Origin of the sequence: Leclercia sp. EC_58 (genome assembly GCF_019584355.1) — a bacterium.
GTDB lineage: Bacteria > Pseudomonadota > Gammaproteobacteria > Enterobacterales > Enterobacteriaceae > Enterobacter.
Map to the genome: position 1 here is coordinate 1,609,996 of NZ_VDAM01000001.1, position 56,284 is coordinate 1,666,279.

Sequence of the window (56,284 nt, forward strand, 5' to 3'; positions counted from 1 at the left end):
ACGCACCACGCCTTCAGTAGCGGAGCAGGAAGGACATCTGATGGAAATGGAAGCCACGCAAGCACCTTAAAATCACCATCATACACTAAATCAGTAAGTTGGCAGCATTACCCGGACATTGCACCTTAAAACAGGCACTAAATGGATAATGCCTGTTTTAAGGTGCATTTTACTCTTCAGGTCCCCAGACCCACCCCCATGGCCCCCCGAATAATCGGAATCGGCGTCAACAAATGCTGATACATCAGTTCCCCCGCCTTATCCGCATCCCGCGCCAGCACCGCGTCCATCAGCTTCTGATGCTCCACATGCTTCTCTTCCAGCATCGCAACAGACAAAACAGTCTTCCGCAGCCACACATACCGGTACCGCGCAGCCAGGTCGAACAACCTCTCCCGCATCTGCATCAAATACCGCGAACCACACCCCGCCACAATGGCGGTATGAAACGCCTGATGGCGCTGGTCCCACTCGTCCAGCATCGTCTCGCTGGCATCGCGGGATTCCAGCTTGTTCAGCAGGTGTGCCCGGGCGAGCAATTCCGCTTCCCACTCTTCGCCGCCGCGTTCGATGGCAAGGCGGACCAGCATCGCCTCTATGTTGGCGCGAGCATCAAAGATATCGAGCAACTCCTGTTCGGACATCGGTGCCACCCGGTAGCCTTTCTGGTTAATGACCGTCACCAGCCCCTCGGCAACCAGCTGCGACAGCGCTTCGCGCAGCGGGCCGACGCCCAGCTCATACCGGGAGGTCAGCAGGCTCATGCGCAGCTTCTCATCCGGGTGATAGACGCCGCGGATGATATCGTTCTTCAGCCAGCGGTAGCCGTCGATGGCCGTCGCCTGGGAAATGATGGTCATGGACCTGCTCCTTGAAGACTGCCCGGCTCGCACCGGGCATAAAGATTAACCCTGCTTCGCCTCGTCAAAACACTCGGCGATAATCGCCAGCCCCTGCTGAAGCTGCGCCTCTTCCACGGTCAGCGGCACCAGGATGCGCAGCACGTTATGGTACGGGCCGCAGGAGAGCAGGATCAACCCCTTGTCCCGCGCCCGGGTCACAATCTGCGCCGTCAGCGCGGCGTCCGGTTTATGGTGGTCGCCCTCTTCAAACAGCTCGATAGCGATCATCGCTCCCAGGCCGCGAACGTCGCCGATCTCCCGATGTTTTTCAGCGATAGCCAGCAGCCCTTCGCGCAGGGTGTCGCCCAGTTTGTTGGCTTTGCCCAGCAGATCTTCCTGTTCAAAGACCTTGATCACCGCCAGCGCTGCGGCGCAGGCAATCGGGCTCCCGGCGTAGGTGCCGCCCAGTCCGCCCGGGGCGATGGCATCCATCACGTCGGCGCGACCGGTGACGCCCGCCAGCGGGAAGCCGCCGGCAATCGATTTGGCGAAGGTGGTGATATCCGCCGCCACGCCCATCTGCTCCATGGCGAAGAAGGTGCCGGTACGGCCCGCGCCGCTCTGCACTTCATCGGCAATCAGCATGATGCCGTGCTCGTCGCACAACGTGCGCAGGCGCTGCATAAAGGCCGGGGAGGTGGCATAGAAACCGCCTTCACCCTGGACGGGCTCGATCACGATGGCGGCGATATCTTCCGGCGCGGCATCGTTCTTGAAGATGCGATGGATGCTGGCGATGGCATCGTCATCGCTGATGCCGTGCAGGGCGCAGGGATAGAGGGCGCGGTAGACGTGGCCTGGCATCAGCCCCATGCCCGCCGAGTAAGGGTTCACTTTCCCGGTCAGCGACAGAGTGTAGTGGGTACGGCCATGATAGGCCCCGGTAAAGGCGATGGTGCCGTTGCGCTTGGTGGCAGCGCGGGCGATTTTCACCGCGTTCTCCACCGCTTCGGAGCCGGTGGTCACCAGCAGGGTCTTTTTCGGGAAATCCCCCGGCACTTTCTGGTTCAGGGTTTCACAAAGCTCCAGATAGGGTTCATAGGCCAGCACCTGGAAGCAGGTGTGCGACAGCTTTTTCAGCTGCGCTTCTACGGCGCTGACCACCTCCGGGTGCAGATGCCCGGTGTTCAGCACCGCGATACCTCCGGCGAAATCAAGATACTCACGGCCTTCGACGTCCCACACCCGGCAGTTCTCGGCGCGGGCGGCAAAGATCGGGTGGATCTGGCCCACGCCGCGGGGGATGGCATTGCTACGACGCTGCATTAACGCTTTATTGCTGCTCATTGAAATCTCCTGAAAGATTAAAGGCCGATGCACATATATTTGATTTCTAAGTAATCTTCGATGCCGTATTTAGAACCTTCCCGACCCAGGCCAGAGGCTTTAATGCCGCCGAACGGGGCCACTTCGTTAGAGATAATGCCGGTGTTGATCCCGACGATGCCGTACTCCAGCGCCTCGCCGACGCGGAACACGCGGCTTAAATCGCGGGCGTAGAAGTAGGCGGCGAGGCCGAACTCGGTGTCGTTAGCCATATGGATCACGTCCGCCTCATCCTTAAAGCGGAACAGCGGGGCCAGCGGGCCGAAGGTCTCCTCTTTCGCCACTTTCGCATCACCGGGTACATCTACCAGAATAGTCGGCTGGAAGAAGTTGCCGCCTAATTTATGCAGCGATCCGCCGGTAACCACGCGGGCGCCTTTCTCCACCGCGTCGGCGATGTGTTCTTCGACTTTATCGACCGCCTTGCCGTCAATCAGTGGCCCGATGGTGACGCCCTGGGTCAGGCCGTCGCCGATCTGCATTTTTTCCACCGCCTGCTGGAGTTTTTCGGCAAAGCGGTCGTACACGCCCTCCTGCACGTACAGGCGGTTGGCGCAGACGCAGGTCTGCCCGGCGTTGCGGAACTTGGAGGCCAGCGCCCCTTCCACGGCTTTATCGAGGTCTGCATCGTCAAAGACAATAAAGGGCGCATTGCCGCCCAGCTCCAGCGAGACCTTTTTAATGTCCTTCGCGCACTGGGCCATCAGCTGGCGGCCAATCTCGGTCGAGCCGGTAAAGGAGAGCTTGCGCACCAGCGGGTTGCCGGTCAGCTCGTTGCCGATATCGGATGCCGAACCGGTGACGACGTTAAACACGCCTGTCGGGATCCCGGCCCGGTGCGCCAGTTCGGCCAGCGCCAGCGCGGAGTAGGGGGTCTGGCTGGCGGGTTTGAGGACCATGGTGCAGCCTGCCGCCAGCGCCGGGCCCGCCTTGCGGGTGATCATCGCCGCCGGGAAGTTCCACGGGGTGATGGCGGCGGTGACGCCAATCGGCTGCTTAATCACAATCAACCGCTTGTCCGCCTGATGCCCCGGAATGGTGTCACCGTAGACGCGTTTCCCCTCTTCGGCGAACCACTCTATAAAGGAGGCGGCATAGCTAATCTCGCCTTTGGCTTCGGCCAGCGGTTTGCCCTGTTCGAGCGTCATCAGCTGGGCCAGATCGTCCTGGTTCGCCATCATCAAATCGAACCAGCGGCGCAGAATGTTGGCGCGCTCTTTGGCGGTGAGCGCGCGCCAGGCGGGCAGGGCGCGGTTCGCCGCCTCAATCGCCTCGCGGGTCTCACCGGCACCCATTTTCGGCACGCTGCCCAGAGTCTGGCCGTTCGCCGGATTGGAAACGGCAATCGTCTCGCCGCTGTGGGCGTCGCACCACTCTCCTTCTATATATGCCTGCTGACGGAATAAGCTGGGATCGTTGAGTTGCATGATGGCTTCCTGTCTCAGAATGATTAACGGGTATAGGCGGCGTGTAGTGGTTCCACGCTGCAGGCTGCCCGCAGCGCGCGGCCGGGGTTGTGCTGGCTGGCGAGCAGGGTCTGGACCTTGCTGACAATATGCGCGCCAATAGGGATCGCCGAGGTCGCCGCCGGTGAGGGCGCATTACAGGTATGGATGGTGCGCGGCGTGGTGACAAATAAAAAGTCGTCGATCAGCTTCCCTTCTGGCGAAACTGCCTGCGCCCTCACACCCGCAGGCCAGGGATGCAGATCCTTCAGGGTCAGGCTCGGGCAATATTTTTGCACCTGGCGCAGGTAGCCGCTTCTGCACAGGGAGTTTTTCATCTCGCTTAAACCCGAGAGAAGGTTGTTTTGTAGCACCCGGCGGATACCCGTTGAACCCAGAATTTCCAGCATATCGGTGAAGGAGAGATCGCTCTTGCGGTAGCCCTCGCGCTTAAAGGCGAGCACCGCGTTGGGCCCCACCGTGACGCTGCCGTCGATCATCCGGGTGAGATGCACGCCCAGGAACGGCATGGCCGGATCGGGGATCGGGTAGATAAGGTGGTTCACGATCTGATTGTGCTCCGGCGCCAGGCGGAAATACTCCCCGCGGAACGGACAGATAATAAAGCCGGGGTCGATGCCGAGCATTTTCACCAGCCGGTCGGCCATCAGCCCGGCGCAGGCAATCAGGGTAAGGGCTTCAAACTCGCGCCCGTCGCGGGTATGAATGACAACGCCGCTGGCGTGCTCCTTCAGGGCGCTGACCTCGGCGTTGAAAATCACCTCCCCGCCTTGTTGCTGGAAGCGTTTTGCCATCGCCGCTGCCACCTCGCGATAGCTGACGATCCCGCTGGAGGGGACAAAAATCCCGCCCAGCCCGGTGATGTTGGGTTCGCGCTCGCGCAGTTCAGCACCGCTCAGCCACTCGCGCTCGATCCCGTTGGCGGCGGTGCGATCCCACAGGGCCTGCATCCGTTCCATCTCCAGCGGGGAGGTAGCCACCAGCATCTTGCCGCAGGTGTCATAGCGAATAGCGTTCTCATCGCAGAAGGCTTTGGTGGCGCGGTTCCCCGCCAGGCAGAACTGTGCCTTCAGGCTGCCGGGAGTGTAATAGACCCCGGCGTGGATCACCCCGCTGTTGCGCCCGGTCTGGTGGCAGGCCGGGCCCGCCTCCTTCTCCAGCAGGGCGATGCGGGCATCCGGATAGAGTGCAATCAGCTGCATGGCGGTCGACATGCCGATAATGCCGCCGCCGGTAATCACGAAGTCATACATCCGCGCCATCCCTACTGATGAGTCTGATAGTGAGTGGTGGCATAGCTGATATACCCGCGCTGACGCATCAGCTCCCGACGCAGATCCGGATGCGGGGTGAAGCGATCCCGGCCATGCAGCCAGAACATATTGTTAATCAGAAGGAACTTACCCACCGGTACCGGAATGGAGATGATGTTTTTGCTGCTCTCCAGCGCGTCAGAAAGTTCGCTCAGCCAGACACCCTCTTCAAAATCTTTCGGCTGTACGAACTGGTCGATATAGCGCATCACCGGGCGACCCTGCTGGTCAACATCGAACACCGGGTGGAACACATCCTGAGAGACGTTTTTGCTCGGCGGTGCCGTCCAGCGCAGCGGGCGACGGGCCAGCGGATGGCTGAAGAATTTATCCAGCGCTTCCCAGTCGTCGAGATGCAGAAGCAGGGAGTTGCCGCCCTGCATGTTCTGCTCGTCGATCTTCATCATCAGCACGTAGTCGGTCACTTCATCCACGAAGGTGCCGTCGTTGTGCAGCTCCAGCACGCGGTGAGGCTGGCGCAGGTAGCTGTCTGAGTTATCAACGTTTTTCACCGTAAAGCGGGAGTAGTACTGGCCGCTCATGGCGTCGTAATTGGAGCGGCCGATCAGGTGCGCCACGGCGGTGGCGATCTTCACCATCTCGTCCGCCTGGGCGACGTTATCCACACCGTCGGCGGAAATCAGCAGGGCACCCTGGTCACGGCTGAGCAGGGTGTTCAGCAGCAGGGGCTGAAGCTGGTTGCCGCACAGGTCATCGAGGATCTTCGCCACCCGAAAGCGCAGGAAGGATTTGTATTCCAGCGCCTGGATGGGCCACTGCTCCACCTCCCGCAGGAACTGCTGCGTGACCTCCGCGGAGAACGTCAGCTCCAGCAGGCGCGGAGACTGCGCGGAGGGCGCAATGCTAAAACCGGTGATGGTCCGGGCTAACGCCTCGTCGGGCTGTTGTACGGCGGTCAGTGCATTCATCAGAATCAATCCTCTCAGAAAGTATTCAGGGAACGGGGTGTTTCGTAGCCATAAATTAAAAATATCTACGTTTTTGCAAAATGGATTTATTCAGCGGGGATTGTTTGAATTCTGTGATACAGGCAGGAAAAAAGGCGAAGTGGTCGGGAAAATGCGCTCTCAGGTCGCGATCTCAACGCGCAGGCGTGATGCGCCTCACGGAAAATGCGGGTTAACCATAACAAAAGCGTGACATATACATACAAATCTTAACAAATCGCACGGGCGACGCTGTACGGCCTTCAGGCGCTCTTCTATACCTTGATTCGTGTTACCTGCGGCCTAATCACTACACAGAGAAAAACGTATGGAACTGAATTCTGGCAAGAAAAGTGAAGAAATTCATAGCGATAATACACAGCAATTTCACCGCTCCATCGGCCTTATCTCTAATTTTTCGCTCGGATTCACCTACCTCTCGCCGCTAACGGCGGTCTACTCCCTCTTTGCCCTGGCGGTGACGCTGGCGGGGCCACCGGCCATCTGGTGGATCCCGATTGTCGCCTGCGGACAGCTGCTGGTGGCGCTGGTGTTTGGCGAAGTGGCGTCGCAGTATCCGATCACCGGCGGGTTGTACCCGTGGGCGCGCCGTCTGTGGGGGCGAAAATATGCGTGGATCGCCGCCTGGATCTACCTCTGGGCGCTGGTGGTGACCATCACCTCGGTAGCGGAATATACCGCCACCTTCGTCGGGTCACTGTTCGGTTTTGAAACCTCGGCAGGCAACATGCTGATCACCTCGGTGGTGCTGCTCCTGATGATGATGGCGGTGAACATGTCGGGCACCAAAAACCTCGCCCGGGTGGCCCGAATTGGCTTCTGGTGCGAGATCGTCAGCGTGATTGCGCTGGGGATCTACCTGCTGATTTTCCACCGCGCGCAGCCCTTCTCGGTGGTCTTCGACTCGATGGGGGTGCTGGCGAAAGATGGCAGCTATCAGCCAGCGTTTATGGCGGCGGCGCTGATCGGCCTGTTTATGTTCTTCGGCTTTGAAGCCTGCGGCAACGTGGCGGAAGAGGTGAAAAATCCGAGCAAGAAGATCCCGGTGGCGATGATCCTGAGCATCGTGTTTGGCGCCATCTCGGCGCTGATCTCGATCCTCGGCTACCTGCTCGCCTCCCCAAATCTGATGAATATCGTCAACGGGCAGATCGCCGATCCCATCCCGGCGATCCTCAACGAAGCCCTGGGGGAAACCGGCGCCACGGTGTTTATCATCATCGCGGTGATCGCCATGCTGTCGTGCATCCTGTCGCTACAGGCCGCGTTGAGCCGCCTGATCTTCTCCTTCTCCCGCGACCAGATGCTACCGGGTAGCGCCTGGATGTCGAAGCTGTCGAAAAACAGCGTCCCGGACAACGCCATGATCGTCAGCTGCCTGTTGCCGGTGCTCATCTGTGTGTGGGTTTACTTCCAGCCGGATAACCTGGCGCGCATCACCGCCTTTGCGGTTATCGGTATCTACATTTCGTTCCAGATGGTGGTGCTGGCGGCGCTGCGCCAGCGTCTGAAAGGCTGGAAACCGGCCGGGGAGTGGAGCGTCGGCGGCTGGGGGATGCTGGTCAATATCCTGGCGCTGGCCTACGGGCTTTGCGGCATCTGGCTGCTGGCGCAACCCGCCGAGAGCGCAAGTTTTATCGACCGCTGGACGGTGCTGGTGGGGCTGTCGGTAGTGGTGATCTCCGGCCTGATTTACATGGCGCTGGCCCGCCCGTTCGGGCGCTCAAACGCGCCAGAAAACGACGCGATCGAGCACGCAAAACGCCTTAATGCGGGACAATCTCTGTAATTCACTCAGACCATAAAAACAATGGAGTCGGCTATGCAACACAACTTACTGATCAATGGCGAACTGGTTGCGGGTTCAGGTGAGATGCAACCCGTGTACAACCCGGCTACCGGCGAGGTCCTGCTGGAGATAGCCGAAGCCAGCCCGGAACAGGTGGACGCCGCAGTGCAGGCGGCCGATCGCGCCTTCCGTACCTGGGGCCAGACTACGCCAAAAGCGCGCGCGGAATGTTTGCTGAAGCTGGCGGAGGTGATTGAGCAGAACGCCGACACCTTCGCCCGACTGGAGTCGCTGAACTGCGGCAAGCCGCTGCACTGCGTGCTGAATGATGAGATCCCGGCCATTGTCGATGTGTTCCGCTTCTTTGCAGGTGCCACCCGCTGCCTGAACGGTCTCGCCGCCGGGGAGTACATGGAGGGGCACACCTCGATGATCCGCCGCGATCCGGTGGGCGTTGTCGCCTCCATCGCCCCCTGGAACTACCCCCTGATGATGGCGGCGTGGAAGCTGGGCCCGGCGCTGGCGGCGGGCAACTGCGTGGTGCTCAAACCCTCTGAGATCACCCCGCTCACCGCCCTGAAGCTGGCCGAGCTGGCGAAAGATATCTTCCCGGCAGGCGTGATTAACATCCTGTTTGGCCGCGGGAAAACCGTAGGCGACCCGCTGACCGGCCACGACAAGGTGCGCATGGTCTCCCTGACCGGCTCCATTGCCACCGGGGAGCACATTATTTCCCATACCGCGCCGTCGATTAAGCGCACCCATATGGAGCTCGGCGGCAAAGCGCCGGTCATCGTCTTTAACGATGCCGATATCGATGCGGTGGTGGAGGGCGTACGCACCTTTGGCTTCTACAACGCCGGGCAGGATTGCACCGCTGCCTGCCGTATCTATGCGCAAAAAGAGGTCTATAACGCGCTGGTGGAAAAACTGGGCGTCGCCGTCGCCAGCCTGAAAATGGGCTCCCCGGAGGATGAGACCACCGAGCTGGGCCCGGTCAGCTCCGCCGCCCATCTGACCCGCGTCAGCGAGGCGGTAGAGCGCGCCAAAGCCCTGCCGCACATACACGTGGTCACCGGCGGCAATGTGGCGGGCGGCAGCGGGTATTACTACCAGCCAACCTTGCTGGCCGGGGCGAAACAGGAGGATGAGATCGTCCAGCGCGAGGTCTTCGGCCCGGTGGTGAGTGTGAGTATGTTCGACGACGAAGAGCAGGTGCTGGAGTGGGCCAATGATTCCCGGTACGGGCTGGCCTCATCGGTCTGGACCCGGGATGTGGGCCGCGCACACCGTATGAGCGCCCGCCTGCAATACGGCTGCACCTGGGTGAATACCCACTTTATGCTGGTCAGCGAGATGCCGCACGGCGGGCAGAAGCTCTCCGGCTACGGCAAGGATATGTCGATGTACGGGCTGGAAGACTACACCGTGGTGCGGCATGTGATGGTGAAGCACTAACGGCATTGCCCGGCGGCGCTTCGCTTGCACGGGCCTGGGTGTTGTAGGCCGGGTAAGCGCAGCGCCACCCGGCGTAAATGTGCCCACGCTTGCTTTATGGCTGCGCGCAGTCGTAAGCCAAATCCAGGAGCTGATTTTTTATCGACCGGGCATCTGCCGCCATATCGACTGTCGCAAAATGGATCTTATGCCCTTGGGTAACGATGTATTCATTCAGCATGTACCCAACGGCAGGGTGCAATAGCATGCCTGCGGCGTGAAGGGATAACGGATCGGCATCGCTCTCCTGCGTGCGCAGATAGGTATACAGCTGATAAATATAACCGCTACGCAGAGTCGTATCACGGTGCCAGCCCTTAATGACGATCGCATTAAATTTAGTATCAATAATGATGCGCTTCGCATTCACTCGATGTTCAAGAATGATATCTGACTGCATCGTCGGGAAGATATCAGCACTGCCCGGGCTTTGATCGCTCAACGCCCATTTCAGCTCTTTCCCGGCAGATACCTGCCAGATCTCTTTTTCGAGGTGGACGCGATAAAAACTGGCAATGCCTTTCTCAAACAGCTTTCGCATCCAGGAGAGATTATCTGAAGGGGCGGGTAACAGATGATGTCCTTTGTCCTGAGTGGGTAACAGCAACTGAAAGGCCAGCTGCGCAGCATCCACCATTGGTTTATCGGCCGCATCATGGCGGCCAAAGCGTGTCACCGAGGGCAGTTCGCGGTTGTCAGGGAACTCGCCGTTAATGCCCTCACGGCGTAGCGCCATCGCCGCAAACCGGCAATCCGAGGCCAGCGCAGGTTTGGTGATGAGCGAGGTGAGGCGTTCTAACGCACAGCGAACGTAGCGATTTCGCGGCGTATCGAGGGTCAGCTCCTGAAACTGACAGGCAACCCGCCCCCTGTCCAACAGCTGGTGACTGGCCGTATGCAGAATATCAATGCGGCCTCGCACCCGGTTCAGGGCGGCATGCCGGGTTTGATAGCCCATGCTTAAATTGCGTCGGCGGCGCAACGCAATTTCATGGAGCAGGATCTTCGCCACCAGATCGGGGATCTCATCCGGGTTATCTTCTACGGCAACGTAGCTCCGCCCCAGCTCGCGAAACAGATCGGACGCGTACAGCATCAATAACCAGAGATTGCGCACGGGAATGCGCGACGTCTTAAGTTGCTCTTCGCCGGAAGTCATTGTGCTAATAACACTTTTCTGGCGTCGTTGACTTTGTTCGGAGCATCGAGCCAGTATTCGGCGAGCAGCGGACAAATCTCCGTTTCGACAACCTGTTCATACCAGGCAAGAGCCTCGCCAATCTGCTGGCCGGCTGCTGGGGTGACGTAGCTGTGCCCGACGCAGAATTGTGGCCCTAAAGTGACATCATTCGCCAGCGTCTCATTCAATACGCTTAGTCGGGATGCGATTAATTCTAAGACGTCCAGATCGACCGCAAATTTTTGATTAACCCAGTTTTTCCACGCGTTGTTAAATACCGGCTTCAGGTCGACAAACGCAAAACGGCGACGCAAGGCTAAGTCGAGGAGCGCAAGGGAACGGTCAGCAATATTCATGGTGCCGATGATGTATAAGTTCTCGGGAATATAGATCTTTTCATCCGGATCTGTGCGATAGGAGAGCTCCAGCGCCTCGTTCGGGGTGCGTTTATCGGCCTCCATCAGCGTAAGCGTTTCACCGAAAATTTGCGCCGGGTTGCCGCGGTTGATCTCTTCAATAATCACCACATATTTCGCGGCAGGGTTATTAAGCGCTTTGTTAATGGCATTCACGAAAGGTCCATCGATCAGCTCCAGGCGACCCTCTTTTCCCGGGCGCCAGCCGCGAATAAAGTCTTCATAAGAGAGATTCGGGTGGAACTGCACCGCGCTGATCCGCTCGGGGGCTTGCTCACCCATCAGGCAGTAAGCCAGGCGGCGTGCCAGCCAGGTTTTGCCGGTGCCAGGCGGGCCTTGCAGGATCAGGTTCTTTTTGTCTTTTAACCGTTGAAGGGTGAGTTGAATCTTCTCTTCATCCAGGAAGCAGCCTTCTTCCAGCAGTTTACTGGTGTTGTAAGGTAAGTGAGGATTTTTAGGGGGCGGTGCGCTCTCGTCGACCGTATCCTCGGTAATATCCTCAGACTCGCTTTTATCAAAGTTCAGGTATTCATAATTGCCAGCACCGTGGAACTTTAATTCATCATCTTTACGTAATATTTGCAGATAATAGTAAACAGAATTTTCAACAGTATTGTTATTCGGATGATCGGCTTTGATTTCGTCCAGGTAGTTTTCTTTCAGCTCCTGAAAGGTAAAATAAGGACTCTCTTTTTGCTTACATAACGCCTTAATTTTATTTAGCAGATAGACTTTCCACGTTCTGTTTTCTACCTCATCTTTTGTCTGGCCGAAATTTGTATTCCATGCCATCAGGGAAAGTTCAGGGAAGCTATGGACAGGGAAATTCGGTAATGACTCCAACTTACTGATAGTGTTTTATGTTCAGATAATGCCCGATGACCTTGTCATGCAGCTCCACCGATTTTGAGAACGACAGTGACTTCCGTCCCAGCCTTGCCGTTACGCACCACGCCTTCAGTAGCGGAGCAGGAAGGACATCTGATGGAAATGGAAGCCACGCAAGCACCTTAAAATCACCATCATACACTAAATCAGTAAGTTGGCAGCATTACCGGGAAATTCGGCTGGGTAAATGACTGTTTAAGCGCCCGCATTATGCTCAGGTAGTCATGCGCGCTACAGCGGCCTTTAGCCCCATTTTTCAGGATCTTAATATTAAGTACTTTCTGGATGTACTTCTGCGACTGGCTGTCTAACGTGGGGTAAAACCAGGGACGAGCCCAGTATAACCCCATCGTCAGGTTCCATCCGACGTTGCGCACTTCTGAAGTGGTATCATAAATCCATGAAAATGCTTCGGATTTGGCATTCATATCCACTGTGTCTTCAGTGTCATCTGCGAAACTGATAGCCGCCGAGAACATCGCCCAGAGAAAATCAATGTCATTAGCTGAACGGGTTCTTTCGTAAGCAAAAAACCACGACTTTTGGTTGTTGAGCAGCGGAACACCGTCAAATGAATCGGGTACGGGTTCGTCTACGCCCAGCAAATCCGCCAGCCTGGAGGCAATAATTTTTCGATTCGCATCGGTGAGGCTGCGATTGAACAACCCCATTGTGGTAAACGGGCAAATGTCTTTTAACGGATGGGGTTCGCCCTGCTCAGGTTTGTCCAGCAGATGAGACATTCCGCCGACGTCAGCGGCGATCCGATGGATACCTGCGACTAACTCCTCTCGCCGGTCTTGCCAGGTCAGTAGTTTACTGGCAAAAGCCTGATAAAAATCCGCCCACGCAAATCTGCCATCTTTTTCAGCCGCGTCCATATGTTCTCCAGTCAAATTTTTCAGGTAGTTATCATTCTTTTGCCGGCATTTTACGGGAACATCAGGTGCAATGCCTAACTACCTAAAACAAGGATCACCGAAAGGGATATATACATTCTATATGGATTGCTTTGCCGTCTCTCTATATACTTTGCATATAGCTTTATAGAGAGGTTCATCATGCCCAGCCCAACACGTACTGCGCCGAAAAAATTCCTGTTCCAGCTTCGTTCTGTCGATAACGAATTTGGCGTCAGCGAGGAGACTTTTGCCCGTCTGATGGCGGAGCTCTCGCTGAATCAGACAGAGTTAGTCCATAAGGCGTTACGCAACCTTGCTAAAGAGGTGCTGCCCGCTTACGAACAGGACGACGGCGAGCTGACCGACGCGCAACACGCCGCCGTCAGGAAACTGTCAGGTCTCGACATTTCAGAGGACGATCTGGACTCTCCATTATTCAAATAAGCAGTATGCTTATGGCTAATAATTACAACCCGTTACCCGCAATCGGTGACATCATTTGGTGCAAGTTTCCTCAACATGAAGATCTGGGCCATCCGGGACCGAAAGCGCGTCCCGGACTGATTCTGAACCTCTTCCCGGATATTCATGCCGTCCTGATCGTCTATGGAACCTCACGGACGGACCACGTTTATCAGGGCGAGTTCGTCATCGACGATCAGCTTGATACGGCAGGGCTAAGCTGGCCGACAAAGTTTGATCTTAATCGGCTGCAAAAATTGCCTTTCAACACGGAGTGGTTTGCGGTTGCGCCGGGCGTGGAGATCAATACGCCGTTACCCAAAATGGGGGTGATTCCACCAGTGTTTATTCCTGTGATGCGTGCCGCCTGGGCTAAAAGAAGACAGTAGGCATTGCCCGGCGGCGCTGGGCTTGCACGGGCCTACAACACCGTAGGCCGGGATCGCTACGCTTCACCCGGCGTTTAAACACTTACAGCGACTTCACAAACGTCAGCAGGTCTTCAATCAGCTGGTCCTGATGCGTCAGCGCAAAGCCGTGCGGCGCATTGTCATACACCTTCAGCTGGGCATTGCCGATCAGCTCCGCCGCCACTTTGCCGGTAGTTTCGAACGGTACGATCTGGTCGTTGCTGCCGTGGATCACCAGCGTCGGCACGTCGACTTTCGCCATATCCGGGCGGAAGTCGGTCTCGGCAAAGGCGGTTACGCAGTCCAGGGTGCCTTTCAGCGAGGCCAGCAGAGCGATGTTCAGGGTCTGGGTCAGGCCGCCTTCAGAGACTTTCTGCCCGGCGTTGAGGCCGTAGAACGGGGTGGCGAAATCGCTGATGAACTGGGCACGATCTTTCAGCAGCCCGTCACGAATGCCGGCGAAGACCGACTGATCCACACCCTGAGGATAAGAGTCGGATTTACCGAAGATCGGCGTTACCGCACCCAGCAGCGCCAGCCCGGCCACGCGGTCGGTGCCGTAGGTGCCGATATAGCGGCTCACGTCGCCGCCGCCCATGGAGAAGCCCACCAGGGTCACGTCACGCAGATCCAGCGCGGTGATCAGGTCGTTGATGTCGGAGGCGAAGGTGTCGTAGTCGTAGCCATTCCACGGCTGATCCGAACGGCCAAAGCCGCGACGGTCGAAGGCGATGGCGCGAAAACCGCGCTCGGCCAGATAGTTCAGCTGGCTATCCCACATGTCGGCATCCAGCGGCCAGCCGTGGCTGAACAGCACCGGCTTACCTGCACCCCAGTCTTTGTAGTAAATCTGCGTGCCGTCTTTCGCTTTGATCGTAGCCATAGTCTCTTCCTCAAAAGGTTGTTTTAGGTTTTAAACCGGCGCCACCAGATAGCGGGTCGCCGGGGGTGCATCGCCCTGATGAAAAGCCAGGACGCGGCTTTGCAGCAGGTGGTCATTCATGGTGTGGCGCTCCTGCAGGCGCAGGTGTTCCACCCACGATCCCAGCAGGAAGGTCTCGATATAAAGGCCCGGCTGGTCGATATCTTCATACACCGCCCAGCTGATGGCTCCCGCCCGGCGACGTACCCGGCGCAGCTCGTGGACGGCCTGCAGGAAATCGTTGACCGCTTCAGGATCGATCCGGTACTCACAGGAGACCAGCACCGGGCCGCGCTCGTTGGGGATGTTCTCCCGGGCGTCGTCGGCGATAAGCCCGCTGGTGTCGAGGTTCAGGTTAGGATCTTTCTCCAGCTTCCAGCGCAGCACCGTGGCGCTCGCCAGCAGCATCCCCACCGTTGCCACGCAGAGCGAAGTGGCGGTGTTCACGTGCGAGGCGATCTGCCCCCAGAGGGCGCTGCCCGCGGTCATCGAGCCAAAGAAGACCGTCAGATAGACCGCCAGCGCCCGGGCCTTCACCCAGCGTGCGGCGCTGCGTTGCGCCCCCAGGTTGAGGGTGGAGAGCACCGCGATCCACGCAAAGCCGGTGAAGAACTCAAACAGGTTCAGCAGCCAGAAGTGACGCACAAAGGCCAGGGCCAGCATGGTGATGGCGAAGACCAGGCTTGCCGCCACCATCAATTGATCGGCATTGAGGCGCTGGCGCAGGCGCGGCAGCAGCACCGCCCCGGCAATCGCCCCCAGCCCGATACAGGCCAGCATGATGCCGTACCCCGCCGGGCCGAGGCCCAGCTCCCGGCGCGCCACCAGCGGCAGCAGCGCCCAGCCCGCGCTGGCGAAGACAAAGAACGCCACGGTGCGAATCAACACGTTACGCAGCACCGGGGCGGCGTGCACATAGCGCACCCCGGCACGCACCGCCGAGAAAAAGTGTTCCGGCGGCAGGCGCTGTACCGACGCCGCAGGTTTCCAGCGCCACAGCACCCAGGCCACGCCCAGCACCGACAGGGCGTTGAGCAGGAATACCATCCACGGCCCCGCCAGCGAGAGCAAAAAGCCCCCCAGCGCCGGGCCGATGGCGCGGCTGATGTTCACCCCCAGCGAGTTCAGCGCAATCGCCGGGCCCAGCTCCGCCTTGCTCACCAGATCCGGCACCACCGCTTGGAACGGCGGCGAGCTCATGGCGCTGCCGACGCTCAGCAGAAAGGCCGCCACCAGCAGCACCGTCGGGGTCACCTGGCCGGTAAACGACAGCACCGTCAGTCCCGCCGCGGCGATAAACACCCACAGCTGGGAAAAAAGCAGGTACTTGCGCCGATCGACGATGTCCGCCATCACCCCGGAGGGCAGGGCGAAGAGGAACATCGGCAGGCTGCTTGCCGCCTGCACCAGGGCGATATCCAGCGGATCGGCGCTCAGCGTCAGCATGCTCCAGTTCACGCCGACGTCGCTCATCCACGAGCCGACGTTGGAGACCACCGTGGCGATCCACAACATGCGGAACACCCGCTGGTGCAGCGGCTGCCACGTTGAGATCGCCGGGGCAGGCGGGTGTTCGATGTGCGCGTCGGTCACCTGGGTCATGCGAATCTCTCCGTGGCACGTGTACGCAGCCGCCAGCCACCGGGGCCGGTGATGGCCAGGGTGGTGAAGATGATCAGCAGCAGCCAGCCAAACTGACCTTCGGCGATCGACCAGCCCGGATGCACTACCAGCATCGCCACCAGCAGCACGGCGATGATTGGCACGCAGGCCAGCCGGGTCGCCACGCCGAACAGGATCAGGATCGGGCAGATCACCTCGGCGACGATCGCCGGGATCAGGCTGAAATACGGCCCGAAGCCAAAGGGATCTTCGATCCGCGTCAGTTCTTCGCTGAAGTGCAGCACCTTCGGCAGGCCGTGCACGTACAACAGCAGCAGGCTACCGGCGATCCGCAGGAAGAACAGCCCCAGGTCAATCCGGGGCAGGGTCTGTGTTTGTGAATTCATCATGATTAAAACGCGAAGCAGCTGCAGCCCAGCGCTCCCCAGAAGGCATTATCGTCGGCCACCGGCATCTCTGCCGTGCGGGCAAAATCGTGCGAATGGTTGTGCACCCCGCACGGACCGCTGCAGTGGTGCGCAGGCTGCATCCCCACGCGGGCGGCCTGCGGTGGCGCGCTGCGGTAGTGACCCGGCACTTTGACCACCGGGGACCACTCCGGCAGAACCGGGATGGCAGGCGGCGCCAGCGGGCCGAAGCTGCCTGCGGCATAGACGATGTTGCCATCCACCACCGTCAGCACCGACTCGATGCCCTTGATCTCCTCTTCCGGCACGCGGAAGTAGTCTTTGCTCAGCACCGCCAGATCCGCCAGTTGGCCCTTTTTGATCTGCCCTTTCTGATTCTGCTCGTTGGAGAACCACGCGCTGCCCTGGGTCCAGAGCATCAGGGCGGTGTCGCGATCCAGACGGGCGCTGTGATCGTACAGCTGCATCCCGCCGACGGTACGGCCAGAGACCAGCCAGTAGAGGGCAGTCCAGGGGTTGTAGCTCGCCACGCGGGTGGCGTCGGTGCCCAGCCCCACCGGCACGCCGGTCTCGAGCATACGGGTGACCGGCGGAGTGTGGCGAACCGCCTCCATCCCGTAACGCTCGGCGAAATACTCGCCCTGGAAGGCCATGCGGTGCTGCACGGCGATGCCGCCGCCCAGCGCCTTGATGCGGTCGATGTTGCGCTGGGTCACGGTCTCGGCATGGTCAAAGAACCAGTGCAGGCCGTCGAACGGGATCTCGCGGTTCACCTTCTCAAAGACATCCAGCATCCGGCTGATGGACTCGTCATAGGTGGCGTGCAGGCGGAACGGCCAGCGGTGCTCCACCAGATGGCGCACCACGCGCTCCAGTTCGTCCTCCATGCCGGGGGCCAGATCCGGGCGCGGCTCGAGGAAATCTTCAAAGTCGGCGGCGGAGAAGACCAGCATCTCCCCCGCACCGTTATGGCGGAAGAAGTCGGTGCCCTGGCCTGGCTTAAGCATGTCGGTCCACTTCTCGAAATCTTCCAGCTCGTGGCCAGGGCGCTGGGTGAAGAGGTTGTAGGCGATGCGGATCGTCATCTGCTTTTTCTCGTGCAGTTCGGCGATCACCTCATAGTCTTCCGGGTAGTTCTGGAAACCGCCGCCGGCGTCGATGGCGCTGGTTAAGCCCAGACGGTTCAGCTCGCGCATAAACTGGCGGGTGGAGTTCACCTGCTGCTCCAGCGGCAGCTTCGGCCCTTTGGCGAGGGTGGCGTAGAGGATCATGGCGTTCGGACGGGCGATCAGCATCCCGGTCGGATTGCCGTTGGCGTCGCGCTGGATCTCACCGCCCGGCGGGTTCGGCGTCTCTTTGGTGTAGCCCACCACCTTCAGCGCCGCGCGGTTGAGCAGGGCGCGGTCATACAGGTGCAGGATAAAGACCGGGGTATCCGGCGCGGCCTCGTTGATCTCGTCCAGGGTCGGCATCCGGCGCTCGGCGAACTGGAACTCGCTCCAGCCGCCCACCACGCGCACCCACTGCGGTGACGGGGTGCGCAGGGCCTGCTCTTTCAGCATCCGCAGGGCGTCAGCCAGCGAGGGCACTCCCTCCCAGCGCAGCTCGAGGTTGTAGTTCAGCCCGCCGCGGATCAGGTGCAGGTGCGAGTCGTTGAGGCCCGGGATGGCGGTGTGGCCTTTCAGATCCACCACTTTGGTGGCGTCGTCGTGGTACTGCATCACCTCGGCAGCGGTGCCGACTGCAAGGAATTTGCCGTCACGCACGGCCACCGCTTCGGCGAGGGGATTTTCACGATCGACGGTGTGAAACTGGCCATTCACCAGAATCAGATCTGCTTTGGCAGAGGAAGTCATAATTGCTCCTGACTGAGAGGGGGAATGGTCAGGATTATTGGAACCGGTTACTGAAAAAAACCAGTTATACAAAGGGATAGGTATACCAAAGTATAACTATACCTGCGTATAACTATACGAAAGGTTAATTATACGAAGAGATAATTACCGCCGGGACCAGAGAGGCATAGGATGCACTCAACGCATCGTCAACGCGTGGTGCGATTTCACCTGTTAACCTCACTGGATACCATTATGTCTAACTCAAAGCTCGAAGTGTTAACCCCGGATAACTGTCAGATTATCTTCATCGACCAACAGCCGCAGATGGCGTTTGGCGTGCAGTCTATCGACCGTCAGGTGCTGAAAAACAACGTGGTAGCGCTGGCGAAATCGGCCAAAGTGTTCAACATCCCGACCACCATCACCACCGTTGAAACCGAAAGCTTCTCCGGCAACACCTTCCCGGAACTGCTGGATGTTTTCCCGGGCAAAGAGATCCTTGAGCGTACCTCCATGAACTCCTGGGATGACCAGAAAGTGCGTGACGCGCTGGAAGCCAATGGCAAGAAGAAAGTGGTGGTCTCCGGTCTGTGGACCGAAGTGTGCAACAACACCTTCGCCCTGTGCGCGATGCTGGAAGGCGACTACGAGATCTACATGGTGGCGGACGCTTCCGGCGGCACCTCAAAAGAGGCCCACGACTTCGCCATGCAGCGCATGATCCAGGCGGGCGTGATCCCGGTAACCTGGCAGCAGGTGATGCTGGAGTGGCAGCGTGACTGGGCGCGTAAAGAGACCTACAACGCGGTAATGGATATCGTGCGTGAGCACTCCGGTGCCTACGGCATGGGCGTCGATTACGCCTACACCATGGTGCACAAAGCACCGTCTCGCCAGAAGAGCGAGCACGAAACCCTGGCGCCGGTTCCGGCCCCGGTCCGCTAAGTTAACAGCGGCAGGCTGGGCCCTCATCCGGCCTGCCGCTGACCTCTCTGGAGTCCATCATGAGTACTGGGTTAATTTCCCTCGCGGCAGGCGTGCTTATCGGCCTGCTCTACGCGCTGCTGAAAGTCCGTTCTCCGGCGCCGCCTGCGCTGGCGCTGATTGGTCTGCTGGGCATGCTGGCCGGTGAACAGGCCACCCGCCATTTTTTGCATGCTGACGACACCGCGCAAAAGGTGCCCGTCACCCTCTCCACAGGAGCCTCGTCATGAAAGCCTGGGTCGTTTCGCTGAGCTGCGGAATTCTGGCAGGGGTTATTTATGCCGCAATTGATGTACACTCGCCCGCGCCGCCCGTTGTTGCGCTGATGGGGCTGTTTGGCATGCTGGTGGGGGAGCAGTTGATCCCGATTGGCCGCCGCCTGTTCAGCCGTCAGCTGACGATGACCTGGTTTCGCCACGAATGCGTACCCAAAATCAGCGGTACTCCGCCTCCACCCCGTCCCGGCGACGGCAGCGAGGGTTAATCACGTCCATATTGAGGAAAGAGAGCATGCCGCAGCGCATAGCCATCATTGATGATGAACGGTCTGTTCGCAGCGGGTTAAGCAACCTGCTGCAGTCGGAGGGGTATGCCACAGAAGCCTTCGACTCGGCGGAAGGGTTTCTCAGCCACCCCACCGCGCTGACAGATGCGGCGCTGGTGATTGCCGACATCCGCCTGCAGGGGATGAACGGTCTGGAGATGCTCGACAGGCTGCACCTTATCGCCAGTTCACCGCCGCCGATCATTTTTATCTCAGGTCATGCGGATGACAACATAGAGCGCTACGCTGTTGAGAATGGCGCCGTTGCTTTTTTGCGCAAGCCGATAAACGTCGATGTGCTGCTGGCGCACATTCAGCGCGCGCTCGCCACCTGACACCACCTGCACCGTTATCCCACGAGAACCATTAATGAAGAAAAATAAGGAAACGTGGATGAACACCCCATCGCTGCCTGCACTCTGGCCCGCCCCCGGAAATTTATCCGAAGGGCGGGCTTTTGTGCTTAAAGAAGATGTCATTTTTACCCCGCTGGGCCAGGAGGGAAGCCTCTGCTGGCTGAATGCCCGCCTGCCCAGTTCGGGCGGGTCGTTTATTATCGCCACCGCCGTGAGCGATGAAGAAGAGGCCAGCGCAACGCGCCTGCTGCGTAATGAGTTTGCCCTGCGGGAGTACCTGAGCGACGACTGGGCTATCCGTCCGGTCGCCACCACGCAGTACCACGGGCGCTTTGCACTGGTTTACGCCCCTTTTTCCTTTGTGCTGCTGACGCGCATCGTTGGTGCGCCGATGGCCTGTATCCAGAGCTTCCTGGAGCTGGCGATCCGCATCAGCCTGCCTCTGCGTCTGATGCATCTGCGCAACCTGGTACACGGGGATATCAAGCCCGGCAATATCTTTATTCATGACGACAACAGCTGTCGGCTGGGGGGCTTTGGCCTGTCGTCCGGCGCCTCGGAAGAGCTACAGCAGTCGCGACTGGCCATCGTGGGCGGCACACCCGCTTACATGTCGCCGGAGCACACCACCCGTACTCACCGCTCGGTGGACAGCCGCAGCGATCTCTACAGCCTCGGGGTGGTGCTCTACGAGCTGCTCACCGGCAGCCTGCCGTTTGAGCTGGGCGGCCAGGATCAGGGCAAGTGGGCGCACTACCACATCGCCTCGGAGCCGCGCTCCCCGGGAGTGGTCTGCCCCGGCGTGCCCGCTATGATCTCGGCCATCATCCTGAAGATGCTGGCGAAAAAACCGGAGAACCGTTACCAGACCATCGACGGCCTGATCGCCGACCTGCGCCGCTGCCAGGCTACCCTGAGCGACGAGGGCGATATTGCCGCCTTTACCCCCGGCTTGCAGGATCGCTCCCCGGCGTTTCATCTTACCGATACCCTCTACACCGCCCATCCCCAGGCAACGGATCTGATCCACGCCTTTGACCGGGTATGCCGCGACAACCTTGCCGGGTTTGTGGCGATCAGCGGCCCGTCGGGGATCGGCAAATCGTCCCTTATCGCCTCGGCGTTAAAGGCGCTACAACACCGCAATGTGCTGCTGGCGGTGGGCAAGGTGGATCAGTTTTCCCCCACGCTGCCCTATGCCGCCCTGAGCTCAGCCTTTCGCACCCTGGTGCTGCACCTGCTGGGGCTGTCGGCAACGGAGGTGGCGCAGTGGAAGATCCGCCTGTCGCGGGAGCTGGAGGGGTATGAAGAGCTGGCCGTCAGCCTGGTGCCGGAGCTGCGGCTGCTGCTGGAGAACAAGCCGCGCTTCTCCAGCGACAGCTTCTCCCTGGACGCCCGGGCGCGCTTCAGCCATATGGTGCTGGCGCTGGTGAAAACCTTCGCCAGCGCGGGCTGCCCGCTGGTGCTGCTGCTGGATGATATCCACTGGATCGACGCCGCTAGCCTGCAAATTCTGGAGTACCTGCTGACCAACGCCAGTAACGTGCCGCTGCTGCTGGTGGTGGCGCACCGGGATGTCTGCCCGGTGCCGGACGCAACCCTGAATCAGCAGCTGGCGAACCTGCACCGGGCCTCGCGCAATACCACCGAGCTGCGCCCGGAGCCGCTGTCGGTGAAGGCGGTGTCGCGCTGGCTGGCGAGCATCTTCCATACCCGCTCCGCCAGCACCGCGGATCTGGCCGGGCTGATCCACGAGAAAACCGGCGGCAATCCGCTGTTTGTCCATGAGTTCTTCCGCCGCATCGTCGATGACGGGCTGGTGACGCACAACAAATATCAGGATAAGTGGCACTACGATCTGCACGCTATCCGCACCCGGCACTACACCGAAAACGTGGTCACGCTGGTGCTCCAGCAGCTGGAGGAGATGCCCGAAGAGACCCGTCGGCTGCTGGGCAGCATCGCCTGTCTGGGCGGCAGCGGCGAGCTGGAGATGGTCTGCCGGGTGGTGTCGATGTCGGTGGCGGAGATCCGTTACGCCCTGCATCCGGCGGTGACGGCGCAGCTGATCACCCTCAGCGACGAAGGCTATGCCTTTACCCACGACCGGGTTCAGGAGGCGGCCTTCGCCCTGCTGGATAACGCCGAGCGCAGCCGCCTGCACCTTACCACCGCCAGCCTGCTGGCGGAGTCGGCCCGTCAGGCGGCGGGTAACGAGATTCTGTTCCGCGCCGTCCACCACGTGACGGCGGCGCTGGACAGCATTCAGCCTGCGCCCCAGCGCAAGATGTTCCGCGAGCTGAGCCTGCTGGCCGCCCGCCGCGCCCGCCGCTCGGGGGATTATCTGTCGGCCCTGAGCTATATCCAGACCGCCCGGGCGCTGGGCAACGCCGGATCGGCGCCCGAGAGCGCCAGCGACTTTATTCTCGACAGCGAAGAGGCGGGCTGCGAGTTTGCGCTGGGCAATCTCGAGGCCACCCGCCGGCTGTGCGACCGCATTCTCGGCTCCCCCGGCGGGCTGGCGGAGAAAGCCCTGGCGGCCAACCTGCTGGCCGAAGTCTACATGCGCCAGTCCGACAACCGGCTGGCGCTGGAAGCTGCCCTCTGCTGGTTGGCGGTGTTTGGCATTCACGTCAGCCGCTTCCCGGAGACCGCCGAGTGCGACGAGGCCTGGCAGAGCCTGTGCAACCGCGTTGGCGAGAACCCGCAGGACCATTTTAGCCGCCTGCCGCTGATGAAAGATGGCGACACCGAGGCGGTGATGAACCTGCTCAACAGCGCCAGCCTGTTCGCCAGCTTCACCAGCTCGCGCCTGCATTTCATACTGCTGTGCCGGATGATGCACCTGACGCTGGATCACGGCATCACCGGCGCCTCCACCACCGCGATGGCGTGGTTCGGGGTGCTGATTGGTCACCGCTACGCCGAATACCGGCTCGGCTTCCAGTACGGCACCCTGGCCCGGGAGCTGGTCAACCGCCACGGCTACGACGCCTTTGAAGCCAAAACCCTGCTGGCGCTGGATCAGCTTAGCGTCTGGACCCAGCCGCTGGGCTACACCATTGAGTGCGCCAAGGCCTGCTTCACCTCCGCTGTAACCCACGGCGATATGACGGTGGCCTGCTTCGCCGCCTGTCACCAGGTGATCAACTTCCTCACCCGGGGCGATCATCTCGACGCGGTGCTGATGAGCATCGAGCGCGGACTGGCCTTCGTGCGTAAAACCCATTTTCAGGACATAGAGACGATCCTGCTGATGCAGCGCCACTATGTGGAGCACCTGCGCACCCCGGTGAACGGTCAGTGGAGCGCTAGCGAGGCGCTGCCGCAATCCCTGCTGCCCGGAGCTACAGAGCAGGCTCCGGAGCAGACCTCCACCATGCTGTTCTGGTTCTGGCTCTACCGTGGCATGGCCCACTTCGCCTGCGGCGAGTTTCCCCAGGCGGCAGATAATCTGGCCCAGGCCGGGCGCTTTGCCTGGTCCGCGCCGGGCCACATCCACCTGCTGGACTACCACCTTTACAGCGCGCTCACCCTCTCGCAGCAGCTGACCCCGGAGACCTTTTCCGCCGATCTGCGCCGTCAGATCCACCTTCATTACGACAAGATCGCCCTCTGGGCGCGGGTTAACCCCGGCACCTTCGCCGATAAAGAGGCGTTGATCTACGCCGAGATCGTGCGCCTCGACGGCATGAACAGCATCGCCCTCGAACAGTACGAGAAGGCGGTGCGCCTGTCGCGCGAAGGGGGCTTCAACCCTTTCAACGCTCTGGCCCACGAGCTGGCGGGCCGCTTCGCCCACGCCTGCGGCTACACCACCGCCGCCGAGGCACATTTCCGCGGGGCGATGACCGCCTGGGGACGGGCCGGGGCGCAGTCCAAAATACGCCAGCTGGAGCGGGATTTCCCCTATCTGCTGGCCCCCGGCCAGGCCAACGCCTGGGACACGGTGGCCTTTGCCCGTAACGAGGAGATCCGCGACTTACAGAGCGTGATCAAGGCGTCGCGCGCCCTGTCGGAGGAGATCAATCTCGAACGGCTGATCGAAACCCTGATGACCATCCTGCTGGAGCGGGCCGGGGCGCAGCGCGGTTTTTTGATTCGGGTGAATGACAACAACATCCCTGAGATCGAGGCCAGCGCCAGCACCACCACCGACGGGGTGCAGGTGCAGATCCGCAAAGAGGTGCCGACGGCCACCGAGATGCCGCTGACGGTACTGGCGGCGGTGATCCGCACCGGGCAGGAGATCCACACCGGCAAACCGGAAGAGTTCCACCCCTTCAGCCAGGACCCGTATCTGGTCACCTCCGGCGCGGCGGTGATGTGCGTGCCGATGTTCAAGCAGGCGCGGCTGGTGGGGGTGCTCTACCTGGAGAACCGTCTGATGCCGGAGGTCTTTACCGTCGAGCACTCCCGGGTGGTCAGCCTGCTGGGGGCACACGCCGCCATCTCGCTGGAGACCGCCCGGCTCTATGCCGAGCTGCTGGAGGAGAACCAGCAGCGGCGTCGGGTGGAGAAAGAGCTGCGGGCCAGCCAGACCTCGCTGATGCTGGGGGAGCAGATCAGCCATACCGGCAGCTGGCGCTGGGAGCTGCAGCAGGATCTGATGTTTATGTCGGAGGAGTACGCCCGCATTCTGGGCCTGCCGGAGAAGCAGAAGATGATCTCGATGGCGGAGTTTCTCACCTTTGTGCATCAGGATGACTATCCGCGCATCAGCACCCTGGTGACCGAGAGCGTGCGCGATGGCCTGACCATGCGCGCCGAGTTCCGCATTATTCGTGGCGACGGCGCCGTGCGCACCATTCTGGGGATTGGCGATCCGGTCGGCGTGGGCAGCGAAGTGAATGAGTATTACGGCATCATCACCGACATCACCACCCAGCGGACGGCGGAAGATGCCATGCGGGTGGCGCAGGCCGAGCTGGCCCGCGTCTCCCGGGCGACCACCGTCGGGCAGTTAACCTCATCCATCGCCCACGAGTTCAACCAGCCGCTGATGTCGATTGTCGCGAATGCCGGGGCCAGCCTGCGCTGGCTGAACCGCGATCCGGCCCGTCTGGATAAGGCCAGGCTCGGACTGGAGGAGATTGTCTCCGAGGGGGAGCGGGCAGGGGAGATCATTCGCAGCCTGCAGTCCCTCACCCGCAAACAGGATCCGGCCTTTGCCCGCATCGATCTGCACCATCTGGTGCGGCACATCATCACTCTTTCGCGCAGCGAGCTGGAGCGGCGGAGCATCAGCGTCAGCTATGCCCTGGCGGCGGCGAACAGTTTTGTTGTGGCTGACAGCGTGCAGATCCAGCAGGTGCTGCTGAACCTGGTGATGAACGCGGTAGAGGCGATGGCCGAGATCAAAACGCGGCCCGGTACGCTGCTGCTCTCTACCTCGAACCCGGAAGGGGGCGGGATCACATTTGAAATCGCCGACAGCGGTACCGGCATCGCGCCGGGGCAGACCGAGCGCATCTTTGACTCATTCTACTCCACCAAAGCCCAGGGGATGGGGGTGGGGCTGACCATCAGCTACAGCATTATCGAGCGCCATCGCGGCAAGCTGACGGCCCGCAACCGCGAGCCGTACGGCTCTGTCTTTGCCTTTACCCTGCCGCTGGCGGAGGGCGAGACGTCACTCTGAGGGCTGGCTTCAGGTCAGGCGCTCCGCGGCCCTGACCAGATCCGCCAGCGAGCGGGCCTGCATTTTGTCCATCACCCGTCGGCGGTGGACTTTGACGGTGATTTCACTCACCCCCAGCTCGGCGGCGATCTGCTTGTTCAGCATCCCGCTGATCGCCAGCTGCAACACCTCTTGTTCCCGCGGCGTTAGCGAGAGATGGCGCTGCTTGAGAGAGTACTGCTCCCGCAACTGCAGAGCATTCTCTTCCGCCAGCTTCAGCGCGTCGCCAATGGAGTTCAGCAGATCGTTCGACGCCACCGGCTTGGTGAGAAACTCATACGCGCCGCCCTTCATCGCCTTCACCGTCATCGGAATGGTACCGTGACCGGTAAGATAGATTATCGGGATCTCGCGCCCGCTGGCCTTCAGGGAGTCCGCCACTTCAAACCCGCTGATGGTGGGCATCTGCATATCAAGGATCACGCAGGAGGGCACATCTTCAAAGGTGTGTTGCAGAAAAGATTCTGCCGAGGAGAAGTCGAGGGCGTTCAGCCCGGCAGACTCCAGCAGCCCGACCACGGACCGCCTGACAGCGTGATCATCATCAACGACATAGACAATGTGTTCCATTAATAGCCCCAATGTTTCAGCCTGACAGAGATGAGAGGATTTTCGCTCAGCGTGCAAGCTACCTCCCTGACGATCAAACGAGTATGGCGGCAGCTTTCGAACGCAATTACTCTAACACATTAATTCTCATTATCATTTAACAATATGATAACTATATGAAAGGCGAATTATTGCAGGCTCAGCGCATCGGGTAGCCGCAGCTCAGACGCTTGCAGGGTTTCGCCAATATAAAAGGGTATAATCCATAAGCGTATACCTGTATTGCAAAATTCGTAGGGCATTTGCAGCGGCTGATTAAAATGATCGTGTGCAGGGTAAATAAGTAACATATCCCCGTTGCCCTGTAGGTAGTTCACCCCGTATGCCAGCATCTGAAAGAGATCGTCCCGGGACTGATCGAGCTGAGCCTTACGATCGTCCGCAATTTTCCATTTAATATCGCAAACGATTGTCGCTCCAGTGCTTCCCTCCCGCGGCCTTAATTTGATGTCGGGCCAAAGACCAAAGAGTTCATCGCTGTTGAATCGCACCAGTTTATGTTCATAGACTTGTGGCTCCACATGCCAGCTGTGGCGATAGTGATGACGCATCCATGCCGTGACAAAAGACTCAAATACCGCCTCCATCGGGAAAAGCAGAGAGATCGCGCTGGATTCCCCCTGCATACAGTGAGGCGACTGACCTAGCAGGATCAACCGGGCCCAGGCGAGTGCATGTTCGTAATGGTGCATATGGCGATCCAGCCGCACCTGGTCGAAGGCAACGCGAACATCGTTGATAGACGGGATATCTTCAAAGTGTGCCTGCAATGGGCGAAGTTGCTGCAAAAGTTGTGGATGGCGCGTCTGGCGATAGACCTTAGCAAGCGCGGTTTTCAGGATGCGGTTTTCCGGGCGTTCAACGTTGTACTCATCAAACTCAACCTGAAAACGATCCTTTCTTATACAATTTTTGGTGAGCTGGGCGGAGATCTGCAATTTTCCCTTCATCCAGGGCAAATTATCCTGAAGACGCAAATAGTCTCGTTTCAGACCCTGACGCACAATTTGCTGTACGCTATCGATAAATTGCTGAATAAACACATCCAACAGCGGCATTTTTGAGGTCCTGATGCTGGAAGTGGAGGTAGCAATATGGCGAAAGGATTTTAGCGTACGCAGCATCATCAGGAGCTGTTGACGTGCGATGTCGACATTCTCTTCGCTGTGTCCGGTTTTTGGCAGCACTTCAATAAAGCTATTGCCGGGCAGGGCGATCACCCCGGCATAATTCTTTACCTGAAGGGTCTTTACACCACCCCGGCTACGTAAAGTAAGCAGGCGATGCGTGTTCTCCGCATCATCCCTCAGAGCGCGCTGCTCAAGCCACTCAAACAGGCGTTCGGGCAAGGCGACCGCATGAGCTACGCGGTCGCTATCTTTTTCACTTACCAGGTGTCCGTATTCGAAGACGGTAAAATGTTGCCGGGAGCTCATTCCCCGTTACCTTTGCGTAAGGCATAAATTTGCTGCCATGCGAGTGGGTTATTCCAGATGTCGTCATCTTCGTCAGCCAGCAAGAAACGGGAGCCGATCTCTTGCAGGTCGTTAGTGCCCTTCATGCCGAAGAGGTCAGCGAACTGTTTCTGATCTTTTACCTCGCGGATAAATTGCAGTTGTTCGTCTTTCTGGTTATCGCCCAGCACCATGCGGATCTTTTGCCAGTCATTATAGAAGTACTCTTCCAGCAGCGGCAGAACCTTATTTCTCATGATCCGCTTGAGTCTTGCAAAGGCCAGTTCTTCGTCTTCTCTGGCCTGCACAACCGGGATGAAAAAGGCGTGACCCAGCGTATGTTCGCTGTCATACAGTACTTGGATGCGGTCATTTAGGGTTTGCAGCAGGCGCGGCAGATTTATGCCCTTAACGATGGTATTAGCCAGAACATCAATATCTGGCAGCATGGCTTCAAATTCGAACCGGCGTCGCAGGGCTGTGTCCAGCGCAGTGAGAGAGCGGTCGGCGGTATTCATAGTACCAATCAGATAGAGATTATTTGGCACGCTGAATGAGGTGGCGGAGTAAGGCAGCATAGCACTAAGCGCTTCAGGCTCTCCGGCGCGTTTAGAAGTTTCAATCAGCGTGATCAGCTCGCCGAAAATTTTAGAGATATTGCCACGGTTAATTTCGTCAATAATCAGGACGTAGTTTTGTCGTTTTTCAGGCGTCTCCTCAGGGTTTAAGGATATTTCGCCCTGATCAACCAGATAGTTAATAATGCTGCGTACATATGAAGGATTATGTACTTCAGTCTTCGGGTTTTGGTAAACCAGACGGATGTCTTTGAGGTAGGCATTATAGCCCTGGCCTAAATCATCTTTTTTCGATTGCGACGGGAAGATCCCAAAGGTAGTCTGGCTCTTATAAGTCAGCTGGAAAGGTTTTCCTCGCTGCGTTTCAAGGGTAATGCTCTCGCCTTCTGCCAGACGCCCTTGCAGACGGGCAAGCGCTTTATCAAGTTTTAGCTGAACGCCTGCGTGACCGAATGCGGCATCCTCACAGATTTGTTTAAAAATACCCGGTTTGATTTCATAGCGAATATTACCGTCGTCAGTGGTCTCCGCTCTTAACCCCTCAATAAACTCCTCGTAGCCGAAGCTCTGATGGAAAGTAATAAAACGCACCCGTTTTTCAGCAATCAGACGGTCGTAGATTTTTTTTAGCTCGCGGCGTTTTTCGGTTTCATCTTTACCAAACTGCTGAAAGTACGCTTCGGGTTCGCAGGCACGTACGGCCAGGGCAATAGTGCGATAGGTTTTACCGGTACCAGGCGGGCCATAAAGGATGGTATTTTTCGGCAGTTGCGGAGTGCTCACTTTTTCGTCCTGCTCCTCCTCTGAGGAGGTCATGTCACTGCCGAGTGTCGTGATATCATTTTTTTTCTCAATCACCTGGTTATAGAGATGCCAGAGTGACATGTTAAGTTCGATAGGATCGACCTCATCACCCAATGCTCTATGCAGCGCTTTTTTGAGATCCAGATTACGTGCAAACCATTCCTGCTCCTTTGGAAGTCCGAGTTGAAAATGGTTATTACAGTAGTTATAGCTACTGAAAAAATAACTGACATTAACGACATTAGTGATTTGCTGAGGATAAAAGGCTGCAAAGGCGCGATGGCACAATGCCCAGTAAACTTTGTTCAGCACGCCGTCAGCTTTCAGCTTGATCAGGCGTTTAATTACCTGTTCGTAATTCTCCAGAGAACACTCTTTAGCTATCTGACGGGTAAGAGCGAGAAGCTGTTTTTGCGCAGATTCGAATTCAAACTGGGACATGCCGCCCTGTTTCAGGCTTGAGATACCATTGCTGCGTTCATACCAGATCTGTCGGATCGTATCCGCGCTAAAATTGGGGTTTTCTGCCTGAATCTTGTCAACAAGTTTGCGGTAGCGCTTACCCCAATCCGGGCTATACCGATCGTTTTTTGCAATGTGGGCATTGAAGAAAGGGGCTAACGCAGATGAATCCTGAACCATGACGCACTCCATGTGGAGGATAAAGAAATTAAGATAATCCGTATCTTATAGGATTTATCTGAACTGCGTCACTGCCTGTTCAGGGGAGGCAGTGACGAATTATCCGGATGTGTTTCAGTCCTGAATGTGCTGTCTCACTCCCCCACCAGCTCAATACGGTTCCCGTCCGGGTCCGCAATTACCGCTTCATAATAGTCATCACCCGTCATCCTTGGGGCGCTCAGCAGCGTGTTATTCAGCCGCGCCTGCTCCGCCATCCGATCCACATCCGCCTTGCTGCCCACGTTCAGCGCGATATGCGCCCAGCCGACAAACTCCGGGTGCGACGGGCGATCGGGCAGATCCGGCACCGTCATTAGCTCGATGGTCGGCCCGTCGGACAGCGTGATAAAGTGCGATGCAAAGCCGGGGCGGTTTTTACTCAGGTAGCGTTCGTTACGCTGGCCGCCAAATACCGTCTGCCAGAAGTGGACCTGTGCGTCCAGGTTACGGGTCCAGAGTGCCACATGTGCAATATTCATCTTATCCCTCGCTGCGGGCGGGTTGAGAGGCGGTGACGGTCACGGAGAGCAGGGCGACGACCAGCATCAGCACCATAATGACCATAAACGCCTGGGTTAAAGAGGTGGCGTGCGCCACGAAACCGATAATCGCGGGCCCGGCGAGCACGCCGAGATAGCCCAGGGTAGTGATGGCCGGGACGGCAACCGCCTGCGGCATGCGGGTCTGACGGCCAACGGCGGAGAACATCACCGGCACGATATTGGCGCAACCGGCCCCCACCAGCACATAGCCCAGCAATGACAACTGCCACTGCGGGACAAAGGTCACCAGCGCAAACCCTGCGGCGGCCACGATGGCACCCCCCACCACGGCGCGCAGGGCGCCAGTGCGGGCGATCAATTTATCGCCGGTTAAGCGGAAAAAGGTCATCGCCACCGAGAAGCAGGTGAAGCCCAGCCCGCCCAGGGATTCAGGCACGCCGCGCACCTCGGTCAGGAACACCGCGCTCCAGTCCAGCACCGTGCCTTCGGCGAGAAACACGGCAAAGCAGATGAGGCCGATCAGCAGCACCACGCCGCGCGGCACCGCAAAGGCCGGGCCAGAGGCGGGATTAGCCCAGGGCAGCAGCCCTTTCAGGCTGAAAGCGAGCATCAGGATAACGCTCAGAATGATGATCAGGCAGGCGACAAAGGCGCTGGCCCCGAGGGTCAGCAGCAGAGTCATCGCCCCCGCACCCGCGATGCCGCCCACGCTGTACATGCCGTGAAAACCGGACATCACCGGCCCGGGGGCATCGCGTTCAACGATGATCGCCTGAATATTCATGGCGCAGTCCGTCACGCCGACCCCCACGCCAAACAGCAGCAATGCGGCGGCGAGCAGGCGCGGATCCGGGATGATGGCAAGCAGTGGGGTAGTGAGCAGGACGATCGCCATCGCGGTAATAATCACCCGGCGGCAGCCGTAGCGGCTGGTCAGCATCCCGGTGAGCGGCATCGCAATTAACGCCCCCATGCCCAGACAGAGCAGCAGCGAACCAAGCGTAGCCTCGTTAACGTCGGTGTTGGCTTTGGCGAAAGGCACCAGCACCGCCCAGGTGGCGGTCACGTAGCCGGCAATAAAAAAGACGATCCGGGTGGCAAGCCGGTGAACGGCTCCGGTGGTCTGAGAGGTCATTTCACATCCTTATCAGGTTTCAGTAACGGGGAGGCAGGCGCCTTGCGCTGCACCGTTTCCCCGGCGCGCGCATCTGCGTTCACAGGTTCAAACAGGAAGCCGTCATAGGGCTGAGTGGCGGGCACCTGTTGATGGTAATCATCATCGCGCTTCATTGTGACGCTCCGGTTGTGATGGCATGGATTGACAGAGCAGGCGTTCATGCAACATTATGCGCATTGTTGCTCGATTCAAATGCCGAGAAGATAATTTATGCTCGATTATGCAGCTTTCCCGGAACAACGACAAGATCGGATCCGCCAGATCCTGCAAGAAAATGGCCGGGTGGTCTGTGCCGACCTGGCGACCCGGATGCAGGTGTCGGAACACACGATTCGCCGTGATTTACATGAGCTTAGCAAAGAAGGGTTCTGTAAGAAGGTCTATGGCGGCGCGGTGTTACAGCTGGCCGATGCCGGGAACTTCTACAGCCGCGAGCAGCAAAACCACGCAAAAAAAGCCACGATCGCGCAGAAAGCAGCAACGCTGATCAAGCCGGGCAGCTGTATCTTTATCGATACCGGCACCACCAACCTCGCGCTGGCGAGGGCTCTGCCGCCGGATTTGGCCGTTACCGTGGTGACTAACTCCCCGGCCATCGCCGCGGAACTACTCCGTCACCCGCTGTGCGAGGTGATCATCACCGGCGGACAGATCCAGCGCAGCTCCGGCGGGGCCGTGGGGGCGACGGCGGCCAGCCAGATCCAAGGGATGATTTTCGATCAGGCGTTTATCGGCGGCTGCGCGATGGATCCTGGCATGGGGCTGACCGGGTTCGACTTTGCCGACTGCGAGTTCAAGAAAGCGGTAATTAGCCAGAGCAGCCAGACCATCGTGGCGCTCACCACCGACAAAATCCCCGGCGTGGCGCGCTTTGTAGTGGCGAAAAGCAGTGATATCGACGTGCTGGTGGTAGAGGCGAGCTTGGATCAGGAGGCGATCGCAGCGTTTACGGCAGAGGATGTGCGGGTTATCAGCGCCTAACGCACCGCAAACACCACCGCCGTCCAGCTAACGCGCGTAGCAGGGGGAAATTCGGGACAGGGCTGGATCGGCGTGCAGGCGCCCGCCCAGATAAAGGTCTCTTCATCAATCCGGTACCAGTGCGGATTGCCCTGCACCGCATCACCCACCACCGCCGCCTGAATGCGAACCACGCTTCCTTCAGGCAGCTCACCGGCCACAGGTGCGAAAACGGACGGGTTCTCCTTACGGGTATAAACCCCCATCAGGGTCTTTACGCTGGCGGAAACCGGCAGTTCAATAAACGGGCTCATGGCAGGCCTCATGACAATACGCTCTTAGTGATTAACGATATAAGTCGCTCTGTAACTCGCGCTCACGATAAAGCGTGAAACTGTCACCCTGTGTCATGCGAATGGCTGAATGCGGCAGGTTTTCATTCCCCCTTGACCCACGACAAGGCAGCGCGGCCCCACCTCTTCCTATAATCACACCCGTTTGTCTTTTTAACTGGTGCTAACCATGGCGTATCAACTCAACCTGAACTGGCCGGAATTTTTAGAAAAATACTGGCAAAAGAAACCCGTTGTTCTCAAAAACGCACTGCCCAATTTTGTCGATCCTATCAGCCCCGATGAACTGGCAGGGCTGGCGATGGAGCCGGAGGTGGACAGTCGCCTGGTGAGCCATAAAGAGGGCAAATGGCATGCCAGCAACGGTCCGTTTGAGCACTTCGATGGCTTAGGCGAAACCGGCTGGTCGCTGCTGACGCAGGCGGTAAACCACTGGCACGCACCTTCTGCCGAACTGGTGCGCCCGTTCCGCGTGCTGCCGGACTGGCGTCTGGACGATCTGATGATCTCCTTCTCGGTGCCGGGCGGCGGCGTAGGCCCGCATATCGATCAGTACGATGTGTTTATCATTCAGGGGATGGGTAGCCGTCGCTGGCGCGTAGGCGACAAGCTGCCGATGCGTCAGTTCTGTCCGCATCCGGCGCTGCTCCATGTCGATCCTTTTGAGCCGATCATCGATGAAGATCTGGCCCCGGGCGATATTCTCTATATTCCGCCTGGATTCCCGCACGACGGCTTCACCCACGAGACGGCGCTCAACTACTCCGTAGGCTTCCGCGGGCCGAATGGCCGGGATCTGATCAGCAGCTTTGCCGATTACGCGCTGGAAAACGATCTGGGCGGGGAGCACTACAGCGATCCGGATCTCACCTGCCGGGAGCATCCGGGCCGGGTTGAAGCCTATGAACTTGAGCGTCTGCGCAAGATGATGATCGACATGATCAGCAAGCCAGATGATTTTACACAGTGGTTTGGCAGCTTCATCTCCACGCCGCGCCACGAGCTGGATATTGCCCCGGCGGAACCGGAGTACACGCCGGAAGAGGTGCTCGACGCGCTGACGGGCGGCGAAACGCTGACTCGCCTGAGCGGGTTGCGGGTGCTGAATGTCGGGGGCAGCTTCTTTATCAACAGCGAGCGGCTGGAGGTGTCGGATGCAAACGCAGCGGATGCGCTGTGCCGCTACACCGAGCTTAGCCGTGCGGAGCTGGGGGATGCCCTGCAAAATCCGGCGTTTGTGATAGAGCTGACCGGACTGATTAACCAGGGTTACTGGTACTTCGACGAATGATCACAAAGGCGGCGCGGGGCACAGGCCCCACGCCGCCACCTTTAAGCGGCGAGGATATGACAGGCTTTCCAGTAATCAAGAAGGCGCTCGTCATCAGGTTCTCGCTCCGCTTTACTTTTCATGGCCCGTGCCAGATTCTCTCTCGACACCTCCTGGCCTTTTTGGACGATATCTAAAACCGCTTCACCAAGAGCCAGGGATATTTCGGTACGATGCGTTTCTACCATATATGCCTCCGTGTTGAGTGCGTGAAGATAATTATGCGACATAATAACGTGCCTGGAATATTTCTCAGTTGATTCTTATATATTTCGTGCGAACCTTAAACGCGGCGGGAAATAATGTTTCGAAATGCTAATGAGGCGGTAGAAACCTTATTTATGGACTACAGTTAGTTTCGTGTCACACCCGTAGAAACCAAATGAGGAGAATTAATTATGGTAAACCAGAGTGAAATCAAGGACCATGCTCAGGTAATGGCAAGCTGCGGTACCCACGTTGGCACCGTTGACCATCTTGACGGCAACCGCATTAAGCTGGCAAAAAATGACTCCGAGTCCGGCGGTAAACACCATTATATTCCGCTGGAGTGGGTCGATAAAATCGACGGGAATAATGTGGTTCTGACCAAAGACCATAAAGAAGTGTTTGCTGGCTGGCAAGAAGCGTAATAATCGTCAGCACCAGGCGGATATATTTGAGCTCCGGCATCTTGTCGGAGCTTAATATTTATTAAATTTGCCTGCATTGCCGCCGCGTTAAAGGAGTGATACTGTTTTATTTTTAATATGCTTTTCCAGGCGCAGGTATGTCCGACACAATGCTCCCTCACCCGGCCCCCACAGCGAAAAAAACCTTTTCCGTTGCTGACTTTAAGGTCTTTGGCGAGCGCTACGGCATTGACTACCGTTTTCCGCTGCTCACTGATACATGTGCCAGCAGCAGCCCGGTTCTGCACGGCGATGTCGAAGAGATGATCCTGCCGTCCGGCATCTCATTAACCCACTCCGATGTCCGCGTTCTGCAACCTTATGAAACCACCTCCCGCCACAGCAGCCCGCTTTATGTGCTGGTGGTGCTGGAAGGCTGCGTGACCCTGACCCTGAGCGGCAACGTTTATGTGGTGCGCCCGGGCATGGCTTTCAGCGCCAGGCTCAGCGAGCAGCAGGCGATGTCTGCCCGTCATGATGCGGATATCGCCCTGAAAACCCTCTCTTTTGGTGTTTACCCTGATGATGCCCGCCGGGAGAACCTGCTTGCCTCACTGCTGGCGCAGTGGGAGAGGCTGAATGCCCCCACCTTTGTCTGGCAGGTGCCGGATTTTGTGCTGGCCGGGATCCAGCATGCCCGCCAGCGCGAGCGCAGCAGCCTGTCGCGCCAGCTGCTGCTGGAAGGGGTGATGTACCAGCTCCTCGGCCACGGCCTGCACCTGCGGGAGCAGCAGGGCACGGCGCTTGCTGGCGCATCAAGCGGTGAACAGGCCCGGCTGGAGCAGATCCGCCATCTGCTGGAACAGGCCCCGGAGCAGGAGTACACCCTCGCCCAGCTGGCCGCTCAGGCAGCGATGAGCCCCAGCAGCCTGCGCAGCAAGTTCCGTCAGGCCTATGGCTGCACGGTATTCGACTACCTGCGCGACTGCCGCCTGGCGCTGGCGCGCCGCTATCTGCTGGAAGGCCACAGCGTACAGCAGGCGGCCTGGATGTCGGGCTACCAGCATGCCACCAACTTTGCTACCGCCTTTCGCCGTCGCTACGGTATCTGCCCCGGCGCGGTCCGTAACGGCTGCTAATCCCTTTTTCCTCCATCGCCAACGCCATTCGTGCGGTTTGGCATTGCGCATACGTACTCTGGCAGCGCGCATAGCTATCTTCTAAATGAAAAAGGTAATAATTCTCATTAATAATTAGAAATAGCTCTGGAGATTTTCATGTTCGCTAAATCGCGGCTGGCACTGCTGGTGGGATGGGTTACCGGGAGCGTCGCGCTCCCCCTGATGGCGCAGGAGACGCCGAAAACCGAAACGGTTGTTGTCACCTCGCAGATGCAGAGCGGCGCCACCAAGCTGGCGACGCCGGATATCGAGACCCCGCAGGCGGTGTCGATTGTTACCCGTGAGCAGTTTGAAGAGCAGGGCGCCACCAGCGTCCGCCAGGCGGTGAGCTACACCCCGGGCGTCTACAGCAACCAGATTGGCGCCTCAAACCGCTTTGACTACATCGTGCTGCGCGGCTTCTCCGACGGCAGTCTGGATAACGTCTACCTCGACGGCCTGAAGATGATGGGCGACACCAACTCCCACAGCTCGCTGGTGGTTGACCCCTGGTTCCTGGAAAATATCGAAGTGGTGCGCGGCCCGGCCTCGGTGCTGTATGGCCGCTCGTCGCCGGGCGGGATCGTGGCGCTCACTTCGCGCAAACCGTCGTTCGATCCGGGCGGCGAGATCAAGCTGTTCGCCGGGAACAACGATCAGCGCGGGGCGATGTTTGACGTCACCGGCGCGCTGGACGATAACGACCGCGTGGCGGCCCGTCTGAGCGGCATGACCCGCTATGCCGACTCCCAGTTCGATCCGCTGAAAGAGGAGCGTTACGCCCTGATGCCGAGCCTGACCTGGCGCATCACCGATAACACCCGCCTGGATCTGATGGCCTACCTGCACCGCGATCCCGAAGGCGGGAGCCACTCCGGCCTGCCGTACGACGGCACAGTGGTGCCGCACAACGGGAAGATGATCTCTAACACCTTCTTCGAAGGCGAAGACGATTATGACAAGTACGACCGCCGCGAGGATATGGTCGGCTATAACATTGAGCACATGTTCGACAGCGGCTGGTCGGTGCGCCAGAAGCTGCGCTATCTGCACACCAAAGTGGAGCTGAACCAGGTTTATGCCGCGGGGTGGCTGAACGACACCGAACTCAACCGCGGTTACTCTGGCTCGGACGAGAAGATGAACGCCATCACCCTGGACAACCAGATCGACGGCAGCTTTGATACCTGGGCGGTTAACCACCGGGTGCTGATTGGCCTCGATTACCAGGATCGCAGCAACCATACCACCGGCTATTACGGCAGCTTCCCGCCGATTGACGCCTTCCACCCGGTCTACGGTGCCGGGCCGGACAGCATCACGATGTACAGCAAGGAGAAGCACAAGCTGCGCCAGACTGGTTACTACCTGCAGGATCAGCTCTCCCTGGACCGCTGGCGCCTGACCCTGGGCGGGCGCTATGACCAGGTGAGCGTCTCCAATGTCGACAAGCTCAACGATACCCGCAGCGATCTGGACAAGAATAACTTCAGCAGCCGCGCGGCGCTGCTCTACCTGTTCGATAACGGCATCGCGCCGTATATCAGCTACTCCACCGCTTTTACCCCGACCAGCTTTGCGGATGAGAACGGCGATCTGCTGGACCCGATGAAAGGCAAGCAGTGGGAAGCGGGGGTGAAGTTTGAGCCGGAGGGGATGAACAGCCAGTTCAGCGCCTCGGTGTTCCGCATCAACCAGAAAAACATCGCCACCAAAGAGGAGCCGACCGATCCATACCGCTCCATCGGCGAAATTGAATCGGAAGGGGTGGAGCTGGAAGCGGTAGGGCAGTTGACCGACAGCCTGCGCCTGCAGGCGGCCTACACCTATACCGACATTCGCTACAAGAAGAGCAGCCCGGAGGAAGAGGGCAAGCGTGCGGTCTATGCCCCGCGTAATATGGCCAGCGGCTGGCTCAGCTATGACGTCAAAACCGGGCCGCTGGATGGCCTGACGGTGGGCTCCGGTGTGCGTTACGTCAACGGCGTGACCAGTGACCGCATGAATACCCACACCCTGCCGTCATACACCCTGGTGGATCTGGCGGTGGGCTATGACCTGTCGAAGGTGGGGCTGACCGGGGTAAGCGCCCAGCTGAACGTCAACAACCTGACGGACGAAAGCTACGTGGCGGCCTGTAACTCGCTCTCCTACTGCTACTTTGGCGCCGAGCGCAGCATCGTCGGCAGCGTGTCGTGGACGTTCTGATGTGAAAATGCCCGGTGGCGCTGCGCTTACCGGGCCTACAAAAGAGTCGAACCGTAGGCCGGGTCAGGCGCAGCCGCCACCCGGCGAACAGGCCGCACCGCGCTACTCCGCCATCGCAATATTCACCGCTTCCCCCATCTGCTCTACCGCCGCACGGTGCTTCTCGTTTGGCGGCAGGGCGCAGTTGATCCGCAAACAGTTCCGGTACTTGCCGGAGGCCGAGAAGAGCGATCCGGCGGCGATCTGGATGTTAAACCGCGTCAGCTCCCGCGACACGCAGACCATATCCACATGTTCCGGCAGCTCCACCCACAGCATGTAGCCGCCCATCGGGCGGGTCACACAGATGCCACAGGGGAAGAACTGCCTGACCCAGCAGGTGTAGGTCTCGATATTCTGCTGGTAGATCTGGCGCATCCGCCGCACGTGGCGGTGGTAATACCCTTCGCGGATAAAGGTAGCCAGTGCCAGCTGGCTGGCAGGCACGTTGGTGCCACTGGCGGCATACTTCATGTGCATAATCCGGTCGTGATAGCGGCCCGGGGCAATCCACCCCACCCGCAGCCCGGGGGCGACAGTTTTGGTAAAGGAGTTGCACAGCAGCACCCGGCCATCGATGTCCAGCGAGTGAATGGTGGAGGGGCGGGGATACTCGAACGCCAGCTCGCCATAAATATCATCTTCAAAAATGACGATATCGTGCCGCTGGGCCAGCGCCAGCAGCTGACGTTTGCGGGTCTCAGGCATGATAAACCCCAGCGGGTTATTGCAGTTGGGCACCACAATCACCCCTTTGATCGGCCACTGCTCCAGCGCCAGCTCCAGGGCTTCGACGCTGATCCCCGTCACCGGATCGGTGGGGATCTCGATCGCCTTGATCCCCAGACCGCGCAGCATCTGCATGGTGCCGTAGAAAGAGGGGGATTCCAGCGCCACGATGTCGCCGGGCTTACAGATGGTCAGCAGCGCCAGAGAGAGGGCGCTGTGGCAGCCGCTGGTGACGATCAGATCGTCGGCGGTGACCACCGATCCGGCGTCCAGCATCAGGCGGGCGATCTGCTCGCGCAGTTCGCGTCGCCCGGCGAGTTCGTCATAGCTGAGCACCTCTTTAACGCTATGCTGCACCACCCGGCTCAGCTCTTTCCACAGGGGCTTGAGGCTTGGCTGGGTCAGGTCGGGTTGGCCGCCGCCAAACGCCGTGATGTCGGTTTTGTTGCGCCCCTCCATCAGGGTCAGCACCTCATCCCACCGGGTCACCTCCACCGGACGCTGCACCGGGCGCGACATCGCCGGCACCGGCGGCTGCGCCTTTCGCGGCGCGACAAAATAGCCCGAGCGCGGCTGGGGGGCGATCAGCTGTAAGTTTTCGAGGATCTGATAGGCCTGCTGTATGGTGCTGATGCTGACGCCGTGCTCCTGGCTCAGGGCACGCACCGAGGGTAAACGCTCCCCGCTGCGATAGAGCCCTTGTTCAATGCGTTCCGCCAGAAGATTGGCCAGATGTTGGTAGCGCGTCATGCTGTATCCCTTATTCTCACCATACAGAAAAGCAAACCGGTACAGATGGCGGTAAAAACTGCCATGCAGTTCCTGTTTTAGACGATCTGTATGTTAAAAAAAGTAATTTTTGAATCTGTATTGGAAGGTGTGGGATCCGTGATGATAACCCCTCAGACACCCCGAGGAGAGCATCATGGAATTCCACGAAAATCGAGCCAAACGCCCCTTTGCGATCTTTATCTGGATGGGAAAAGCCCTTGTCCGCTGGTATCGTATCAACCGCACACGCCGGATTTTGAGCGAGTTAAGTGATGAAGATTTAAAGGACATCGGGTTGTCACGGTATGATTTGTAGCTTGCGCAGTTATCGCCCGGTGGCGCTGCGCTTACCGGGCCTACAAGGGCACGAACCGTAGGCCGGGTAAGGCGTAGCCGCCACCCGGCGCGGCTCAGCGCAACAGTGCCAGCGTCTGCTGTTTCGGTTTTTCCAGCAGAGCCACCGCCTCCTGATACGACCGCACGTTGTTATACCCCATCACCAGCCCGTAGCGTTTGCCCGACCCGCGGTACCACGCCGACAGGGCGTTTACCTGCAACTGCTGCTGTTGCCAGCAGTGGGCGATCTCCAGATCACAGCTGCCTTTGGTTAAGAACGCCACGATATGCATTCCGCCATCGTTCTGTTCGGTGAAGAAGCGGTCACCATAGACCGCGTGCAGGGCGGCAATCATCCAGTCGCGTCGCTGTTGATAGAGCGCGCGCATCTTTTTCAGATGGCGGAAGAAGTGGCCGTCGTTGATAAAGGCGGTGAGGATCTTTTGCGTCAGCACCGGCTGGCCGCTGGCGAGCAGATCGGCGCAGTCGTTAAAAGCCGCTACCGTGCTGGCGGGCATCACCACATAGCCGAGACGCAGGGACGGCATCACGGTTTTGCTGAAGGTGCCCATGTAGATCACCCGATCCTGGCGATCGAGGCTTTTCAGCGACGGCAGCACCTTGCGGGTGTAGTGAAACTCGCCGTCATAGTCATCCTCAATGATCCACGCCTCGTTGCGGGTGGCCCAGTCGAGCAGTTGCTGACGGCGCGGCAGCGAGAGGGTGACCGCCAGCGGGCTCTGGTGCGACGGGGTGACGATGGCAAACCGGGCGTCGGCGTGGTGGTGCAGCAGGTAGTCTGTGTCCATCCCCGCGCGATCTACCGGCACCGTATAGAGCCGGGGCACGATGCGCCGCAGCAGCTGCTGGCCCATAAAATAGCCCGGATCTTCAAACACCACTTTGTCGTTGCGGCTGGCGAGGGTATCGAGGATCAGGCGCAGGCTGCCGCTGTAGCCGCTGGTGATCAGCACCTGATCCGGCGTGCAGGTCAGCCCGCGGGAGATGTTCAGGTAGCGGGCAATCGCCTGGCGCAGGGGAGCCCAGCCCATCACCGGCGGGTTGAGCATCTCCTCCTGGCGCATGGCGCGCACCGCCTGGCCCGCCAGCAGCAGCCATTTTTTGTAGGGGAAGCTGTCCAGCGCCGGAATGCCGGGGCGTAAAAAGCCAGCCCGTTCGCGCTGGCTGACCAGGGACTCCGGTAACGTGCCGGTGACGGGATCGTCGGGCGGCGGTGGCGCGGCGGGGAGGTTTAAGTCCGGGTTTACCCGGGTACCGCGCGCCCCCTGGCTCACCAGATACCCCTCGCCGATGAGAATGGCGTAGGCGGTTTCCACCGTTTTGCGCGCGACCTTCAGCTCCTCCGCCAGCACACGAATGGCGGGCACTTTGTCGCCGGGCTTCAGTATGCCGCGGGTGATATTGTCCCGGTAGCGGGTATAGATCTGGTGATAACCCGGTTTCATGTCCTACCTCGTTTCGCGATTTTTGTATCTTTTTACTATGTCATGAACGGCGTAAATTTGCCCCATCGCATGACCTGTACCGCACAAAAGAGGAAAGACCATGAGCACGCGCGTTAACCACCATAAAGCCACACCTGCCCTCGCTAAAGCGCTCTCCGACCTGAGCATGGCGGTGAGCCAGACCTCCATCGACCCGGCGCTGAAGCACCTGATCGACATTCGTGTCTCCCAGCTCAACGGCTGTACCTTCTGTCTGGATATGCACGCGAAAGAGGCGAAAATTGCGGGCGAGCGCGAGCTGCGCCTCTACCATCTGGCCGCATGGCGTGAATCCCCGCTGTTCAGCGCCCGGGAAAAAGCGGCGCTGGCCTTCGCCGAAGCGCTGACGCAGATCGGCCCGCACGGGATCAGCGATGTCCTCTACCGCAGCGTGGCGGAACACTACTCAGAAAAGGAGATTTCAGAGCTGAACTTTGCCATTGTGGCGATCAACGCCTGGAACCGCTTAGGCATCACCTCCCGTATGGAGCCGGGCTCCCTCGACGGTGCCTACGGCCTCAACAAGGCTAACCTCGAGTAAGGCCCCGCTCGCGGATCATCGCCACCAGCGCCTGCAACCCAGGCGGGACGTGACGATGGCCAGGGTAATAGAGACGCAGTCCGGCAAAGGGCTGCGTCCACTCCTCCAGCACGCTCACCAGTTCCCCGCTTTGCAGTTCCTGTTGAATATAGAGTTCCGGTAAAAATCCCACCCCCAGCCCGGCTTTTACCGCCCGGATCGAAGCAAACAGATCCGAGGTGGCAAAACGGGGCACCACCGCCAGGGCAATCTGCTCTCCGCGCCGCTCCAGCTCCCAGCGGTAGATCCCGCCGTGCGCCATCCGCATGCCGATCCCCTGATGTTGCAGCAGATCGTCCGGCGTACGCGGAATGCCGTGACGGGCAAAATAGTCTGGCGTGGCGGTGATGAGCTGGCGGATATCGGGGGTAAGCGGCACGGCGATCATATCCTGCGGGACCGATTCCGCGAGGCGGATCCCGGCGTCGTATCCTTCCGCCACGATATCGATCATCCGCGCTTCGCTTACCGCTTCGACGCGCATTTTCGGGTAGCGGATCATGTAGTCGATCAGCAGCGCGTCCAGGAACAGCGAGCCGACGTTGTTCGGCACGTTCAGGCGCAGGATGCCGGCAGGCTCGTCGGCATCGCTGTGGATCTCCAGGCTGGCCTGGCGGATCTCCTGCAAGGCAGGCCCCACGCGCGCGACAAAGCGTTGCCCTGCCTCGGTGAGGGCCACACTGCGGGTGGTGCGATTGAACAGGCGCGTTTGCAGGCGGCTTTCGAGCCCGGCAATGGCGTTACTCGCGGCGGTGGCCGACATCCCCAGCTCCTGGGCGGCGGCGCGAAAGCTGCCGCGACGCACCACGGCCATGACCACTTCCAGCTCTGTCAGTCCTGAACGGTGCATAGATTATCCTGAAAATCGAAACAACCTTTGCAGCATAGCGTGGATTATCGTAACGGAGAAGGCGTGTCAGACTCGCTTTATCCAGTCTGAGGAGGTCGCTATGCATCACATCGAACAGGTTTATATCAACGGTGAGTTTGTCACCCCACACGGCACGGAGCGCTTCGATTTGTATAACCCGGCGACGGCACGCGTCATCGGTCAGGTGTGTCTGGCCGACGCGGTGGATGGCGAACGTGCCATTGCCGCGGCCAGAGCCGCGTTTCCGGCGTGGTCGAAAACCACAAAGCAAGTGCGCATTGCCGCCCTGCAACGAATGCACGCGGCGGTGGCCGCCCGCCACGACGATCTGCTGGAGGCGGTAGTTGAGGAGTATGGTGCCCCCGCGTCGCGCTCGGCCTGGATGGCGAGCTATCCGGCAGAGGTGATTGCCCAAGCCATTGCGGCGCTGGAGGCGTTCGAATTTACGACCGTCGCGGGTGCGGCCAGAGTAGAGATGACCCCGCTCGGCGTCGCCGGGCTTATCACCCCGTGGAACAGCGATGCGGGCTTTATCTGCGGCAAACTGGCGGCGGCGCTGGCCGCAGGCTGCACCGCGGTGATCAAGCCCAGCGAGATGAGCGCCCTGCAGACGCAGATTGTGACCGAGGCGCTGCACGCCGCAGATCTGCCGCCGGGAGTGTTTAACATCGTTACCGGGCGCGGCGATACGGTGGGGGAGACGATTAGCCGTCACCCCCATGTAGCAAAAATCTCCTTTACCGGATCGACCCGCACCGGCAAAGCGATCCTGCGCAACGCGGCGGAGAACTTTACCCGCGTCACCCTGGAGCTGGGCGGTAAATCGCCGACGCTTATTCTCGACGATGCCGATATCAAACAGGCGGTTCCGCTGGCGATACAGGCCGGGCTGATGAACAGTGGCCAGGCGTGCGTGGCTGGTACGCGTATTCTGGTGCCGCAGTCGCGGAAAGCTGAATTCGAGCAGGCGCTGGCCCAGGCCATCGCGGCGGTGGTGTCGGGCGATCCGCGCGATGCGAAGACCGTGGTCGGCCCGATGGTGAGCGAGAGACAGTGGCAGAGGGTGCAGGGGTATATTCAGAAAGGGCTGGCGGAGGGGGCGCGTTTGCTGGTGGGCGGGGTAGGGCGGCCGGAGGGCACCTGGGACGGCTGGTTTGTCCGGCCAACGCTGTTCACCGATGTGCATAACCAGATGGCTATCGCCCGGGATGAGATTTTTGGTCCGGTGCTGTGCGTGATTACCTACCGCGATGAGGCGGAGGCCATCGCCATTGCCAACGACACCGACTACGGCCTGAGCGCGCTGGTGCTCGGTGGCGATAGCGGGCGTGCCCGCCGCGTGGCGCAGCAGATCCATGCGGGTCGCGTGCTGGTCAATACCCTCACACACGAGCCCAAAGCGCCGTTCGGCGGATTTAAGCACTCCGGCGTGGGGCGTGAGATGGGGGCATGGGGCATCAGCGCGTTTATGGAGCCGAAGACGATCCTTGGCTAAAAAACGCCCGGCGGCGCAAGCTTGCCGGGCCTACGGTTCGTGCCTGGGTAGGCCGGGTAAGCGCAGCGCCACCCGGCAACCCCGGCGCACAAAAGCGACATTTCGCTCATCACCGAAGCATCACGTTTCTCTTTCCTTCATGCTCTCCTTAACCTCACAACGGAGAGACATCATGATCGCAGTCCTGTTTGAAGCCAAAGCCGCGCCCGCGCATCAGGCGCGTTATCTGCAGCTGGCCGCGGAGCTGAAGCCGCTGCTGGCGGATATCGACGGTTTTATCGATATCGAACGTTTCCAGAGCCTGACTACCGAGGGCAAAATTCTCTCCCTCTCCTGGTGGCGGGATGAAGAGGCGATTCGCCACTGGAAGCAAAACGTGTTTCACCAGGCCGCGCAGGCCGAAGGGCGGGCGTCGATTTTTACCCACTACCGTATTCGCGTAGCGCAGGTGGTGCGGGAGTACAGCTCAGAAACCAGAGGGCACAACGATGTATGACATCCATGTGATATTCAACGACACACCCGGCGAGCTGGCGCGTTTTGGTCAACTGCTGGGACGCAACGGCGTAGGGCTGGAGGGCGGCGGCGTGTTTGGCGTAGAGGCGCATTTCCTGGTGGAGGAGGGCGAAAAGGCCCAGCGCGTGCTCCTTGCCGCTGGTTTTAATGTGAAAGCGGTGCGAAAACCACTGATCCGTAAGCTGAAACAGGCGCGCCCCGGCGAGTTGGGCGAGATTGCCGCGGCGCTGGCGTCGCAGGGGGTGACTATCCTGACGCAGTACAGCGATCACGCGAATCACCTTATTCTGCTGACGGATAATGATAAGCTGGCCGCAGAGATCACCGCGCCATGGGCTGCCAATGCTAAAGACGAGTTTACCTCCTGATAACAGCGCCGCACTGGAGCTGGCCGTTGCGGCTGTCGCAGCGGCGATGGCCGACCCGTCGCGCATCAAAATGCTCTGTGCCCTGATGGACGGGCGGGCGTGGACCGCCACGGAGCTTAGCGCGGCGGCGGATGTGGCCCCTTCAACCGCCAGCGGCCATCTCGCCCGGCTGGTGGACGGCCGGCTGATTACCTGCCTTTCTCAGGGGCGGCATCGCTACTATCGTCTGGCGGGGCACGACGTCGCTGAGCTGGTGGAGCAGATGATGGGGCTATCGTGGAGCCGCATCACGCCACCGGAAACCACCGCGCCTGCGTCGATGCGTCATGCCCGCACCTGCTACGACCATCTGGCGGGCACGGTCGCCGTGCAAATCTATGATTTTATGCAGGCCGAGGGCTGGCTGATGGCGGACGGTTCTGCCCTCACCGGGAAAGGCCGCGAGGCGTTCCTGGCCCTGGGTATCGCGCTTAAGGCTAACACCCGGCGCAAAGCCTGTAGCGCCTGCCTGGACTGGAGCGAGCGCCGCTTCCATCTGGGCGGTGAGGCAGGTGCAGCGCTACTGGTTCATCTGGAAGCCAAAGGCTGGATCCAGCGGGTGGAAGGGTTTCGTGAAGTGACGGTGACGGCGTCAGGCCAGCGGGCCATTAACCGGTATTTCCGCCGTTGAGGTGTGTATCCCGTACGCCGGGATCGCTACGCGCCACCCGGTGATTCGCAACTTACTCAACAAACAGCTTCTCGATTGATTTTGTAGGATAAAAAAGAGAGTTGGCATTGCTGCCGGTTAGCGAAATAAAGCCGAGCTTGAGATAAAACGCTTTCGCTTTATCGTTGAGTGCATCTACAAACATGCCGTGAATGCCAACGGCCTGTGAGGCCAGGTAGACCACTTTCATGGCATGGGTCACCAGCGTCATCCCCCAGCCCTGTCCCTGGAAATCCTGATGTATGGCGAGACGTCCTAACGTGACGCTGGGCACATTGACGTACGGCACTTTGCGCTGCTGCGTTTTTGATGGCAGTGTCTCTTTCTCAAAGCAACTGCCGGACAATGTATAGTAACCCAGCACTTTTGGCTCAGGGTCATCGGTGACAAGAAGATAGGCGCGTAGCAGGCGCCCGCTGTGTTGGCGTGCAAGGTGATCGAACAGAAAACGATTCAGGGTGCTATCCCCGCAATTGAAGTCTGTTAAATCATAGCGTGCCTCATGCGAAAACATCCTTATCGTCAGTTTAGTCACGCCTTACTCCATGTTTTGTAAGCGTTTCGCTGCGCGTTTCAGCTGGTCGTTCGGCTCTGGCGGATTGTCGAGCGCATCCATCACCCGGTTCCACGAATTTTCATTGAGGATGAGACGACGATGCTGCTCAATGACTTCTGCAGCACGTTCAGAGGCACTGTTAACCATAAACTGGGTAATTGTCTGGTTAGTCATCGCCGCAGCCTCTTCGATCAGATCCTTGTCTTCTTCCGTTAACCTGAGGTCGATGCGCTGTTTTTTCAGTGCTGACATTTTTACTCCAAAAGTGATCTTTAATGTACGGAATTTTTCCGTACATTGACTATAAATCGGAAAGGCGGGATTTTCAATCAACGTGTGTGCTTTCACGGCGTATACTTCGGCGCCCTTACGAATAGATATTATTTGTGCCATGAATGAATTTAGCTAAATTCATATCTATTCATTATATTGTTTATTAGAATTGTCTTATATCAATAATTAATATTATTACGATTGCCAAACCTCACGCTTTATGAAAAGTTGATACTCATAATTGCAGCTTGGATATTAAGTTGCTCGCATAATGGAATATATTAACAGGGACGTGTATAAATTATGTCAACATTAAAAAGTTATGCTGAAAGCGTGTTATTTCAAAGCGTTATTTCTCTCGTGGGTGGGGAGTGCACGCCGGATAGTCTGGCCGCCCTTTCCGAGAATTATATTTCCCGGCTCAGCAGCCACGATCTGCCGGTTACGCTACGTAACACCCTGAAAGAGATAAAATCTCTGGTCTCATTATTGAGCGATAAAAATAAAGCCACGTTATTTAAACATGAAGTCTGGATGAATAAACACCACGAACTGGTGACGCTGATCGCGGAGCTTTATACCGAAGTCGTGGCATGGAATGCCGTGGAACAATACCTTTCAGCATCCGAGTTTCTCTTATTTTCCCAGGAGCACAAGCCCTTCCAGAACACGTTGCATAAGGTGATCAACTAGCCTGACCGTTTCGCAATTCCTGCTCTTAACATCCTCGTTTCTTGATACTTACCCTGATAACTATTATCTTCTCAGCGTGTGAAACGAGGATCCCCCATGCGTGAAGAAGATCTGTTCTGCCGCAGGCCGATGGGCATGCGGATGGCAATGATTGTGCGTCAGTGGCGCGCAGTGATTGACGAAGCCATTCTCGACACCGGGTTAACCCAGTCGAGCTGGACGGTGATGATGCAGCTAAAGCAGTTGGGGGATAACGTCTCGGTGAGCGAACTGGCGGAGGTGCAGGGCATTGAACTGCCGCCGCTGATGCGCACCCTTTCACAGCTGGAAAAGCAGGGCTACCTGCTGCGCACTACATCGCCTTATGACAAGCGTATCCGGCTGCTGACGCTCACACCCGAGGGTAACGCGGTGCTGAAAACCCTGACCCAGATTATCGAGACGTTCCAGGAGCGGGTATCGCAGAATATCGCCCCGGAACATCTCGAGATTTTCAGCGCCACACTCAATCAAATCGCCTGCAACTTGCGGACTATCCGCGAAGAAGATAACAAGACCGAATAATCATGACCCCTGAACAAAAGTTTGCCCGCTGGGTAAGGGTAAGTATTGCCTCTTTCCTGCTGATGTTTGTCTATTTCATTATCGCTGATATCTGGATCCCGCTGACGCCGGACTCCACGGTGATGCGTGTGGTGACGCCCGTTTCCGCGCGCGTCTCCGGCTATGTAGCGGCGGTGCACGTGCATAATAACAGCCAGGTGAAGCGGGGCGATCTGCTGTTTGAACTCGATCCGACGCCATTCCGTAATAAAGTGGAAGCGGCGCAGATTGCGCTGGAACAGGCGCGTCTCGCCAATCAGCAGCTGGACGCGCAAATTGTGGCGACCCAGGCGAGCCTGAAAACTGCCCAGATCACCGCCCGTAACGACAAAGTCACCTTCGATCGCTATCAGAAACTCAGCACGTTGCAGAATGTCTCCCAGGCGGATCTGGATAAAGTCCGCACCACCTGGCAGGGCAGCGAGCAGGCGGTGGCGAATCTGGAAGCCACCATCCATCAGCTGCGTATTGAGCGCGGTGAGCGCGACGAAAAGCGTAACGTGACGCTGCAAAAATACCGCAACGCGCTGGACGAGGCGGAACTCAATCTCCGCTGGACGAAAATCTACGCCGAGGCGGACGGTACCGTCAGTAACGTGCAGCTGAGCCCCGGTTTTTATGCCACCTCCGGTTCGGCGGCGCTGGCGCTGGTGAATAACCAGAGCGATATCGTCGCCGATTTCCGGGAAAAGAGCCTGCGCCATACCCGTCAGGGGACCGATGCCGCCGTGGTGTTTGACGCCTTCCCGGGCCACGTTTTCCGCGCCCACGTCACCAGCAGCGACGCCGGTATTCTGGCCGGGCAGGAGGCCGTCAACGGCCAGCTCTCTGAGCCGGAAACCTCCAACCGCTGGGTGCGTGACGCGCAGCGCATGCGCATTCACGTGGCGCTGGACGAGCCGCTGCCAAAGCACCTGCCGACCGGGGCGCGCGCCACCGTGCAGCTCTATAACAGCGAAGGTCCGTTTGCCCGCTTCTTCTCCGGCATGCAGATCCACCTCGTCAGCCTGCTGCACTATGTGTACTGATCATGTCTATTAATACCCTGGCGCGGGTCTTTACCCCGCACGGCAATATCGTCTACACCGCCAACGACTTTCGCCAGACGCTGCGCATCGTCTTTGCCGGGATGATCGCCCTGAGCGTGTCGAGCTTCTACAACACCAGCTACGGCGTCTTCTTCGTGATCTACCCGATCATGCTGCTGTCGTTGGTGCCTGTGTTTAACCGTCACGTGGCAAAACAGTTTGTGTTCAGTTCGGCGCTGAACTGCATCGAAATGGTGTTTATTATCGGCTATCTGGCGCAATGGCCAGTAATCATGACCCTGGTGGTGTTTGGCCTCTATGTGATGCGTTTTCGCTTTATGAGCCAGGGGCCGCTGTTCCTCTTTGGCTCGATGGGGGTGGTGTGCCAGAGCACCATGCTCAACTTTATGAGCTATCCCACCACCAACTGGCACACGCTGCTCTTTTCCAATCTCGAAGCCAGCGTGATGGCGGTTTGCTTAAGCGCGCTGATGCACTATCTGCTGCCGGATGTCGAGCCGCGCACGCCAACGCCGCGGCTGGAGAAAGATGCCGCCCGCGTGCACCATGAATCGCTGCTCTCCGGGACCGTGGCGACGCTGATCTTTGTGGTGTTCCAGATAAGCGATCTCAGCGATTCACTGTCGGCGCTGATGGCGGGCATCCTGATCCTCTTCCCGATGCACTATCGCGGCGCGGTAATGAGTTCGCTGTGGCGCGTGGTGGGGGTGGTGCTCGGCTGCCTCTATATTCTGCTGGTGCAGATGGTGCTCTACGATCACAGCAGCCACATGCTGCTGATGATGCCGCTGATTGGGCTCGGGCTGGCGTTTGGCGCCCGCCTGCACGTGATGGAGAAGGTGGGAGCCGGGGTCGGTTTTGCCAGTATCACCACCATCGGCATTATGTTCGGCCAGAACATGCACCCGGACGGCGACCTGGTGTTCAGCGATCTCTACCGCATCGTCTCGGTGACGGTGGCGCTGGTGGCGACCCTGACGATCGTGTTCCTTATGCATCTGTTTCTTAACTGCTTTGCGCCGACGCGCTATATCATCACGCCACCCGCCGGGGATAAATGATAATGTGCGGTAGTCTGCACATTAATTCATCCTTCTGTGGTAGTAATGCCGGTTGGCTAATCGGATGACAAAGGGAAAGGATCTATGTGGCAGACGCGGGCGCTGGAGCTGAATAATCAGGCTTACTGGAACTGGGAAAAGGCTTGCGAACTGGTGGACTGGGCCGTCGCGCATGACTTTAACACCGTGGTTGTCGGGCAGGTGGATCTGTTCGACAAACTGGTCTCCCCGAAAGGCTACACGCCGCATCTCGACAACGACCGCCTCTCCAGCCAGCAGCGTGCCCGCTGCGTCTACCTCAACCGGCTGGGCCAACTCTGCCAGCAAAAGGGGCTGCGTTTTTACCTGCAGGCCAAAGAGTTCAGCTTCCCTACCGAACTGCTGCTGGCGCACCCGCATCTGTTTGAGCCAGGCCACGGCGTGTGCCTCGACGTTGATTTCTGGTGCGGGTTCCTGACCCGTAAAATCGCTCTGATCTGCCAGCGGATTCCTGCCATTAGCGGCCTGCTGGTCGCGATCTCCAGCACCGACGGCCTGCTGCCCGTGTCGCGCCCTAACTGGGAGTTACAGGCAGAGGGCGAGGTCAATCAGATTCAGCGCGACGCCCGAAGCCTGGCCATCTACAGCCGCTGTTTTAATGCCATGTCCCGCACCATGCAGGCCGAAAATAAACATCTGGTGCTGCGGGTATTTCCGGCGGGCAATCACGATCTGCACAACGTGCTGGAGGCAATCCGCCCGCTGCCCGAGAGCGTCAGCGTCTCCATTAAACTCACTCCGGAACGTTTCTGGCCGTCATTTCCCAATAACCCGGCCCTGCTGGCGGTGGAGGAGCGCGAAGTGTGGGCGGATATCGATCTGGTGGGCGAAGAGGTGGGCTGGGGCGTCTTTCCCTGGCTGCGCATCGACGAACTGCAGGGGCGTCTGCTGTGGTGCCGCTCGAATCCGGCGATCCGGGGCGTGGTGTGCAAAGCCAGCTGGGAAGGGGTGGATAACCACTGGGTGATGGGCACCCTGAGCGAGTGCAATCTGGTGGCCTGTAGCCGGATGTTAGCCAGCGATGGCAGCCACCTTAGCGTGGCGCAACTGCTGCATAGCTGGCTGGATGAGCGCTATGGCTGGCAGCCGGATGCCGACACTTTTGCTGCCTTCCACGCGCTGCTTGAGCAGGCCGGGCAGGTGCTCTATGGCGCCATCTACGTGCGCGATCACGTTTTTCATCGCCACAGTCAGGTGCCGGAAAGCTATGGCCAGGCAGTGTGGAGCCTCTACGGGCAGCTCAACCGCAACCACTGGCTGCCGGGTTCGGAGCGCGATATTTTCTTCAGCGCCAGCGACGTGGAAGCCTCTGCCGCGTCGCTGGCGCGCATTGCCCGCGAAAAAGACGAGGCCCGGGACGCCTCGCAGACGTTACAGGAAGCGGCCCTGCGCTTTACCGACACCGCCGCGTTCCCGTATGCGCTGAAACGCCGCTGGCTTGAGGAGTGGCAGGGCTTTGCCCTCTACTGCCATCTGTTTGTCCATGCCCAGAAGGCGTTCTTTACCCTGCGCTTTGCCCGCGAGGTGGAGAACAGCTGGAGCATGCGCGAAATCTGCCAGATCAACATCCAGGAGCTCTATCGCAGCGCCGCCGAACTGGACGACTTCTGCTTAAAGCACGCCGATGCTTCTCCCGGCATGCACGTGCTGTTCGATGCCTCCCGCGTGCGCGCCCTGGCGGACAGCCTGAGCGAAGAGCTGAAAGCGCTGAAGTCTTAGTGTGATCAACATCACGTCAGGTGGAGAGGGCTAAAAACCTGACGTGATCGTCCTCATCATTCTTCTTCCTTGCCGGTTGCGTGGTGTGATCGGCATCACGCTGCATCGCTGCCTGTCGTCCGGTTTGTGAGTTGCCAGGCATATCCCGCCAATCCCCCTCCTGGGCTGCTCGCCCCGCAAGGCCAATCTGCTGATGATAGCGGCGTAATGGACGGGTTGATGAGGAAGATATGTCACAAGGTGACTGGCAGTTAGCACAGGGCGACGCACTCACGCGTTTTCTGGGGTCAGCGGCAAAAGCAGAGCGCTTTGCCGAGTTCTATACCGGTGAAACGACAGAGCCCACCATCGAGGTGGGGCCGGATGCGCCGTCGTTTTGCCGTCGGGTGTTCCTGAAGACCCACGCCCGGCGGCGGGTGGATCCCGCCCAGGCTCTGCCGTGCCGGGAAGGGGTTTTTAGCGGCGACAACAACATTCTCTCTTTTTCGGGCTTTTATCCGCTGGCGTACCATCTGCAGCGCTGGCTGCGGGTGGATCTTTTTGCGCCCCATAGCGGCACTTTTACCTTTCGTCTGACGACCTGCGGCGGCGTGCGGATCTGGCGTGACGACGAGCCGCTGGCCTGCTTTACACCCTTTACCCGCAACCGCATGCAGCACACCGAGGTCGCGCTGGCGTTGAGCGCCGGTAAGAACCGCCTGCTGATCCATCTGGATGAACTGTTTGAACGCGATACGACATTTGCCCTGCAAATGGTCTACCTCGACGCGACCCCGCTTGGCTATGGGCTGCCGGACGCGTGGCCACAGCTCATCGCCCCACGGCAGTACACGCCGCCTGCGCACAGCATGACGGCCCACGACGATAGCGGTCAACGCCTGTTGACGCTGATGGCGCAGCGGGAATATGGCCCGGAACTCGACGCGCTGCTGTACAGCACCCTGAAGCGCGTCAGCGCCCGGGAGGCGGGCTCGGTGTTTTCACTCCTGTCGCTGCTCGTTCTCTGGCATCGCCATCAGGGAGAGCACTTCCCGGCGGTGCTGTGGCGGCGGATAAAATCCACGCTGCTGGGCTATCGCTACTGGCACGATGAACGGGGCTGCGACGTGATGGCGTTCTGGGGCGAGGAGAACGTGCTCGCCTTCCAGACGGCGCAGTATCTGGCGGGGAAATTGTTCCCGGATGCGCTGTTTATCGCTTCTGGCCGCCTGGGGCATCAACAGCAACGTCTGGCGCTCGCACGTGCCGCCGATACCGGGGCATTACTGGCCCATGCAGAAACATTCTTAAAAGGGGCGACAGCATGAACAGCGCGCAGCAGAGGAAAATACTGGATCGCGTGGTGCGCGGTTTCTGCCGACTGAAAAATCTTGATGAAGTGGGGACTGGAGACGGATTCTCCATCAACTTCGAAGAGTGGGAGTGGGAGATTGGCGTCGGGCTGTACGGTTTCTGGCGCTTTGCAGAACACCAGCAGGATGCGGCGCTGCAACAGTCGATTCTGGCGTGGTACGAAACGCAGATTGCGAAAGGGCTGCCGGAGATGCAGATCAACACCACCGCGCCGATGATCGCCCTGGCGCTGGTGGCCGGGCATCATCAGCGCCAGGATCTGCTTAAGACGGTCAACGACTGGGCCGATGCCCTGCTGCGCGACCTGCCAAAAACCGAAGAGGGCGGATTTCAGCACGTGGTGAAAGAGCAGGCGAACACCGGCCAGCTGTGGGATGACACGCTGTTTATGACCTGTCTGTTCCTCGGTGTGGCGGGGAGGGTGCTCAAACGCCGGGATCTGATCGACGAGGCGAGCTACCAGTTCCTGCTCCACACCCGCTATCTCAGCGATCCGGTGAGCGGGCTGTGGTATCACGGCTGGACCTTTGTCGATAAGCACCATTTTGCCGGGGCGTTCTGGGCGCGCGGCAACGCGTGGATCACCGTCGCCATTCCGGAATTTATCGCGCTGATGGGCGAGCATCTGGACGCCAGCGTACGTCGCTATCTGGCGCAGGTGGTGGCGCGTCAGGTGCGCACGCTGTGCGATCTGCAGGCGGAGAACGGCATGTGGCACACGGTGCTGGACGATCCGCTCTCGCCGCAGGAGTCCTCCGCCACGGCAGGTATCGCCTGGGGGATGCTGCGCGGCGTGCGGATGGGGATTCTGGATGCGTCGGTGAGCAGGCATGCCCTGCGGGCGTTCGAGGCGGTGATGGCGCGTATTGACGAGGAGGGGATTGTGCTGGAAGCCTCCCGCGGCACCATGCTGGGCTGGGATATTCAGTACTACTGCGATATCGCGATGGCCCCGGTGCCTTACGCCCAGGCGTTAACCATCCTGCTGCTGCTGGAGATCGATCAGGGCGGCTGGCTGGCGTAATGCGCAGAAGGCCGGCGATCCGGCCTTTTTTTAGCGCCCCAGCAGCGGCAGGAGTTCCGGCAGTTGCGAGAGTAAAAACAGGATCAGCCCAATCGTGCCGCCTACCAGCGTGCCGTTGACGCGGATAAACTGTAAGTCTTTGCCGATGTTCAGCTCAATCTGGCGGGACATATCTTTGGCATCCCAGCCTTTTACCGTATCGCTGATATGACGGGTGAGGAAGCGGGCAAAATCGGGCGCCACGCGATGCGCGGCCTGCTCCAGATGTTCGTTCAGCGAGGCGCGCAGGTTGCTGTCCGCCACCAGGGTTTCACCAAACCACAGCCCGGCGTTGGCAAGGCGCTGCTTCACGCGGGAGTCGTCGCGCTGCATATCGGCCTTCAGCCACTGGCGCAGGTCGGCCCACATCTCGCCCAGATAGCGGTTAAACGCCTCGTCGTTCTTCAGATACGTTTTGATGTTCTCGGCTTTGGCCGCAGTTTCCGGGTCGTTTTTCAGGTTATCAACCAGCTTATGCACCGCGCGGTCGAAGGCCTGACGGATCTGATGGGTACGATCGTGGCTGACGTCATCCAGGATGGCGTTCACCGCGTTTGAAACCACCTCGGCGCTCTGATCCCCCAGCCACTCGGTGGGCAGCACCATCGATTTGCGCGGATGTTCGGTCTTCAGCCAGTGGACGATTTGCGCGGCGATAAAATCGCGCGTGCTGTCGCGCTGCAGCAGGGTAATCAGGCGATTAATGACCGCGTCCAGCAGCACCTGATGACGCCCGTTTTTTGTCATGCTCTCCAGCATGGCGGCGCTGGTTTCACTGAAATCGACCTTATCCAGCGCTTTATGCACTGCCCGCTTCAGCATCCGTTGAATGCGCCCGTCGTCGGTCAGTTCCAGAAAACCGCTCATCACCTGCATGATGTGCTGCCCGACGCGCTCGGCGTTGTCCGGCTTGCTGAACCAGTTGCCGATAAGCAGCGCCGGTTCATGTTTACGGATGAGCGCCACCAGCGACTGGGTATCAAGAAACTTCTCCTGCACGAACTGGCCAAGATTGTCGCCAATCCGGTCCTTATTGCGCGGGATAATCGCGGTATGCTTCGAAATAAAGGGGATCGGTACCCGACGAAACAGGGCCACCACGGCAAACCAGTCCGCCAGCGCGCCAACCATCGCCGCTTCGGCAATGGCCTTTACGCCGCGCACCCAGAAGGTTTGTGGCAGAAAGAGGGTAGCGATAAAGGTCGCGGCGGCAATCAGCAGCAGCGACAGCGCCAGCAGCTTGGCGCGTTTGAGTTCAGCGAGTTTTTCCATAGGGTTAAGGATAGAGGGAAGCGGCAAGAAGGTAAAAAAATTGCCACAGGATCCCGCCGCCAAACACCATCAGCACCATCCCCGCCACGCGCTCCATCTTCCAGAGGTGATTGCTCAGCCGACGTTGAACGGCGGGCAGGGCGATGAACGACACCACCGCCAGATCCCACGCCAGCACCACCGTGACCATCCAGATGCCGCTCACCGACTGCTGGAGCAGCGTCACATTCGGCCCGAGCAGGGCGGTCATCAGCGCCAGATAAAAGAGGGCATTTTTCGGATTTAATACCGCCGACCCCAGGCCAAGCAGGAGCTGCCTGCGTAAGCCAGGGCGTTCCGGCTCCGCATTATCCAGCTTCAGGGTGCGGGCGCGGCTATGG

General features: G+C 59.1%; 52 protein-coding genes and 3 pseudogenes (1 of these 55 cut by a window edge). 27 read left to right on the forward strand and 28 right to left on the reverse strand.

The genetic code is table 11. The features are described from left to right. Positions 1-176: 176 nt before the first annotated feature. From csiR to glaH, 5 genes are read right to left on the reverse strand one after another with little or no spacing between them, the layout of a single operon-like run. Positions 177-860, reverse strand: a complete 684-nt coding sequence (gene csiR / locus FHC51_RS07865) for a DNA-binding transcriptional regulator CsiR (RefSeq protein ID WP_220435254.1) — start codon at positions 858-860, stop codon at positions 177-179. Positions 861-905: 45 nt separating this feature from the next. After that, entirely contained in the window at positions 906-2,189 is a 1,284-nt protein-coding gene (gabT, locus tag FHC51_RS07870) for a 4-aminobutyrate--2-oxoglutarate transaminase (protein WP_114388068.1), read from the reverse strand. A gap of 17 nt (positions 2,190-2,206) precedes the next feature. Further along, entirely contained in the window at positions 2,207-3,655 is a 1,449-nt protein-coding gene (gene gabD / locus FHC51_RS07875) for an NADP-dependent succinate-semialdehyde dehydrogenase (protein ID WP_220435255.1), read from the reverse strand. A gap of 23 nt (positions 3,656-3,678) precedes the next feature. Continuing rightward, a complete protein-coding gene (gene lhgO / locus FHC51_RS07880; RefSeq protein ID WP_220435256.1) occupies positions 3,679-4,947 on the reverse strand; it encodes an L-2-hydroxyglutarate oxidase in 1,269 nt (422 codons plus the stop codon). Positions 4,948-4,958: 11 nt separating this feature from the next. Beyond that, positions 4,959-5,936, reverse strand: coding sequence for a glutarate dioxygenase GlaH (gene glaH, locus FHC51_RS07885; protein WP_220435257.1), 978 nt, complete (start codon positions 5,934-5,936; stop codon positions 4,959-4,961). A 346-nt stretch (positions 5,937-6,282) separates the two neighbouring features. Between glaH and FHC51_RS07890 the strand changes: the two genes are divergently transcribed. Both FHC51_RS07890 and patD read left to right on the forward strand, forming a co-directional pair. Next, a complete protein-coding gene (locus tag FHC51_RS07890; protein ID WP_220435258.1) occupies positions 6,283-7,764 on the forward strand; it encodes an APC family permease in 1,482 nt (493 codons plus the stop codon). A gap of 33 nt (positions 7,765-7,797) precedes the next feature. Then, positions 7,798-9,222 carry an aminobutyraldehyde dehydrogenase gene (gene patD / locus FHC51_RS07895; protein WP_220435259.1) on the forward strand — a complete coding sequence of 475 codons (1,425 nt, stop codon included), beginning with the start codon at positions 7,798-7,800 and terminating at the stop codon, positions 9,220-9,222. A gap of 94 nt (positions 9,223-9,316) precedes the next feature. On the opposite strand, the gene mcrC is transcribed toward patD, so the two are convergent. The 4 genes and pseudogenes from mcrC to FHC51_RS07915 form a co-directional block, all read right to left on the reverse strand. Next, the gene (gene mcrC / locus FHC51_RS07900; RefSeq protein WP_220435260.1) at positions 9,317-10,420 is read right to left on the reverse strand and encodes a 5-methylcytosine-specific restriction endonuclease system specificity protein McrC; all 1,104 of its coding nucleotides are present in this window, start codon (positions 10,418-10,420) and stop codon (positions 9,317-9,319) included. Further along, positions 10,417-11,673, reverse strand: a pseudogene (locus FHC51_RS07905) (AAA family ATPase); the annotation flags it as partial. The pseudogene FHC51_RS07905 and the gene mcrC, both read right to left, overlap by 4 nt. A 28-nt stretch (positions 11,674-11,701) precedes the next feature. Beyond that, positions 11,702-11,797 (reverse strand): annotated as a pseudogene (locus FHC51_RS07910) (IS1 family transposase); the annotation flags it as partial. Positions 11,798-11,909: 112 nt separating this feature from the next. Next, positions 11,910-12,626 (reverse strand): annotated as a pseudogene (locus tag FHC51_RS07915) (AAA family ATPase); the annotation flags it as partial. Between the two features lie 180 nt (positions 12,627-12,806). Here FHC51_RS07915 and FHC51_RS07920 point away from each other — a divergent pair. Beyond that, the gene (locus FHC51_RS07920) at positions 12,807-13,091 is read left to right on the forward strand and encodes a hypothetical protein (protein WP_220435261.1); all 285 of its coding nucleotides are present in this window, start codon (positions 12,807-12,809) and stop codon (positions 13,089-13,091) included. 11 nt (positions 13,092-13,102) lie between these two features. Further along, the gene (locus FHC51_RS07925) at positions 13,103-13,498 is read left to right on the forward strand and encodes a hypothetical protein (RefSeq protein WP_220435262.1); all 396 of its coding nucleotides are present in this window, start codon (positions 13,103-13,105) and stop codon (positions 13,496-13,498) included. 82 nt (positions 13,499-13,580) lie between these two features. Here the strand turns inward: FHC51_RS07925 and FHC51_RS07930 are convergent, their stop codons facing one another. The 4 genes from FHC51_RS07930 to FHC51_RS07945 are packed head-to-tail and all read right to left on the reverse strand — an operon-like array spanning position 13,581 to position 18,327. After that, the gene (locus tag FHC51_RS07930) at positions 13,581-14,402 is read right to left on the reverse strand and encodes an alpha/beta fold hydrolase (RefSeq protein ID WP_220435263.1); all 822 of its coding nucleotides are present in this window, start codon (positions 14,400-14,402) and stop codon (positions 13,581-13,583) included. Between the two features lie 30 nt (positions 14,403-14,432). Beyond that, the gene (locus tag FHC51_RS07935; protein ID WP_220435264.1) at positions 14,433-16,043 is read right to left on the reverse strand and encodes an MFS transporter; all 1,611 of its coding nucleotides are present in this window, start codon (positions 16,041-16,043) and stop codon (positions 14,433-14,435) included. After that, positions 16,040-16,450 carry a DoxX family protein gene (locus FHC51_RS07940; protein WP_375373817.1) on the reverse strand — a complete coding sequence of 137 codons (411 nt, stop codon included), beginning with the start codon at positions 16,448-16,450 and terminating at the stop codon, positions 16,040-16,042. Before FHC51_RS07940 ends, FHC51_RS07935 begins: the two co-directional genes overlap by 4 nt. A gap of 5 nt (positions 16,451-16,455) precedes the next feature. Then, positions 16,456-18,327, reverse strand: a complete 1,872-nt coding sequence (locus tag FHC51_RS07945) for an amidohydrolase (RefSeq protein WP_220435266.1) — start codon at positions 18,325-18,327, stop codon at positions 16,456-16,458. Between the two features lie 234 nt (positions 18,328-18,561). Here FHC51_RS07945 and FHC51_RS07950 point away from each other — a divergent pair, with 234 nt between their 5' ends. The 5 genes from FHC51_RS07950 to FHC51_RS07970 are packed head-to-tail and all read left to right on the forward strand — an operon-like array spanning position 18,562 to position 25,834. Then, on the forward strand, positions 18,562-19,254 hold the full coding sequence (locus FHC51_RS07950) for a hydrolase (protein WP_103823317.1): 693 nt from the start codon (positions 18,562-18,564) through the stop codon (positions 19,252-19,254). Positions 19,255-19,313: 59 nt separating this feature from the next. Then, positions 19,314-19,523, forward strand: coding sequence for a DUF1427 family protein (locus tag FHC51_RS07955; RefSeq protein ID WP_220435267.1), 210 nt, complete (start codon positions 19,314-19,316; stop codon positions 19,521-19,523). After that, the gene (locus tag FHC51_RS07960; protein WP_103823084.1) at positions 19,520-19,777 is read left to right on the forward strand and encodes a DUF1427 family protein; all 258 of its coding nucleotides are present in this window, start codon (positions 19,520-19,522) and stop codon (positions 19,775-19,777) included. Before FHC51_RS07955 ends, FHC51_RS07960 begins: the two co-directional genes overlap by 4 nt. Before the next feature lie 26 nt (positions 19,778-19,803). Next, the gene (locus FHC51_RS07965) at positions 19,804-20,172 is read left to right on the forward strand and encodes a response regulator (protein WP_220435268.1); all 369 of its coding nucleotides are present in this window, start codon (positions 19,804-19,806) and stop codon (positions 20,170-20,172) included. A 58-nt stretch (positions 20,173-20,230) separates the two neighbouring features. Next, positions 20,231-25,834: an AAA family ATPase gene (locus tag FHC51_RS07970; protein ID WP_220435269.1), complete on the forward strand. Its 5,604-nt coding sequence runs from the start codon at positions 20,231-20,233 to the stop codon at positions 25,832-25,834. 9 nt (positions 25,835-25,843) lie between these two features. Here the strand turns inward: FHC51_RS07970 and FHC51_RS07975 are convergent, their stop codons facing one another. The 6 genes from FHC51_RS07975 to FHC51_RS08000 form a co-directional block, all read right to left on the reverse strand. Next, positions 25,844-26,443, reverse strand: a complete 600-nt coding sequence (locus FHC51_RS07975; RefSeq protein WP_156653825.1) for a response regulator transcription factor — start codon at positions 26,441-26,443, stop codon at positions 25,844-25,846. A 167-nt stretch (positions 26,444-26,610) separates the two neighbouring features. Continuing rightward, positions 26,611-27,918 (reverse strand): McrC family protein, encoded by a 1,308-nt coding sequence (locus FHC51_RS07980; protein WP_220435270.1) that lies wholly within the window; start codon positions 27,916-27,918, stop codon positions 26,611-26,613. Continuing rightward, positions 27,915-29,960: an McrB family protein gene (locus FHC51_RS07985; protein ID WP_220435271.1), complete on the reverse strand. Its 2,046-nt coding sequence runs from the start codon at positions 29,958-29,960 to the stop codon at positions 27,915-27,917. The genes FHC51_RS07980 and FHC51_RS07985 overlap by 4 nt, the downstream gene beginning before the upstream one ends. A 134-nt stretch (positions 29,961-30,094) precedes the next feature. Beyond that, the gene (locus FHC51_RS07990; protein ID WP_220435272.1) at positions 30,095-30,481 is read right to left on the reverse strand and encodes a VOC family protein; all 387 of its coding nucleotides are present in this window, start codon (positions 30,479-30,481) and stop codon (positions 30,095-30,097) included. A gap of 1 nt (position 30,482) precedes the next feature. Then, positions 30,483-31,640 carry an MFS transporter gene (locus FHC51_RS07995; protein WP_220435273.1) on the reverse strand — a complete coding sequence of 386 codons (1,158 nt, stop codon included), beginning with the start codon at positions 31,638-31,640 and terminating at the stop codon, positions 30,483-30,485. Beyond that, complete coding sequence (locus FHC51_RS08000; RefSeq protein WP_220435274.1) at positions 31,637-31,795, reverse strand: hypothetical protein; 159 nt, start codon at positions 31,793-31,795, stop codon at positions 31,637-31,639. The genes FHC51_RS07995 and FHC51_RS08000 overlap by 4 nt, the downstream gene beginning before the upstream one ends. 97 nt (positions 31,796-31,892) lie before the next feature. On the opposite strand from FHC51_RS08000, the gene FHC51_RS08005 reads away from it, so the two are divergent. Next, entirely contained in the window at positions 31,893-32,663 is a 771-nt protein-coding gene (locus FHC51_RS08005) for a DeoR/GlpR family DNA-binding transcription regulator (RefSeq protein WP_220435275.1), read from the forward strand. Here FHC51_RS08005 and FHC51_RS08010 read toward each other — a convergent pair. Further along, positions 32,660-32,956 carry an SH3 domain-containing protein gene (locus FHC51_RS08010; protein ID WP_114388052.1) on the reverse strand — a complete coding sequence of 99 codons (297 nt, stop codon included), beginning with the start codon at positions 32,954-32,956 and terminating at the stop codon, positions 32,660-32,662. The two genes, FHC51_RS08005 and FHC51_RS08010, sit on opposite strands and share 4 nt — an antisense overlap. A gap of 208 nt (positions 32,957-33,164) precedes the next feature. Here FHC51_RS08010 and FHC51_RS08015 point away from each other — a divergent pair, with 208 nt between their 5' ends. Beyond that, positions 33,165-34,286, forward strand: a complete 1,122-nt coding sequence (locus FHC51_RS08015) for a cupin domain-containing protein (RefSeq protein ID WP_220435276.1) — start codon at positions 33,165-33,167, stop codon at positions 34,284-34,286. 41 nt (positions 34,287-34,327) lie between these two features. On the opposite strand, the gene FHC51_RS08020 is transcribed toward FHC51_RS08015, so the two are convergent. Next, positions 34,328-34,513, reverse strand: coding sequence for a DUF2767 domain-containing protein (locus FHC51_RS08020; RefSeq protein WP_114317151.1), 186 nt, complete (start codon positions 34,511-34,513; stop codon positions 34,328-34,330). A 210-nt stretch (positions 34,514-34,723) separates the two neighbouring features. Here FHC51_RS08020 and FHC51_RS08025 point away from each other — a divergent pair, with 210 nt between their 5' ends. The 3 genes from FHC51_RS08025 (at position 34,724) to foxA (ending at position 38,304) form a co-directional block, all read left to right on the forward strand. After that, the gene (locus FHC51_RS08025; RefSeq protein WP_103178088.1) at positions 34,724-34,957 is read left to right on the forward strand and encodes a DUF2171 domain-containing protein; all 234 of its coding nucleotides are present in this window, start codon (positions 34,724-34,726) and stop codon (positions 34,955-34,957) included. A 137-nt stretch (positions 34,958-35,094) separates the two neighbouring features. After that, positions 35,095-36,075 carry a helix-turn-helix domain-containing protein gene (locus FHC51_RS08030; protein WP_220435277.1) on the forward strand — a complete coding sequence of 327 codons (981 nt, stop codon included), beginning with the start codon at positions 35,095-35,097 and terminating at the stop codon, positions 36,073-36,075. A 120-nt stretch (positions 36,076-36,195) separates the two neighbouring features. Further along, the gene (gene foxA, locus FHC51_RS08035) at positions 36,196-38,304 is read left to right on the forward strand and encodes a ferrioxamine B receptor FoxA (RefSeq protein WP_220436664.1); all 2,109 of its coding nucleotides are present in this window, start codon (positions 36,196-36,198) and stop codon (positions 38,302-38,304) included. A 102-nt stretch (positions 38,305-38,406) separates the two neighbouring features. Here the strand turns inward: foxA and FHC51_RS08040 are convergent, their stop codons facing one another. After that, positions 38,407-39,822, reverse strand: coding sequence for a PLP-dependent aminotransferase family protein (locus tag FHC51_RS08040; protein WP_220435278.1), 1,416 nt, complete (start codon positions 39,820-39,822; stop codon positions 38,407-38,409). Between the two features lie 175 nt (positions 39,823-39,997). Between FHC51_RS08040 and FHC51_RS08045 the strand changes: the two genes are divergently transcribed. Further along, entirely contained in the window at positions 39,998-40,159 is a 162-nt protein-coding gene (locus FHC51_RS08045; protein WP_114316002.1) for a DUF1127 domain-containing protein, read from the forward strand. A 94-nt stretch (positions 40,160-40,253) separates the two neighbouring features. Here FHC51_RS08045 and FHC51_RS08050 read toward each other — a convergent pair whose 3' ends face one another. Then, on the reverse strand, positions 40,254-41,645 hold the full coding sequence (locus FHC51_RS08050) for a PLP-dependent aminotransferase family protein (protein WP_220435279.1): 1,392 nt from the start codon (positions 41,643-41,645) through the stop codon (positions 40,254-40,256). A 100-nt stretch (positions 41,646-41,745) separates the two neighbouring features. Between FHC51_RS08050 and FHC51_RS08055 the strand changes: the two genes are divergently transcribed. Continuing rightward, positions 41,746-42,225 (forward strand): carboxymuconolactone decarboxylase family protein, encoded by a 480-nt coding sequence (locus FHC51_RS08055; RefSeq protein WP_103178094.1) that lies wholly within the window; start codon positions 41,746-41,748, stop codon positions 42,223-42,225. On the opposite strand, the gene FHC51_RS08060 is transcribed toward FHC51_RS08055, so the two are convergent. Beyond that, positions 42,212-43,114: a LysR family transcriptional regulator gene (locus tag FHC51_RS08060; protein ID WP_220435280.1), complete on the reverse strand. Its 903-nt coding sequence runs from the start codon at positions 43,112-43,114 to the stop codon at positions 42,212-42,214. The two genes, FHC51_RS08055 and FHC51_RS08060, sit on opposite strands and share 14 nt — an antisense overlap. 100 nt (positions 43,115-43,214) lie before the next feature. Between FHC51_RS08060 and FHC51_RS08065 the strand changes: the two genes are divergently transcribed. The 4 genes from FHC51_RS08065 (at position 43,215) to FHC51_RS08080 (ending at position 46,184) form a co-directional block, all read left to right on the forward strand. Continuing rightward, positions 43,215-44,630: an aldehyde dehydrogenase family protein gene (locus FHC51_RS08065; protein ID WP_220435281.1), complete on the forward strand. Its 1,416-nt coding sequence runs from the start codon at positions 43,215-43,217 to the stop codon at positions 44,628-44,630. Between the two features lie 172 nt (positions 44,631-44,802). Beyond that, positions 44,803-45,126 (forward strand): antibiotic biosynthesis monooxygenase, encoded by a 324-nt coding sequence (locus FHC51_RS08070; protein ID WP_220435282.1) that lies wholly within the window; start codon positions 44,803-44,805, stop codon positions 45,124-45,126. Beyond that, positions 45,119-45,514, forward strand: a complete 396-nt coding sequence (locus FHC51_RS08075) for an amino acid-binding protein (RefSeq protein ID WP_220435283.1) — start codon at positions 45,119-45,121, stop codon at positions 45,512-45,514. Before FHC51_RS08070 ends, FHC51_RS08075 begins: the two co-directional genes overlap by 8 nt. Then, positions 45,489-46,184 (forward strand): helix-turn-helix transcriptional regulator, encoded by a 696-nt coding sequence (locus FHC51_RS08080; RefSeq protein WP_220435284.1) that lies wholly within the window; start codon positions 45,489-45,491, stop codon positions 46,182-46,184. The genes FHC51_RS08075 and FHC51_RS08080 overlap by 26 nt, the downstream gene beginning before the upstream one ends. Positions 46,185-46,236: 52 nt before the next feature. On the opposite strand, the gene FHC51_RS08085 is transcribed toward FHC51_RS08080, so the two are convergent. Then, complete coding sequence (locus FHC51_RS08085) at positions 46,237-46,737, reverse strand: GNAT family N-acetyltransferase (protein WP_220436665.1); 501 nt, start codon at positions 46,735-46,737, stop codon at positions 46,237-46,239. A gap of 24 nt (positions 46,738-46,761) precedes the next feature. Next, on the reverse strand, positions 46,762-47,031 hold the full coding sequence (locus tag FHC51_RS08090) for a DUF1778 domain-containing protein (protein ID WP_103823103.1): 270 nt from the start codon (positions 47,029-47,031) through the stop codon (positions 46,762-46,764). A gap of 324 nt (positions 47,032-47,355) precedes the next feature. Between FHC51_RS08090 and FHC51_RS08095 the strand changes: the two genes are divergently transcribed. From FHC51_RS08095 to FHC51_RS08125, 7 genes are all read left to right on the forward strand, one after another. Next, positions 47,356-47,745 (forward strand): hypothetical protein, encoded by a 390-nt coding sequence (locus FHC51_RS08095; RefSeq protein ID WP_220435285.1) that lies wholly within the window; start codon positions 47,356-47,358, stop codon positions 47,743-47,745. A 96-nt stretch (positions 47,746-47,841) separates the two neighbouring features. Further along, a complete protein-coding gene (locus FHC51_RS08100; protein ID WP_114315995.1) occupies positions 47,842-48,309 on the forward strand; it encodes a MarR family winged helix-turn-helix transcriptional regulator in 468 nt (155 codons plus the stop codon). Next, on the forward strand, positions 48,309-49,376 hold the full coding sequence (locus FHC51_RS08105) for an HlyD family secretion protein (RefSeq protein ID WP_220436666.1): 1,068 nt from the start codon (positions 48,309-48,311) through the stop codon (positions 49,374-49,376). Before FHC51_RS08100 ends, FHC51_RS08105 begins: the two co-directional genes overlap by 1 nt. Positions 49,377-49,378: 2 nt before the next feature. Further along, complete coding sequence (locus FHC51_RS08110; RefSeq protein WP_220435286.1) at positions 49,379-50,458, forward strand: DUF2955 domain-containing protein; 1,080 nt, start codon at positions 49,379-49,381, stop codon at positions 50,456-50,458. A gap of 84 nt (positions 50,459-50,542) precedes the next feature. Then, positions 50,543-52,216, forward strand: coding sequence for a hypothetical protein (locus tag FHC51_RS08115; RefSeq protein WP_220435287.1), 1,674 nt, complete (start codon positions 50,543-50,545; stop codon positions 52,214-52,216). Between the two features lie 230 nt (positions 52,217-52,446). Next, the gene (locus FHC51_RS08120) at positions 52,447-53,523 is read left to right on the forward strand and encodes a hypothetical protein (protein ID WP_220435288.1); all 1,077 of its coding nucleotides are present in this window, start codon (positions 52,447-52,449) and stop codon (positions 53,521-53,523) included. Next, entirely contained in the window at positions 53,520-54,593 is a 1,074-nt protein-coding gene (locus FHC51_RS08125; RefSeq protein ID WP_220435289.1) for a glycoside hydrolase family 105 protein, read from the forward strand. The genes FHC51_RS08120 and FHC51_RS08125 overlap by 4 nt, the downstream gene beginning before the upstream one ends. A gap of 30 nt (positions 54,594-54,623) precedes the next feature. Here the strand turns inward: FHC51_RS08125 and FHC51_RS08130 are convergent, their stop codons facing one another. Next, entirely contained in the window at positions 54,624-55,904 is a 1,281-nt protein-coding gene (locus tag FHC51_RS08130; protein ID WP_103178108.1) for a DUF445 domain-containing protein, read from the reverse strand. A gap of 4 nt (positions 55,905-55,908) precedes the next feature. Beyond that, a protein-coding gene (locus FHC51_RS08135) for a LysE family translocator (RefSeq protein ID WP_220435290.1) crosses the window boundary here: on the reverse strand, positions 55,909-56,284 show its 3' portion. The gene runs 287 nt beyond the window's last position; only the last 376 of its 663 coding nucleotides appear in the window; its start codon lies off the right edge, out of view; the stop codon is at positions 55,909-55,911.

Bases quoted from the DNA above. Each gene is read 5' to 3' on its own strand.
- csiR (WP_220435254.1), bottom strand. From the start codon at position 860: ATGACCATCATTTCCCAGGCGACGGCCATCGACGGCTACCGCTGGCTG.
- gabT (WP_114388068.1), bottom strand. From the start codon at position 2,189: ATGAGCAGCAATAAAGCGTTAATGCAGCGTCGTAGCAATGCCATCCCC.
- gabD (WP_220435255.1), bottom strand. From the start codon at position 3,655: ATGCAACTCAACGATCCCAGCTTATTCCGTCAGCAGGCATATATAGAA.
- lhgO (WP_220435256.1), bottom strand. From the start codon at position 4,947: ATGTATGACTTCGTGATTACCGGCGGCGGCATTATCGGCATGTCGACC.
- glaH (WP_220435257.1), bottom strand. From the start codon at position 5,936: ATGAATGCACTGACCGCCGTACAACAGCCCGACGAGGCGTTAGCCCGG.
- FHC51_RS07890 (WP_220435258.1), top strand. From the start codon at position 6,283: ATGGAACTGAATTCTGGCAAGAAAAGTGAAGAAATTCATAGCGATAAT.
- patD (WP_220435259.1), top strand. From the start codon at position 7,798: ATGCAACACAACTTACTGATCAATGGCGAACTGGTTGCGGGTTCAGGT.
- mcrC (WP_220435260.1), bottom strand. From the start codon at position 10,420: ATGACTTCCGGCGAAGAGCAACTTAAGACGTCGCGCATTCCCGTGCGC.
- FHC51_RS07920 (WP_220435261.1), top strand. From the start codon at position 12,807: ATGCCCAGCCCAACACGTACTGCGCCGAAAAAATTCCTGTTCCAGCTT.
- FHC51_RS07925 (WP_220435262.1), top strand. From the start codon at position 13,103: ATGGCTAATAATTACAACCCGTTACCCGCAATCGGTGACATCATTTGG.
- FHC51_RS07930 (WP_220435263.1), bottom strand. From the start codon at position 14,402: ATGGCTACGATCAAAGCGAAAGACGGCACGCAGATTTACTACAAAGAC.
- FHC51_RS07935 (WP_220435264.1), bottom strand. From the start codon at position 16,043: ATGACCCAGGTGACCGACGCGCACATCGAACACCCGCCTGCCCCGGCG.
- FHC51_RS07940 (WP_375373817.1), bottom strand. From the start codon at position 16,450: ATGAATTCACAAACACAGACCCTGCCCCGGATTGACCTGGGGCTGTTC.
- FHC51_RS07945 (WP_220435266.1), bottom strand. From the start codon at position 18,327: ATGACTTCCTCTGCCAAAGCAGATCTGATTCTGGTGAATGGCCAGTTT.
- FHC51_RS07950 (WP_103823317.1), top strand. From the start codon at position 18,562: ATGTCTAACTCAAAGCTCGAAGTGTTAACCCCGGATAACTGTCAGATT.
- FHC51_RS07955 (WP_220435267.1), top strand. From the start codon at position 19,314: ATGAGTACTGGGTTAATTTCCCTCGCGGCAGGCGTGCTTATCGGCCTG.
- FHC51_RS07960 (WP_103823084.1), top strand. From the start codon at position 19,520: ATGAAAGCCTGGGTCGTTTCGCTGAGCTGCGGAATTCTGGCAGGGGTT.
- FHC51_RS07965 (WP_220435268.1), top strand. From the start codon at position 19,804: ATGCCGCAGCGCATAGCCATCATTGATGATGAACGGTCTGTTCGCAGC.
- FHC51_RS07970 (WP_220435269.1), top strand. From the start codon at position 20,231: ATGAACACCCCATCGCTGCCTGCACTCTGGCCCGCCCCCGGAAATTTA.
- FHC51_RS07975 (WP_156653825.1), bottom strand. From the start codon at position 26,443: ATGGAACACATTGTCTATGTCGTTGATGATGATCACGCTGTCAGGCGG.
- FHC51_RS07980 (WP_220435270.1), bottom strand. From the start codon at position 27,918: ATGAGCTCCCGGCAACATTTTACCGTCTTCGAATACGGACACCTGGTA.
- FHC51_RS07985 (WP_220435271.1), bottom strand. From the start codon at position 29,960: ATGGTTCAGGATTCATCTGCGTTAGCCCCTTTCTTCAATGCCCACATT.
- FHC51_RS07990 (WP_220435272.1), bottom strand. From the start codon at position 30,481: ATGAATATTGCACATGTGGCACTCTGGACCCGTAACCTGGACGCACAG.
- FHC51_RS07995 (WP_220435273.1), bottom strand. From the start codon at position 31,640: ATGACCTCTCAGACCACCGGAGCCGTTCACCGGCTTGCCACCCGGATC.
- FHC51_RS08000 (WP_220435274.1), bottom strand. From the start codon at position 31,795: ATGAAGCGCGATGATGATTACCATCAACAGGTGCCCGCCACTCAGCCC.
- FHC51_RS08005 (WP_220435275.1), top strand. From the start codon at position 31,893: ATGCTCGATTATGCAGCTTTCCCGGAACAACGACAAGATCGGATCCGC.
- FHC51_RS08010 (WP_114388052.1), bottom strand. From the start codon at position 32,956: ATGAGCCCGTTTATTGAACTGCCGGTTTCCGCCAGCGTAAAGACCCTG.
- FHC51_RS08015 (WP_220435276.1), top strand. From the start codon at position 33,165: ATGGCGTATCAACTCAACCTGAACTGGCCGGAATTTTTAGAAAAATAC.
- FHC51_RS08020 (WP_114317151.1), bottom strand. From the start codon at position 34,513: ATGGTAGAAACGCATCGTACCGAAATATCCCTGGCTCTTGGTGAAGCG.
- FHC51_RS08025 (WP_103178088.1), top strand. From the start codon at position 34,724: ATGGTAAACCAGAGTGAAATCAAGGACCATGCTCAGGTAATGGCAAGC.
- FHC51_RS08030 (WP_220435277.1), top strand. From the start codon at position 35,095: ATGTCCGACACAATGCTCCCTCACCCGGCCCCCACAGCGAAAAAAACC.
- FHC51_RS08040 (WP_220435278.1), bottom strand. From the start codon at position 39,822: ATGACGCGCTACCAACATCTGGCCAATCTTCTGGCGGAACGCATTGAA.
- FHC51_RS08045 (WP_114316002.1), top strand. From the start codon at position 39,998: ATGGAATTCCACGAAAATCGAGCCAAACGCCCCTTTGCGATCTTTATC.
- FHC51_RS08050 (WP_220435279.1), bottom strand. From the start codon at position 41,645: ATGAAACCGGGTTATCACCAGATCTATACCCGCTACCGGGACAATATC.
- FHC51_RS08055 (WP_103178094.1), top strand. From the start codon at position 41,746: ATGAGCACGCGCGTTAACCACCATAAAGCCACACCTGCCCTCGCTAAA.
- FHC51_RS08060 (WP_220435280.1), bottom strand. From the start codon at position 43,114: ATGCACCGTTCAGGACTGACAGAGCTGGAAGTGGTCATGGCCGTGGTG.
- FHC51_RS08065 (WP_220435281.1), top strand. From the start codon at position 43,215: ATGCATCACATCGAACAGGTTTATATCAACGGTGAGTTTGTCACCCCA.
- FHC51_RS08070 (WP_220435282.1), top strand. From the start codon at position 44,803: ATGATCGCAGTCCTGTTTGAAGCCAAAGCCGCGCCCGCGCATCAGGCG.
- FHC51_RS08075 (WP_220435283.1), top strand. From the start codon at position 45,119: ATGTATGACATCCATGTGATATTCAACGACACACCCGGCGAGCTGGCG.
- FHC51_RS08080 (WP_220435284.1), top strand. From the start codon at position 45,489: ATGCTAAAGACGAGTTTACCTCCTGATAACAGCGCCGCACTGGAGCTG.
- FHC51_RS08085 (WP_220436665.1), bottom strand. From the start codon at position 46,737: ATGTTTTCGCATGAGGCACGCTATGATTTAACAGACTTCAATTGCGGG.
- FHC51_RS08090 (WP_103823103.1), bottom strand. From the start codon at position 47,031: ATGTCAGCACTGAAAAAACAGCGCATCGACCTCAGGTTAACGGAAGAA.
- FHC51_RS08095 (WP_220435285.1), top strand. From the start codon at position 47,356: ATGTCAACATTAAAAAGTTATGCTGAAAGCGTGTTATTTCAAAGCGTT.
- FHC51_RS08100 (WP_114315995.1), top strand. From the start codon at position 47,842: ATGCGTGAAGAAGATCTGTTCTGCCGCAGGCCGATGGGCATGCGGATG.
- FHC51_RS08110 (WP_220435286.1), top strand. From the start codon at position 49,379: ATGTCTATTAATACCCTGGCGCGGGTCTTTACCCCGCACGGCAATATC.
- FHC51_RS08115 (WP_220435287.1), top strand. From the start codon at position 50,543: ATGTGGCAGACGCGGGCGCTGGAGCTGAATAATCAGGCTTACTGGAAC.
- FHC51_RS08120 (WP_220435288.1), top strand. From the start codon at position 52,447: ATGTCACAAGGTGACTGGCAGTTAGCACAGGGCGACGCACTCACGCGT.
- FHC51_RS08125 (WP_220435289.1), top strand. From the start codon at position 53,520: ATGAACAGCGCGCAGCAGAGGAAAATACTGGATCGCGTGGTGCGCGGT.
- FHC51_RS08130 (WP_103178108.1), bottom strand. From the start codon at position 55,904: ATGGAAAAACTCGCTGAACTCAAACGCGCCAAGCTGCTGGCGCTGTCG.